The sequence below is a fragment of the Mesorhizobium sp. USDA 4413 genome, assembly GCF_056280365.1.
The window spans coordinates 729,393-783,921 of the sequence record NZ_JBVPRP010000001.1; the positions used below are offsets into that span (position 1 = coordinate 729,393).

Consider the following 54,529-nt stretch of genomic DNA (forward strand, 5'->3'; position numbering starts at 1 on the left):
GTTCGCCGGCCCCCTTGGGAAAACCGATCACCGGCACGTGGGGGTGAATCGCCTTCACTTGGGCGACGATCTCGGCCACCGGTTCGACGCAGAAAGCCTCGAAGGACGGTTCGTCCAGCACGCCCGACCAGGAATCGAAAATCTGCACCGCATCGGCGCCGGCTTCGATCTGGCGGATCAGATAGGCGGCCGAATGGTCGGCCAGCGTCTTCAAAAGCTTCGCGAAGGCCTCGGGCTCGCGATAGGCGAAAAGCCGGGCGGGGCCCTGGTCGGGCGTACCATGTCCGGCGATCATATAGGTCGCCACCGTCCAGGGCGCGCCGCAGAAGCCGAGCAGCGTCGTCTCGTCGGGCAATTTCGCGCGCAGCCGGCGCACGGTCTCGTAGACCGGTTCGAGATTCACGTGAAACACTTCGCCGTTCAGCGCGGGGATCTCGGCCGCCGTGATCGGCTTCAGGACCGGCCCGCGGCCTTCCTCGAAACGGACCTCGCGCCCCAGGGCATTGGGCACGACGAGAATGTCGGAGAACAGGATCGAAGCGTCGAAGCCGAAGCGTTCGATCGGCTGCAGCGTCACCTCGACGGCGAGGTCCGGATCGTAGCAAAGATCGAGGAAGGATCCGGCCCGCTTCCTTGTCTCGCGGTACTCCGGAAGATAGCGGCCCGCCTGACGCATCATCCAGAGCGGCGGCGGTAAAACCGTCTCGCCCTTGAGGACGTCCAGCACGATCCGTTTCCCAGCCATCCAGCGCTGCCCTCTCCAGTTCTCTTAAATCAAATATCTATTTTAAAAGAGTCTTCTGATTCTAAGAGTCTGTTGGTTGTGATGGTTGCGACCTGTCCAGCCTGCGGCGCGAAAAGGCCAGTCAGCATATTGTCGCGTACTCGCTTCCGCAATTTGGAGGGTTCTGGGGACGAAGCCGATACAGGCTTTGGAGTCAAAAGCTTAGGCTTTCCGCTCCGAACTCCTTGCTGTGGATGAAACCGGCCGAGAAAAGTTGATCCCCGGTTTTGTCCCCAGCGCCGCGGCAAAGCCTACAGCAGGTCGAATTGTGGACAAGCGGCCATCTGATACAGTCGCTTTTTGACCCAAGGCCTGCCCATCCAGCCTTGTCCACAATTGCCCACAGCCTGGACCTATCGCCTGTGAACAAACCTCAGAGCTTCTTCCATTTGCACCTGATCTCCGACGCCACCGGCGAAACGCTGCTGGCGGCCGGCCGCGCGGCGTCCGCGCAATATAAGGACGCGCGCGCCATCGAACATATCTATCCGCTGATCCGCACCGAGAAGCAGGTTGCCAAGGTCTTCGAGGACATCGAGGAAGAGCCCGGCATCATTCTCTATACGGTCGTCGACCAGAAGCTCGCCCGCTCGATCGACGAGCGCTGCGCCGCCATGGGCCTGCCTTGCGTCTCGGTGCTGGAGCCGGTGCTCAGCGTTTTCCAGTCCTATCTCGGCACGCCGGCCGGCCGCCGGGTCGGCGCCCAGCACGTGCTCGACGCCGAATATTTCCGCCGCATCGACGCGCTGAACTTCACCATGGAGCATGATGACGGCCAGCTGCCGGCCAATATGGAGGATGCCGACGTCGTGCTGATCGGCATCTCGCGCACCTCGAAGACGCCGACCTCGATCTATCTCGCCAATCGCGGCATCAAGACCGCCAACATCCCGATCGTGCTCGGCGTGCCGCTGCCCGAGAGCCTGATTGCCGCCAAGACGCCTTTGGTCGTCGGTCTCGTCGCCACGGCAGAGCGCATCTCACATGTGCGGCAAAACCGCATCCTCGGCAACAGCGCCGCCTTCGTGCCGACAGATTATGTCGACCGCGCCGCGATCAACGAGGAGCTTGCCTATGCCCGCCAGCTCTGCACGAGGCATGGCTGGCCGATGATCGATGTCAGCCGCCGCTCCATCGAGGAAACGGCGGCGGCTATCGTTGCCCTGCGGGGAAAGACGCGCTAGGGCGTCGATATTCAGGTGGTGCCGGCCTGCAAGTAGCGGCTTCTTGCGCTTCCGGTGCTCACGTACTTTAAGTACGCTCCGCTCCGGTTCTCGGAAGCCACCACTTTCGGCTCGGCCTAACCTGAATCTCAACACGCTAGTTGGTCCCACAGACCAGGTGCGAAAAAATGGCCGAAAAAATCATCCTCGCTTCGGGCAGCCCGTACAGGAAAGCGATGCTCGTCAATGCCGGCCTCGACATCGAGGCGGTGCCGGCCAATGTCGACGAGCGCGCGCTCGAGGCTCCGCTGAAGGACAGCGGCGTTTCACCGGAAGATGTCGCCTCGATCCTGGCCGAGGCCAAGGCGACCGAGGTCAGCGAGCGCAGGCCAGGTGTTCTGGTCCTCGGCTGCGACCAGACCCTGTCGCTGGGCGACGAGATTTTTCACAAGCCCGCCGACATGGAAGGTGCGCGCCGCCACCTGCTCGCGCTCTCCGGCAAGACGCATCAATTGAACAGCGCCGCCGTGCTTTGCCGCGACGGCGAAGTGCTGTGGCGCCATGTCGGCGTTGCCAGCCTCACCATGCGCAAGCTCGACCCCGCCTTTATCGGCCGGCATCTGGCGCGCGTCGGCGCCAAGGCGCTTTCCAGCGTCGGCGCCTATCAGATCGAGGGCGAAGGCATCCAGCTGTTCGAGAAGATCGAGGGCGACTATTTCACCATTGTCGGCCTGCCACTGCTGGCTGTGCTGAAGGAATTGCGCGCATTGGGAGCCATCGATGGCTGAGGCAAAAGCTTTTGTCACCGGACATCCGATCGCCCATTCGCGCTCGCCGAAGATCCACGGCTATTGGCTCAAGCAATACGGCATCGACGGCAGCTACCGGGCGATCGACGTCGCGCCGGCGGATTTCGCCGCCTTCCTCAAGTCTCTCGGCGAGGACGGCTATCGCGGCGGCAATGTCACCATTCCGCACAAGGAAGCCGCTTTCGCGGCCGTCGCCCGCCGCGACCATGCGGCCGATGCAATCGGCGCCGTCAACACGCTGTGGTTCGAGGACGGCCTTCTCTGGGGCGGCAACACGGACGGCTACGGCTTCGCCGCCAACCTCGACGACCATGCACCCGGATGGGCGGCCAATGGGCCGGCCGTGGTGCTCGGCGCCGGCGGCGCCTCCCGCGCAGTCATCCATGCGCTAAAGGAGCGTGGCATCAAGGATATCCGCGTCGTCAATCGAACGCTCGCGCGAGCCGAGGAGCTCAGCCGCCATTTCGGCGCCGGCGTCTCGGCGCATGGTGCGGTCGGCGGGTTGCTCGGCGATGCCGGCCTGCTCGTCAACACCACGGCGCTCGGCATGCATGGCGACGCGACGCTCTCCGCCGATCCGGGCGGCCTGCCGGACCGAGCCATCGTCACCGACATCGTCTATGTACCGCTGGAGACGCCGCTTCTGGCGGCCGCCAAGGCGCGCGGCCTGAAGACGGTCGACGGGCTCGGCATGCTGCTTCATCAGGCGGTACCCGGGTTCGAACGCTGGTTCGGTCGGAAACCCGAAGTCACGCCCGAATTGCGGCGCATGATCGTTGCCGACATCGAGGTCCATTGATGATCGTGCTCGGCCTTACCGGATCGATCGGCATGGGCAAGTCGGCCACGGCAAAAATGTTCGCCGAGGCCGGCGTGCCGGTGCATGATTCGGACGAGACGGTGCACCGCCTTTATTCCGGCAAGGCAGCGCCCGTGGTCGAAGCGGCTTTCCCGGGTACGACCGAGGCAGGGGTGGTCGATCGCGTGAAACTAGCGGGCCGAGTGCTTGCCGATCCGGCCGCGCTGAAGAAGCTCGAGGCGATCATTCACCCGCTGGTGCGCGCCGATGCCGATGCGTTTCTGGCGAGGCACCGCGCCGCCGGCGCGCCCCTCGCCTTGCTCGACATTCCGCTGCTGTTCGAAACTGGCGGCCGCAACCGCGTCGACAAGGTCGTGGTCGTCACCGCGTCGCCCGAGATCCAGCGCCAGCGTGTGTTGGCCAGGCCCGGCATGAGCGAGGAAAAATTTGCCTCGATCCTCGCCAAGCAAGTCCCTGACGCCGAAAAACGCCGCCAGGCCGATTTCATCATCGACACCGGAAATGGCTTCGACGCAGCGCGAAAGGCGGTCGGGGCGATCGTGGCCGAACTGGCGGGGGATAAGCAGGAAACGCCGCGCTCCTGACTCTTGCTGTCAGTAGTCCCCATTGCCATTTTGTTCTGGTTTGTGATTCTGCTCCCTGGAGCGGATTGATTCGAATGCGTGAGATCATCTTCGATACGGAAACCACCGGCCTCGATTTGCGCGAAGACCGCATCATCGAGCTCGGCGGCGTCGAGCTGGTCAACCGTTTTCCGACCGGCCGCACATTCCACAAATTCATCAATCCGCAGGGTCGCGCCATCCATGCCGAAGCGCAGGCCGTGCATGGAATCAGTGCCGCCGACCTGGTCGGCAAGCCGACCTTCGCCGAGATCGCGCAGGAATGGCTGGACTTCACCGACGGCGCCAAGCTGATCGCCCACAACGCCACCTTCGACCTCGGCTTCCTCAATCTCGAATACAGCCGGCTCGGCCATCCATCCATCGATCCCGGCCGCATCATCGACACGCTGGCGCTCGCGCGCCGCAAGCATCCGATGGGACCGAACTCGCTCGATGCGCTCTGCCGCCGCTACGGCATCGACAACACGCGCCGCACCAAGCACGGCGCGCTGCTCGACTCCGAATTGCTGGCCGAGGTCTATATCGAGCTCATCGGCGGCAAGCAGGCGGCGCTGGTGCTGGAAGCCGTGGCGGTGCAGATGAACGGTGCCGGCGAGGTGGCCGATATCGACATCTCCATCGGCGCGAGGCCGATCGCCCTGCCGCCCCGGTTGAGCGAAGCGGACCGCGCGGCGCATGCCGGGCTGGTTTCGACGCTGGGTGAAAAGGCGCTGTGGCTGAAGGTGGCGGTGGGGTGAGAGGCCGCTCCTGGCGCAGACGTTGGAGATTAGCCGGCGACGTTGGCGATTGACCGAAACCTCCGTGACGTCGTCATCCTCGGGCTTGACCCGAGGATCCATTCCGTGACCGTCGTCGTGGGGCGCAGCGGTGCAGAATTCTGTAACCGCAGCACCGCCTTAGGGTAACGGAATGGATTCCAGGGTCTGCGCCGCGTCGCTGCGCTCCTTGCTCCGCCCTGGAATGACGACCGAGCTATTTGCCGCGGCAAATCGCGAAGGTTGGCGCCGCGGGTGGGGGAGCGCTTCTGGCACGGACGTCGGGAGATTAGCCGAGACCCTCATGACGTCGTCATCCTCGGGCTTGACCCGAGTATCCATGCCGTGACCTCGGCCGTAGGGTGCAACGGTGCAGAATTCTGTAACCGTTGCAACGCCTTGACGTAATGGCATGGATTCCAGGGTCTGCGCGCGTCGCTGCGCTCCTTGCTTCGCCCTGGAATGACGATCGCACGGTCTTCGCTAGTCTCAGAGATCTCCAACAAAAAAGCCCGGCGCGAAGCCGGGCTCTCCATACGATGGGTGGTACGCCTTCTCAGCTCACCTGGACCTTGCTGGCCGCGGCCTGGTCCTCGGCAATCCTCTGCTGGAACATCTGCGCGAAGTCGATCGGGTCGAGCATCAGCGGCGGGAAGCCGCCATTGCGGGTGGCGTCGGCGATGATCTGGCGCGCGAAGGGGAACAGCAAGCGCGGGCATTCGATGAAGAGCAGCGGCAGCATGTGCTCCTGCGGGAAGCCCGAGATGGCGAAGACGCCGCCATAGACAAGCTCGACATTGAACAGCACTTCCTGGTCGAAGGACGCCTTGGCGTTCAGCGTCAGATTGACATCGAACTGCTTGTCCGAAAGCGGGTTGGCGTTGACGTTGACATTGATGGCGATGCCGGGCGCTTTGTCGCGGCCGCGCAGCGAATTCGGCGCGCCGGGGCTTTCGAACGACAGATCCTTCACATATTGCGCGAGCACATTGAGCGAGGGCTGGTTCTGGGTGCCGTTGCCGTTGGCGGCGCCGGTCGCCGCGTCATCGTTGCTGGCCATGAGCCTTAGTCCTTTTGCCTGGGCAGCATTGCTGACCGGATTGAAATCGCGGGTTCGCTACCATGGTCGGCCGGACAAAACAAGTTTTGCCGCCTCTGTCGGCGACAGGTCCGGGACTAATCGTTCTTCAGCCGCCGCCAGGGCGAATTGTGATCCGGCCGGTTCGGATAATCGTCGCGCGAATAGTCGCTGTCGTCGAGATCGATGACGGTGTCGCGCCGCCGCGCCGAGAAGCCGCTGCTGAAGCTGGTTGCCATGACGATACGGTTCTTGAGCAGGCGCCACGCAAAGTCGCGGACCGGCGGCAGCAACAGAAGAATGGCGAAGATGTCGGTGATGAAGCCCGGGATGATGAGCAGGATCGCCGCCAGCACGATCATCGCGCCATGCGCAAGCTGCCGGCTGGGATCGCGTCCGGCATCCATCTCCGTGCGCACCCGCGTCATGACGCCGAAACCCTGATGCCGAAGCAGCAGGCTGCCGGCGATGCTGGACAGGATCACCAGCCCGATCGTCGCCAAGGCGCCGATTTCGCGGCCGACAATGACGAAGCCGGCGATCTCCAGCAGCGGCAGCAGAAGCAGGAACAAAGGGATGAAGGAAATGCGCAAGTCTCGACCGATCGCTTTCTTCTTTTGCGGCGCCCGCGGACAATCGCCGCTGGCCTTGGCGCCTATAGATAGGTATGGCTGCCTTTGATTTGAATGATAGCGCCTGCCGTTCTATATGCTTTGGATGTTGAACGCTATGCGACCGCGCTCCCCGAGGGAGTTACGCCGGTCCGGCAAGGACAGGGTTCGAGTTGGCGGAAAATATGGGTTTCTTCGACTTCGGCACGATTTTCTTTTTGATTGCGGCGGTTGTAATCTTTTTCCAGCTGCGCAACGTGCTTGGACGTCGCACCGGAAACGAGCGTCCGCCCTTCGATCCCTATTCGGCGAGCCGCACGCGCGAGGCCGATGCGGCGCAGAAGCCTGAAAATGTCGTGTCGGTGCCGCGCAAGCGCATGCCGGGCGAGCCCGCGGCCGAGACCTATGCCGAAATCGACGCCTTCGCCAAGCCGGACACCGATCTCAACAAAGGCCTGCGCACGATCAAGGACAACGATCCGTCCTTCGACCCCAAGACCTTCGTCGACGGCGCCAAGATGGCCTATGAGATGATCGTCATGGCCTATGCCGACGGCGACCGTAAGACGCTGAAGAACCTCCTGTCGCGCGAAGTCTATGACGGCTTCGTCGCCGCGATCGGTGAGCGCGAGGCCAAGTCGGAAAAGATCCAGTCTTCCTTCGTCGGCATCGACAAGGCCGACATCGTCAGCGCCGAAATGAAGGGCTCGGAAGCGCATATCACGCTGCGCGTCGTCTCCGAGCTGATCTCGGCGACCCGCGACAAGGCAGGCGCCGTCATCGACGGAGATCCGGAGACGGTGGCCGAGGTCAAGGATGTCTGGACCTTCGCCCGTGATACCCGCTCGCGCGACCCGAACTGGAAGCTCGTCGCCACCGAAGAAGAAGACTAAATCCAGGCGGCGGGGCTCGGTCGTGCCGCTCTCTTCCACATTCAGCGAAAAAACCTTCGGCGACCTGCCAGGCTGGGGCGAGGATGACCACCTCGCGGCCTTTGCCGCGTTTCGCCGCTCCGCCTTCCATGCCCCGGTAAAACCTTATCGCAGCGGGTTGCTCGGCGTCGATTTCAATGCCTTTGCCGAGGCCTATGCCGAGGCGCGCGCCGTTTCGGCGCCGAATCGGTCGGAGGCGCGGTCTTTCTTCGAACGGCATTTCGTGCCGATGCTGGTGAAGGCTGAAAACGGCTCAGGGCTTGTCACCGGCTTCTACGAGCCGGAGGTCGAGGCCTCGCCGGTCAGGACGGAACGGTTCACCGTGCCGCTGCTGTCCCGCCCCGCCGACCTGATCGACATCGACGACGGCAACCGGCCGGCCGGCATGGATCCGTATCTGGCCTTTGCCCGCCGGACGGATGGAGGTCCGGTCGAATATTTCGACCGCGGCGAAATCGAGCGCGGCGCGCTCGCCGGCCGGAATCTCGAAATTGCCTGGCTTGCCGAAAAGGTCGATGCCTTCTTCATCCATGTGCAGGGCGCGGCACGGCTGAAGATGACCGACGGCAGGCTCGCCCGCGTCACCTACGCGGCCAAGTCCGGCCAGCGCTTCACCGGCCCGGGCAAAATCCTGAGCGATCTCGGCGAGATCCCGCTGGAAAGAGTGACGATGCAGTCGATCCGCGCTTGGTTCAAGGCGCATCCGGACCGGGTCGACGAGATCCTCTGGCAGAATCACTCCTACATTTTCTTCCGCGAGGCTGCGGTCGACGATGCGGCGCTCGGGCCCATCGCCGCCGCCAAGGTGCCGCTGACGCCCGGGCGATCGGTCGCGGTCGACCGCCTGCTGCACACTTTCGGCACGCCCTTCTATGTCGACGCCCCGATGCTCACCGCCTTCGACCAAAAACCGTTCCGGCGGCTGATGATCGCGCAGGACACCGGCTCGGCCATCACCGGACCCGCCCGCGGCGACCTCTTCGCCGGTTCGGGCGATGCCGCCGGCGAAATCGCCGGCGTGGTCCGCAACGCGGCGGATTTCTATGCGCTGGTGCCGCGTGCGCTTCTGGATGGAGCGAGCCGGTGAGCCGCCGCGACGATCATCTCAGCGAGGACGATCGCATCCTGTGGAACCTGGTGGCGCGCTCGGCCCGGCCCTTGAAAGGCAAGACCGCCGTCGAGATCCCCGACATCGTCGAGCCCAAACCCGAGCCGCCGCGGCCTGCTGCCAATGGCGTTCCGGCCGCTGCCGTCAAGCCGAAGACGCCGCATGTCTCGCATTCGCTCGACGACCAGACGCTGCACAAGCTGAAGAAAGGCCGGCTGCCGATCGAGGGCCGCGTCGACCTGCACGGTATGACGCAGGACGAGGCCTATTCGCTGCTGCTCACCTTCCTCAACCGCGCGCATGCCGGCGGCATCCGCTATGTGCTGATCATCACCGGCAAGGGCTCTTCCTCGGGCGGCGACGGCATCCTGCGCCGCGCCGTGCCGGCCTGGCTCTCTACGCCGGCCTTCCGCCATCTGGTCTCAAGCCACGACCACGCCGCGCGCAACCATGGCGGTTCGGGCGCGCTCTATGTGCGGCTGCGGCGGACGCGCTCATGAGGATGCCTAGAGCAATTCCAGGAAAAGTGTGTAGCGGTTTTCCATCCGGAATTGCGCCAAAACAAAGAGACGGGGCGGGTCGCCGCTTCGGTGAAGCGGTGAACCGTTCCAGATGACCCCCTTCGGCGAAAGGCTTAGGGCGCTGCGCGCCGAGCGCGGCGTCAGCCAGAAGGCGATGGCCGAGGCCATCGGCGTCAGCGCCGCCTATCTGTCGGCGCTCGAGCATGGCCGCCGCGGCGCGCCGACCTGGACGCTGATCCAGAAGATCATCGGCTATTTCAACATCATTTGGGATGAGGCCGAGGACCTGGCCCGGCTCGCCGAAAGCTCGCATCCCAGGGTCAGGATCGACACGTCCGGCCTGTCACCCGCGGCGACGGAGCTCGCCAACCTTCTGGCCGAGAGCATCGAGAAGCTGGACGAGGCGGAATTGCGCCGCCTCAGCGCCTCGATACGCACGGCACTCGGTCGGCCTCTATAATCCCGGTGTCAGGCGCCAGCGGATCGCGATTGTCCGCTGGCGCGTGGTTCGACTCCATCTGAACTCTTGAGATCAGAACTTGCCGGCGCCGTTGGTGCTGCCGCCGTTGGGGCTGCCCCGGCCGCCATTGCCTTGATGGCCCTGATGGTCGCGGCCATTGCCGCCGCCCGGGCAGTTCGCGGAACCGACGCTGCAGCAGCGGCCGCTCCATAGGTCATTGAGGTTGGTCGCGGCGCAGCTTTTGTAGGTCTGGTCCGCCAGGGCCGATCCGGTCAGGGCCGACAGCGCGACGGCGGCAAGCAAGGTGTTGCGCAGGAAAGAAGTCATTTGCGTTCTCCATGGTTGGGTTTGCCATTCACGGCTGTGTGTCGCCGGCCGAACGGGAATGGTTCATGGAGGTGTGCGATTTTTTCGGAAGCTCCTTGCGCTCGTCATCCACGGGCGAGGCGACGCGAAGCGGAGCGTAGACCCGAGGATCCATCCCGTGACCTCGCGCGAAGGGTAGAAGCGGTGCAGACCAGAGGTCGTCCTGCACCGCGGTAACGCCTGTAGGTAACGGAATGGTTCTAGGGTCTTCGCGGCGTCGCTGCGCTCCTTGCTTCGCCCTAGAATGACGAAACCGAGGTTAGCCCTGCCTACTGCACCGAGCCGACGAGCACCGCCTGGCCGTCGCGGATCGAGACCCAGCGTCCGGTGTTGTCGATCGCCTGGCGCTTGAGGAAGCGGTAGCCGGTCGCGTCCCAGGCTTTAACCTTGTCGGTCAAATTGTCGAGCACATAGTCGCCCTTGTCGGTGCGCACCGTCAGCACGGAGTGGCCTTCGCCGTCCGGCTTGCGCACGACGGTGATCAAAAGGTCGGCCAGCGACATGCCCATGCGATAAAGCTCGCGGCGCTTTTCCAGCACATAGTCTTCGCAATCGCCATAGCCGTCGTCCGGATAGGCCCAGACTTCGTCCTTGCCATAGTGATCGAGGTCGCTCATCGGCTTGACGGCGGCGTTGACCCTGGCGGTCACGTTGATCAGCCGGCGCCACAAACCATCCGTCATCCTGGCCGGCTCGAGATCAACCGGACGGATGTTGCATTCGTTCGGATGCGATTTGCAGAAATCATAGTGGCCGATCGGCTGCGACGTTAGGCCGCCCGTGATCATCGCGCCCGCCGCCCAGGCCGGCACCGCCCAATGCGCAGAGATCGCCAGTCCTGCGGCTGCAAACAAACGCAGAATCCGCGTCATCGCTGAGGAAGTCATTGCCCCCGCCCTGTTCTTTATTAACGAAACGTTAAGGGCGATTTACAGTCCGTGTCAATTAGAGACGGCGGTCCGTTTGACGGCATGGTTACCTGGACGATCCAGTAGCGGCACTTTCGCAACAGAGGCATGGACGCAACACTGCCGGCCGCCGGGTGGCGGCAGGGCTGATGCTGGGCGCCTGCAATCAGCTTTTTGCGGAACGGACCAGCTTCGGCTTTGTCGCCACCCGGTGCTGCCGGCCATAGCTGGAAATGAAATCGACGATGCGCGGCACGATTTCCGAGCGGAAGCGCGAGCCGTTGAAAACGCCGTAATGGCCGACGGCCGGCTGCACGTAATGCGCTTTTTTGTCTGCCGGGATGTTGACGCAAAGGTCATGCGCGGCCTGGGTCTGGCCGAGGCCGGAAATGTCGTCGTTCTCGCCCTCGACGGTCAGCAGCGCGACGTTGCGGATCGCCTTCGGATCGACCGGCTCGCCGCGATGCGTCATCTCGCCCTTCGGCAGGGCGTGGCGCACGAACACGGTGTCGACCGTCTGAAGATAGAACTCCGCCGTCAGGTCCATCACCGCCAGATATTCGTCGTAGAAGTCGCGGTGCTTCTCGGCGCTGTCGCCGTCATGCTTCACAAGGTGCATGAAGAAGTCCTTGTGGGCGATGATGTGGCGGTCGAGATTCATGCTCATGAAGCCCGAAAGCTGCAGGAAGCCCGGATAGACCTCGCGGCCGAAACCCGGCACCGGCCACGGCGCCTGCATGATGACATTGTCGCGGAACCAGTCGATCCCCTTTTCTTCGGCCAGAAGATTGACCGCGGTCGGGTTGCGGCGGGTGTCGACCGGGCCGCCCATCAGCGTCATAGTCGAGGGCACGAAGGGATCGCCGCGCTTCTCCATCAGCGCCACCGCCGCCAGCACCGGCACGGAAGGCTGGCACACGGCCATCACATGCGTGTCGGGGCCGAGCGCGTGGAACATCTCGATGACGTAATCGATATAATCGTCGAGATCGAAGCTGCCTTGCGAGACCGGCACCATGCGGGCGTCGACCCAGTCGGTGATGTGCACGTCGGCATAAGGCAGCATGGCCTCGACAGTGCCGCGCAGCAGCGTCGCGTAATGGCCCGACATCGGCGCCACGATCAAAAGCTTCGGGTCGGGCTTGCGCCCGGCGGGCAGCGCGCGCTCGAAATGGATGAGGTTGCAGAAGGGCTTCGACCAGACCGTCTTTTCCGTGACGGCGACGTTTTTCCAGTCGACCACGGTCTTGTCCAGGCCGAATTGCGGCTTGCCGTAGCGGCGGGTGGTCCGCTCGAACAGCTCGGCGGTCGCCGCCACCGAGCGGCCGAACGGGGTATGGGAAATCGGATTGAGCGGGTTGGAGTAGAAGAGCCGCACCGCGTCGGCATAGAGGCGGGCCGGCTGCAACGCCGCATGGTTCATTTCGTAGAGCTGGTAGAACATCGCGAACCCCGCTGCCGTCCGACGACCAAAAGGACGACGAACAGCGCCGAGCCTTGCATGTGTCGCGGCGAGGTTAACAAGATATTGTTGCGATGCAATACGTCATTTTGTCTGACGAATGCATCTTTGGTCTAAGCTGTTGAAAGTCGGCCGTTGGGGCTGGAGCCGGCTCAATGTGCGGTGCAGAAATGTGAAGGATATGTGTCCGGCCCCCTCATGCCGGACATCGGCCACGATCCTTACCATCAAGAGCGGTTGGATCATGGTCCTGTGAACAGATGGCTTAAACACGCGCCATGCAGACGGCGGTGTGGCCCGAACCGACGAAACCCAGCTGGCTGGCGGCGCCGCGGGAGAGATCCAGCATGCGTCCCCTTACGAATGGACCGCGATCGTTGATGCGAACGACGACGCTGCGGCCGTTGTTTTTGTTGGTGACCCTGAGCTTGGTGCCGAAGGGCAGGGAGCGATGGGCGGCTGTCAGTGCCGAGGGGTTCATGCGTTCCCCTGAGGCGGTTCTGGAATGCAGCGCATACCAGGAAGCGCGGCCGCATTGCGCGGCGGCGGAGGAGGCGGACGATGCGCCAGCCGTCAGGCCAGCCGCGATCGCTACCGCGACAAGCGCGGCGCGGTTGGTTTTCTTCATCTTTTGGGGGTGGCTCCGTTGATCGAATAGCCCCGCCTAAGTGCCGAATGAGGCGGGAAATGCGGCAACCTTCTGGCGGTTCCATGGCGGCGGCACACGTTTGGAGTCGCCGCGAAACAGTTTGTCATGATATTTCTGGAGCTGAAACGGCGTATTCTTGATGAATATCGGACCGGAATCCGGGACGTTCCGGGCAAGATCGGTCCTCAAGATTTGCAGTACAGAGGAACCGAACTATTTCGATTCCTCGCCGTCTTTGTTGCGTCTCTGTCGCGGTCCAGGATCGACTTTTAGAGAGGGTCCAACCGATGCGATTGATCAGGTTTGTGCTGGCGCTGACTGTGCTGGCCGTCGGTGCGCTGTGGTCGCTGCAAGGCCTCGGTCTCGTCAAGGGCAGCTTCATGACCGGCCAGACGCAATGGCTCTATGTCGGCCTCCTCACCATGCTGGTCGGCGTGGCCGGGCTGCGCTGGGCGAACCGCTCGCGCATCTGATCTGCCGGCGGGCGTCCCTTCCGTTATTATCTCTGTTCTGTTTCGCGTCGCTCCGCCTAGGATGATGACCGATCGGATGCCGCCATCGCAGTTATATCCAGCGAACGAAAATCCGCCTGTCATGCTACCCAGGCAAATCCATGCTTCAAATCGCCGGCGAATTGGAAGGAGGGTTTCGTGCCTGGCTCGGTTAGTATAGTAGTCTTGTCAACATTGGGAGTGAGAGAACGATGCGCGACCTTCCGAAGACCGTTCCGGCGATCGTTCGTGGCTTGCGGCCGAGGCCGACCGCGGCGCTCGCTCCGTGCTGATCGCTCCGTCAGTTTCGGCTAGCAGTCATGGTTGGACGCGCCAGTTCCATCATCATTGTCGGCGGCGGCGCCAGCGGCGTCGTGCTCGCTGCGCATCTGCTTAAATCGCACAATCCGGACCTGCGCGTCACGCTGATCGAGAAGCGGCCGCATTTCGGCCAGGGCATGGCCTATTCGACGCTGCTTTCGGCGCATGTGCTCAACGTCAACGCTTCCGGCATGAGCGCTTACGCCGACGACCCGACGCATTTCGCGCGCTGGGTGTTGGAGCGCGGGCTCGCCAAGCCGGACCAGGGGCCGTTCTATGCGCCGCGCAGCCTCTATGCCCGCTATCTGCAGGACGTGCTCGAGGGTCTCCAGGAACGCGAACGCGAGACCGGGCGTCTCAGGCTGATCAGCGAGGAGAGCCTGTCGATCTCGCCGACCCCGTCGGGTGTCGAGGTCGCGCTCGCCAACGGCACCAGCGTCGTGGCGCATCTCGCCGTCTTGGCCACCGGCCATGACGAGCAACCCGGCGCCTTCCAGGGCCATGCGATCCGCATGGGATCGGAGGCCGATACCGCGCTCGATCCGCAGGCCGCGGTCCTGCTGCTCGGCACGGGCCTGAGCATGGTCGACGCCTTCCTGTCGCTGGAACAGCGCGGCCATCTGGGTGCCATTGTCGCGGTGTCGCGGCGCGGCCTGCTGCCGTCGCCGCATCGCAAGGGCAATCCGATCAAGCTCGATATCGCCGATATCCCGCTCGGCACCCAGCTTTCCTACTTCGTCGCCTGGTTCCGCAACCTGATCCGCGAGAACCAGAAGGCCGGCGGCGACTGGCGCGACGTCGTCGACGGCTTGAGGCCCTTCAACCAGAAAATCTGGCAGAACTGGCCGGCCTCTGCCAAACGCCGCTTCGTCGAGCACACCAAGGCCTGGTGGGACATCCACCGCCACCGCATGGCGCCGGAAGTCTACGCGCGCGTCACCGAAGCCGTGCGCTCGGGCCGCATCCGCCTCGTCGCCGGCAGGGTCGTGAATGTCGAGGCGAACGGCGGCTTCGCCGTGAAAATCCAGCCGCGCGGCACGCAGGATATCGAGACCCTAGGGGTCGCCCGGCTCTATGATTGCATGGGCATCGCCCGCGACGTTTCGAGGACGTCGAACGGCGTCGTGCGCTCGCTGATCGAGCGCGGCCTGGCGCGGCCCGATCCGCTGCGCCTCGGTCTCGATGTGACCGCGAAATGCGAGCTGATCGCGGCCGACGGCACGGTCTCGTCGAAGCTACTCGCCGTCGGCCCGCTGACGCGCGGCACGTTCTTCGAGATCGATGCCATTCCCGATATTCGTGTGCAATGCGCCAAGCTGAGTAAGCTGCTGCTGGGGTGAGGCTCGCTGCAATCGGTCGTCATTCTTGGGTCTGCGCGCGTCGCCTCGCTCCTTGCTCCGCCCTAGAATGACGAAGGATGGATCGCAGCTTCACGCGCAAGAACCCGCTCTATCGTCTTTGACGACATCCCAGCGGTTGCCAGCGCCATGCCCACAAAGGGGGAGATGGCCGGCAGGCCAGAGGGGCTGCCTCGCGCCGGCTTCAACGATGAGAGGCTGCGAAGCAACCCACCTAGAATTCCATTCCTCCACTCGCCGCGGGATTGGCACGATCTATCTTCTTTCCTGATGAAAAGGGCTGGAAAAGACAGGGCGCGCGATCCGCGAAACCGGAATGGAATCCCGCGGCCTCCCGCGCGAGATTGCCGACATCCGCCTCGAACTGCTTCGATGGAGCACTCAAGATGAGCGAGCAGACAAAAGCGGCGCCGCAGCGCGCGCACACCAACCTGTCGAGACTTCGCCCGCCTTACGCTTCGGTGCTCGACCTGATTGGCCAGACGCCGGTCGTCGAGCTGACCAAATTCGACACCGGCAAATGCCGCTTGTTCATCAAGCTCGAGAGCCAGAATCCCGGCGGCTCGATCAAGGACCGCATCGCGCTGTCGATGATCGCGGCGGCCGAGAAGGCGGGCAAGCTGAAGCGCGGCGGCACGATCGTCGAGGCCACCGCCGGCAACACCGGCCTCGGCCTCGCCCAGGTCGGCATCCCGAAAGGCTACCGCATCATTCTTGTCGTGCCCGACAAGATGTCGCGCGAAAAAATCCAGCATCTGCGCGCTTTGGGCGCCGAAGTGCGCATGACCCGCTCCGATGTCGGCAAGGGCCATCCCGAATATTACCAGGACATGGCCGAGAAGATCGCCACCGAATTGCCCGGCGCCTTCTATGCCAACCAGTTCGCCAACCCGGCCAATCCGCTGGCGCATGAGACGACGACCGGCCCGGAAATCTTCTCGCAGCTCGAAGGCGACGTCGACGCGGTGGTGGTCGGCGTCGGCTCGGGCGGCACGCTCACCGGCCTCGGCCGCTATTTCGCGAAACATTCGCCGAAGACCGAGATGGTGCTTGCCGATCCGGTCGGCTCGGTGCTGGCGCCGCTGATCAAGACCGGCAAGATGGAAGAGGCCGGCAGCTGGACTGTCGAAGGCATCGGCGAGGATTTCGTGCCGCCCAATGCCGATCTCTCGCTGGTGAAAAAGGCCTATTCGATCCCGGACAAGCAAAGCATGCTGGCGGTGCGCGATCTGCTCTCGCGCGAAGGCATCCTGGCCGGCTCGTCCTCGGGCACGCTTCTGTCGGCGGCGCTTCGCTATTGCCGCGAGCAGACGGTGTCGAAGCGCGTCGTCACCTTCGTCTGCGACAGCGGCAACAAATATCTGTCGAAAGTCTTCGACGATATCTGGCTGGCCGAGCAGGGCCTTGCCGACCAGGAACAGCATGGCGATCTGCGCGATCTCGTCATGCGCTCGCCGCGCACCGGCGACATCGTGACCGTCGGCCCAGAGGAAACCCTGCTCAACGCCTATGGCCGCATGCGCCGTTCCGATGTCTCGCAACTGCCGGTGCTGGACGAGGGCAAGCTGGTCGGCATCGTCGACGAAAGCGACATCCTGGCCAAGGTCGACGGCCCGTATGACGGCCGCTGGGACCGTTTCAACGCGCCGGTGCGCACCGCCATGACGTCGAACCTGCACACGCTGCAGGCCAACCAGACGCTCGACGCGCTGCTGCCGGTCTTCGACCGCAACGAGGTCGCCATCGTCTTCGATGGCGAGGAGTTCATCGGCCTGATAACCCGTATCGACCTGATCAACCATCTGAGGCGCCGCGCAAAATGAGTTCGAATGGCAAGAACCGCCTGGCCTTTTCCACCCGCGCCATCCATGGCGGCCAGAGCCACGACCCGCTGACTGGTGCGGTGATGGTGCCGATCTATGCCACCTCCACCTATGGCCAGCAGTCGCCGGGCGTGCACAAGGGTTTTGAATATGCCCGCAGCCAGAACCCGACGCGCTTCGCCTTCGAGCGTGCGGTCGCCGACCTGGAAAGCGGCTCGGCCGCCTTCGCCTTCGCCTCCGGCCTGGCGGCGATCGGCACGGTGCTCGAGCTTCTCGATTCCGGCGCCCATATCGTCGCCACCGACGACATCTATGGCGGCTCGTTCCGCTTGATGGAGCGGGTGCGCAAGCGCTCGGCCGGCCTTGAGGTGAGCTTTGCCGATTTCACCGATCTCGCCGCGGTCGAGGCGGCGATCCGCCCGGAAACAAAACTGCTTTGGGCCGAGACACCGACCAATCCGCTGCTGCGCATCGTCGATCTCGAAGCGGTCGCCGCACTGGCCAGGCGCAAGGGGCTGCTCACCGTCGCCGACAACACCTTTTGCAGCCCTTATCTCCAGCGCCCGCTGGAGCTCGGCATCGACATCGTCGTGCATTCGACGACGAAATATCTCAACGGCCATTCCGACATGGTCGGCGGCGTAGCGGTTGTCGGCGACAACAAGGATCTCGCCGACCGGCTGAAATTCCTGCAGAACGCCATCGGCGCCATCTCCGGCCCGTTCGACAGTTTTCTTGCCCTGCGCGGCATCAAGACCCTGGCGCTCAGGATGGAGCGTCACTCGGCCAACGGCCTGAAGATCGCGCAATGGCTGGAAACGCGAAAAGATATCCGCCGGGTCATCTATCCCGGCCTTGCCAGCCACCCGCAGCATTCCATCGCCGTTCAGCAGATGCACGCCTTCGGCGGCATGATCTCGGTCGACCTTGACCGCGACCTCGCCGGAACGAAACGCTTCCTCGAACGCACCCAGCTCTTCACGCTGGCCGAAAGCCTGGGCGGCGTCGAAAGCCTGATCGAGCATCCGGCGCTGATGACGCACGGCTCGATCCCGGCCGAAAAGCGCGGCGCGATCGGGATATCGGATTCACTGGTGCGGCTGTCGTGTGGGATCGAGGATGGGGATGACCTGATCGCGGATCTGGAGCAGGCGTTGGGGCTCTAGCGCCGCCAATCACCGCGCGTCGCGTTCCTTCGCGCCCCCCTCTGTCCTGCCGGACATCTCCCCCACGAAGGGGGAGATTGGCAGTTCCAGTGTCCCGCTCATCTCTGCGATGTTGGCGATTGGCGAAAGCCGGCGTGACATCTGATCTCCCCCTAAGTGGGGGAGATGGCCGGCAGGCCAGCGGGGGCGCTGTCCCGCCGACATCTCTGCGTGTGTGCCATTGCAGACTGCAGCTTACTCTTTACAGTGAGCCAACTTGCGATCTCGGGAGGCGCCATGCGCGTGATCGTGTTGGGTGGCGGCGTGGTCGGCGTCACCACGGCCTACCAGCTGCAGCAGGACGGGCACGAGGTCGTCATCCTCGAGCGCCAGCCTCAGGTCGCCGCCGAGACCAGCTGGGGCAATGCCGGCATGATCGCGCCGGGGCATTCCTTCGTCTGGTCGTCGCCCAAGGCGCCGATGATCCTTCTGAAATCGCTGGTGCTGAAGGACCAGGCGCTGCGCTTCAAGCTGTCGGCCGATCCCAGGCTCTACAGCTGGTCCTTTCTGTTCCTGATGGAGTGCACGGCCGAGAAGGCGAGGCGCAACACGCTGCTCAAGCACCGGCTCGCCGCCTATTCGCAATCCGTGCTGCAGGAGGTCGTCGCCGACGAGGCCATCGAATACGATCGCAACGGTCGCGGCATTCTCTATTTCTATCGCAGCCAGCAGGCGCTCGACAAAGGCGTCGAGCGTATGAAGCTGTTGGAATCCGACGGCCAGCTGATCAAGGTGCTCGACCGCGACGCCATCGTCGCGCTCGATCCGGCGCTGGCTTCCGCCAGGGAAAAGATCGCCGGCGGCATCCATTGCCCGACCGACGAGACCGGCGACCCGGCGAAGTTCACCCGCGCGCTTGCCGCCAAGGTGGTCGAGCGCGGCGGCGAGATCCGCACCGGCACGACCATCACCGGCATTGAGACCTCCGGAGACGGCGTCGCGCAGGTGACGACCGACACGGGCGCGGTCAAGGGCGATGTCTATGTGCTGGCGCTCGGCTCCTACAGCCCGCTGATCGCGAAGACCGTCGGCATCAGCCTGCCGATCTATCCGATCAAGGGCTATTCGCTGACCATTCCGATCGGCAACCGGCCGCGGCCGCCGACCATCGCCGCGATCGACGAGCACAATCTGGTCGCCGTCTCGCGCTTCGGCGACCGGCTGCGCGTCACCGCGACAGCCGAATTCGCCGGCTACGACACCAGCCACAAGCCGGCCGATTTCGCCTTTATGAAGGGCGTGACCGAAGAGCTCTATCCCGAAGGCGCGGATTATGACCGCGCCGAGATGTGGGCGGGCCTCAGGCCGATGACGCCCAACAACCTGCCCGAGTTCGGCCGGCGGCGCTTGCGCAATCTCTATCTCAACACCGGGCACGGCCATATCGGCTGGACCATGTCGCACGGCTCGGCCCGCATCACCGCCGACCTGATCGGCGGCCGCAAGCCGGCGATTTCCATGGATGGGCTTTTGAATTGAGAGCATGATCCCCGAACGGGATCGACCAGGAAAGGGAATGCCATGTCTGTCAGCGCGGCCGCCACCCGCCCTCAATCGTTCGGACCTGTCGATCGCAAGCCTGTTGACTTGGGCGTGTTGCCATCCGAGATCGACGGCGGCCTCGCCTCGCGCGCGGCGATCGGGCTCGCGATCCTCGCCACCGACCAGACGCTGGAGCACGAATTCCGCGCGCTGATCCGCATTCCGGGCGTCGCCTTCTACGAAGCGCGCCTGTTCAACGACAACGACATCACGCCCGACACTTTGCGCGCCATCGGCCCGCGCATCGCGCCCACCGTCGACCTCATCCTGCCAAGCATTCCGCTGGACGTCGTCGGCTTCGGCTGCACCTCGGCCACCATGACGCTCGGCGAGGAGGCCGTCTTCGCCGAGATCAGGAAGGCGCGGCCGGGCGTCGCCTGCACCACGCCGGTCACCGGCGCCTTGGCCGCCTTCAAGGCATTGGGCGTCAAGGGCATCGGCCTGCTCACGCCCTACGCGCCCGAGATCAACCAGGGTCTGGTCCGCTATTTCACCGGCCGCGGCCTCGACATATCCGCCGTCGCCACCTTCGACCGCCGCGACGACCGCGAGGCCGCCCGCATCTCGCTCGCCTCGATCGAGGCGGCGGCCGAAAGGATGGCTGAAGTGCCTGGCGTCGACGCAATCTTCATCTCCTGCACCAGCCTGCGCGTCGCCGAGGCGGTGGCGGAGTTGGAACGGCGCATCGGCATCCCCGTCACCTCTTCCAATCACGCCATGGCCTGGCACTGCCTGCGCCTTGCCGGCATCGACGATGTCGTGCCGGCCGGCGGCCGGTTGTTTGCGCTGCCGGCAGGCTGATCGGCGGGACTTTCAGGCGATAGGAAGCGCATTCAGCGGGTAATTGCATATGCGCTCCCCCTCTCCGTCTCGGCTCCGCCAAGCACACGTCTTCTGTGACTGGCGCGACTGATCAGGCCGAGGCTTGATTGCCACGTGGTTCCCCCAATCCGTCGCTGCTTCGCAGCGCCACCTTTCCCCCCTCCGGAGGGAAAGGAAGGGAGCGTTGCTGGACGAGCGTTGACGGCAAAAAGCCTGGCGTCTTCCTCTACCCCGTCGATCGGGGGAGAGGTGGCTCGGCGAAGCCGAGACGGAGTGGGGGTCGACCAGCGCTACATTGGACGATGCGTGGCGCCAAGTTGCCATGCAAGCCATCGCCAAAGACCAGTCGCTGGAAACCTGCATGGCGTAGACGAAATGGGGGAGAGGTTTCCGCGCAACGGACGGAGCGGGGGCCAGCGCTGCCTTATGCGATTACAGCAGATCGCGCCCCGTTAACGGAATCGGAAGGAGATGTTTAACGCTTCGTCTCTATGTCCCCTCGCCGGGAGGCGCAGACAGAGCGAGCATGATGAACGACGAAAAGCGAAACGAATGGCGGGCCATCTTTTACGTGCAGGCGCGCGTCGCCATCCTGTTTGTGCCGGTCGTGCTCAGCCTTCTGCTCATCGGCATTTTCGCCGGCAATGAGCGCAAATCCGTGCCCGATGCCGTCGATCCGACGGTGACGAGCTCGGTGCGCTGAAGAAGCGTCGCCCGGTCGGCTTGCCTCAAACAAACTTCGGGATCGGCCCATTCTGCGGCGTGGTATCGCCTTCGAGGTCGACAAAAACCTCGTCGACGAAGCACCAGGCCCAGCCTTCCGGTGGGTCGTACCCTTCGATGATCGGATGCTGCGTGGCGTGGAAATGCTTTGTCGCGTGGCGGTTGGGCGAGTCGTCGCAGCAGCCGACATGGCCGCAGATGCGGCAGAGCCTCAGATGCACCCACCAGGAACCGCTCTTCAGGCATTCCTCGCAGCCCAGCGCGCTCGGCGTGACTTTTTTGATGTCCTTCGTATGCCTGCATTCGTCCATCACGCTCTCCTCGCCGGTCCACCATTTTGCGCCAGATAGGTATGGAGCGCCGCGACCACCTGCGCGCCTTCGCCGACGGCCGCCGCGACCCGCTTGATCGAGCCGCAGCGCACGTCACCGATGGCGAACACGCCGCCGCGACTGGTCTCCATAAGGCCATGGCCCGGCGCCACGTCCGGCCCGGTGCGTACGAAACCCTTGGCGTCGAGCGCCACGTTGCAATTCGCCAGCCAGTCGGTGTTCGGGTCGGCGCCGATGAACAGGAAGATATGGCGGATGGCGCGCCTCGTCTCCTCGCCGGTCGCCCGGTTGCGCCAGCGCAGTGCGTCGAGCTTGCCGTCATGGCCTTCCAGCGCCGCCACCTCGGTCTCGGTCAGCACCTCGATATTGGGTTGCGCCGCGATTCGCTCGACAAGATAGCGCGACATGGTGGCGTCGAGGCTGTCTCGCCGCGCCAGGAGCGTCACCTTGCGCACCTGGCTCGCGAGATACACGGCCGCCTGTCCGGCCGAATTGCCGGCGCCGACCAGCGCCACTTCCTGGTCGCGGCAAAGCCTGGCCTCGATCGGCGAGGCCCAGTAATGCACCGATGTGCCCTCGAATTGCGCCAGGTTCGCGATATCGAGACGGCGGTAGCGCGCGCCGCTGGCGATCACCACCGCGCGGGAGCGCACGCTTTCGCCGTCGCCGATGGCCAGTCGATAGCGTGCGCCGTCGCCGGCATCGTCAAGCAGCTTCGCCTCGTCGGGAATAACCATCTCGACGCCGAATTTCTGCGCCTGGTTATAGGCGCGCGCCATCAGCGCCATGCCGGTGATCCCGGTCGGGAAGCCGAGATAGTTTTCGATCCGCGCCGAAGCGCCCGCCTGCCCGCCGAAGGCGCGGCAGTCGAGCACGATGGTCGACAGCCCCTCCGAGGCGGCATAGACCGCCGCCGCCAGCCCCGCCGGTCCGGCGCCGACGATCGCCACGTCGTAGATTTTTTCGGCATCGATCGGCCGCAGCAGGCCGACGCAGCGGGCAAGCTCGGTCTCGCCCGGATTGTGCATCAGCTTGCCGTTGGGGCAGAGCACGATCGGCAGATGGTGCGGGTCGACATGGAACCGCTCGGTCAGCGTCATGGCGCAAGGGTCGGTGTCGGAATCGAGAGCACGATGGGGTAGCCCGCTGCGCCGCAGGAAATCCTGCAGCCGCAGCACGTCGCCATTGCCGGACGGCCCGATGACGACCGGCCCGCCGGCGCCGCTTTCGAGCAGGCCGACACGGCGCAGGATCAGCGCCCGCATGACGCGCTCGCCGAGATTGGCCTCCTGCACCATCAGATCGCGCAGCCGCTGCGAGGGGATAACGATCGCCTCGACCGGCCCGTTCGCCTCGGCATTGACCAGCGACGGCCGGTTCGACAACTGCGCCAGCTCGCCGACGAAATTGCCGGGGCCGTAGGTGATGATCGGCTCAGGCCGGCCGAGCCCGCCGGCCTGGGTGATGTCGACCTTGCCCGACAGAATGAGGATCACGCCTGGCGAAACCGTGCCGGCCGTTACGATATGCTCGCCGGCAGCATAGGAGCGTGCCTCGCCGAAACGGCGCATGCGCTCGATATCCGCATCGGCGAGCACGGGGAACATCTGGTCGCGCCGCGCGGCGATGGTCGGGCTGACGGAAGGGGCCATGGCGCTGACCGTAGCGCCCGGGGCGGCGGGTTTGAAGCGGTTTCTCGGGGGACTGGCCGGACGGGGAGGTGACCGGCTTACTGAGGAACTTCGGGCGCACCGGAGTAGAATTCTTTCTCGATCCGTCTCCAGCCCGTGAAGTCTGGATCAAAGCGGCGCGGCTCGACGACGAATTCTTTGGTGTGATCGTGCGTGATCACCACATAGCTGCCGTCATTGATAAAACGATAGTCTTGAGGGGAATGACGGTCCAGGCCATGCGGCACGACTGTCACTTTGTTATCGAGGGCACTCACATTGACGAAACGTGATCCAAACCACGTCTTGTCCGCGAAGCCGTGATTGTGGCCGAACAGAAAGAGCGGCACGTTCGGGAGGTAGTCCTTCGTCCTGGTAAGGCGGTAATGCGATACAATGATCGTGCGATCAAAACCTTCGTCAGCGGCAATCTTCACCAGTAGGCGTCGTTGATGCTCTCTGAACGCGGTTCGCGCAGCGCCCAATTCTGACGGAGATTTCGCTTCGATTTCAGCGCGGAGGGCTTCCCAGGCTGGATCTATCCCATCGATCGATTCCCCTATTACGCTGAAACCGCCCAGCCGAAAGGGAGAAAGATGCAAGTGATGACATTGCCCGCCGAAATCCTGTTGGTGCGAAAGCCTGCGATCCCAATTGCCGAACACGAAAAGAACGGGGCAGCCGAAGCTGCCGAGGACGTCGAATATTTCTTGCGCGGCATTGCTTCCTAGATCACCTGCGACAATCACGGCGTCATAGACATTTGCTTCCCGAGATCGCAGCTTTCGCACGGCCTCGACATTGTTATGGATATCGGAGCAAGCGAGAATTCGCACTTTGACATTCTCGATTGATCACGGCCTTATCGCAACGCAAAAAGCCCGCTTTCGCGGGCTTTTTGAAAGGGTCGATCTAAGCGACCCAAATGATTGGTGCCCAGAAGAGGACTCGAACCTCCACTCCTTGCGGAACACGGACCTGAACCGTGCGCGTCTACCAATTCCGCCATCTGGGCTGGTGCGCGCTCATGTAAGCGGGCAAACGATATGTGTCAACGCGCTTTTTTCGTGGGTCGCGTTGGCTGGCCCAACGACCTCACCCTTCCAGCACATCCTTCTTCGCCACGGTGGAATCGGCATTGAGCTTGTAGATCACCGGCACGCCGGTGCCGAGCTCGAGCTTGACGATCTCTTCGCCGCTCTTGCCGTCCAGCGCCATGATCAGCGCGCGCAGCGAATTGCCGTGGGCTGCGACCAGCACGGTCTCGCCACGCAGCACATGCGGCTGCACCTCGTGCAGGTAATAGGGCCATACGCGCGCGCCGGTGTCCTTCAGGCTTTCGCCGCCGGGCGGCGACACGTCGTAGGAGCGGCGCCAGATATGCACCTGCTCCTCGCCCCATTTCTTGCGCGCGTCGTCCTTGTTGAGGCCGGAGAGGTCGCCATAGTCGCGCTCGTTGAGCGCCTGGTCGCGGATAGTCTTCAGGTCGCTCTGGCCGACGATGTCGAGGATGTGCTGGCAGGTCTTCTGCGCCCGCTTCAGGGCGGAGGTGTAGGCGATGTCGAATTTCAGCCCGCGCGCCTTGAGCTTCTCGCCGGCCGCGAGCGCTTCCGCCGTACCTTGCTCGGTCAGGTCGACATCGCGCCAGCCGGTGAACAGGTTCTTCAGGTTCCATTCGCTCTGGCCGTGGCGCACGAGCACGAGAGTTCCCGACATGTCAGCTCCTCTTGGGGGTTTGGGCAATTCCAACGGTTTCGGCCGGAACTGCGTAAGAAGGAAATACTTCAGGCTTGTGTCAGGACAGTCCGAGCACATCCCGCATGGAATAGAGGCCGGGCTTCTTGCCGCGGGCCCAAAGCGCCGCCTTCACCGCGCCGCGCGCGAAGATCGCGCGGTCCTCGGCGTGGTGGGACAGCGTGATGCGCTCGCCGGTGCCGGCAAGGATCACGCTGTGGTCGCCGACGACCGAGCCGCCGCGCAGCGTGGCGAAGCCGATCGAGCCGGCCTTGCGCACGCCGGTATGGCCGTCACGCACCCGCACGCTGTTTTCGGCGAGATCGATGCCGCGCCCTTTCGCCGCCGCTTCGCCGAGCAGCAGCGCCGTTCCGGATGGCGCGTCGACCTTGTGGCGGTGGTGCATCTCCAGGATCTCGATGTCGAAATCCTCCGGATCGAGCGCCTTCGCCGCCTGCTCGACCAGCACCGCCAGAAGGTTGACGCCAAGGCTCATATTGCCGGATTTGACGATCGTCGCATGGCGCGCGGCGGCGGCGATCTTCGCATTGTCCTCGGCCGAGCAGCCGGTGGTGCCGATGACATGGACGATGCGCGCCTGCGCGGCATAACCGGCAAATTCGACGCTTGCCGCGGGCGCGGTGAAATCGAGCACGCCGTCGGCCTTGGCGAAGGCCGGCAGCGGATCGTCCACGATCGGCACGTTGATGACGCCGATGCCGGCAAGCTCGCCGGCATCCTTGCCGAGATGAGGGGAGTCCGGCCGCTCGATCGCGGCGGCGACGCGCGCGCCGGGCATCGTGTGGATGGCGCGGATCAGCGTCTGGCCCATGCGGCCAGCGGCGCCCACCACCACCAGGCCCATATCGCCGGCGTCACTCATGCGCTTCTCCTGCCGGTTTTCTTGGCGCGGCTACGCGGCGCCGGAGTTTGGGCCGAAGTCTGGCCTGCCTTGACGTCGTCGACAAGCCCCAGGCCCTTCTTGCCCTGGATCCGGTGGAAGCGGGCATAGACGCTGTGCGGGTCGGCCATCAGCGTCGCATGCGTACCTTCCTCGACCAGCCGCCCCTCTTCCAGCACGATGATGTGGTCGGCGTTGACCACCGTCGACAGCCGGTGCGCGATCACGATCGTCGTGCGCCCTTCCATCACATGGGCCAGCGCTTCCTGGACGCGCGCCTCCGCCTCGTTGTCGAGCGCCGAGGTCGCCTCGTCGAGCAAAAGGATCGGCGCCTGGCGAACGATGGCGCGCGCGATCGACACGCGCTGACGCTGGCCGCCGGAAAGCGTCGAGCCGCCTTCGCCGACCGGCGTGTCATAGCCTTGCGGCTGCTGGCGGATGAACTCGTCGGCCGCCGCCAGTTTCGCCGCCTGCTCGATCTCGGCGTCGGTCGCCGACAGCCGGCCGAAGCGGATGTTGTCGCGGATCGTGCCTTCGAAGAGATAAGGCGCCTGCGCCACATAAGCGATCGATTGGCGCAGCGAATGCTTGGTCACCTTGGCGATATCCTGGCCGTCGACCTCGATCGAGCCCTTGTCGACGTCGTAGAAGCGCTGCAGCAGCGCCACCATCGTCGACTTCCCGGCGCCAGAGGCGCCGACGACGGCCGTGACCTTGCCGGCCGCGGCGGTGAAGCTCAGGTCCCTCAGCACCGGCGTGTCGGGATTGTAGCCGAAGGTCACATTGTTGAAGCGCACCTCGCCGGTGGTGACCTTCGCCTCGACCGCGTCGGGCGCGTCGCCCTGCTTCGGCTCGAGGTCGAGCAGCTCGTAGATCATGCGGGCGTTGACCAGGGCGCGTTCCATGCCGACCTGCGTGCGCGCCAGGCGTCTTGCCGGGTCGTAGGCCATGATCAGCGCGGTGATGAAGGAAAACACCGCGCCCGGCGGCTGTCCCAGCACCAGCGCCCGATAGCCGGAATAGGCAAGCACGGCGGTGATGGCGAGGCCGCCCAGGATCTCGGAAATCGGCGACAGCCGCTCCGAGACGCGGGCGATCTTGTTGTTACGCTGCTCGGCCGTATCGGCCATGATGCCGATGCGCCGCGCCAGCTCGTCCTCCAGGGTGAAGGCCTTGACGATGGCGATGCCTTGCGTGGCCTCCTGCACCGACCCGTTCAGCCGCGAGTTGATCAGCACGGATTCGCGGTTGATCCGCCGCAGCCGGCGGGTGATGTAGATGACGGCCCAGATCAGCGGCGGCCCGATCAGCAGCGAACTGAGCGACAGGACCGGATCCTGGTAGATCATCACGCCGACAAGGGCGACAAGCGAGACCGCGTCGCGGCTGATGGAGGTCAGCGTCAGCGACAGCAGGTCGCGGATGCCGCCCACATTCTCATTGACCTGCGCCGCCAGCCGGCCGGAACGGGTCTCGTTGAAGAAGTCGACACCGAGCTTCATCAGATGGTCGAAGCTGCGCTTCTGGTAGCGGGCGACCAAGTTGTTGCCGATCCTGGCCAGCGCCACGGCCTGGCCGTAGCCGGCGAAGCCGCGCAGCAGCGAGGCGCCCATGAAACCGGCGCAGATCCAGACGATCATGTCGCTGCGCCGTTCGTAGAAGATCTGGTTGATCATGGGCGCCATGATCCACGCCGTGAAGGCGGTGGTGCCGGAAACGATCAGCAGGCAGGTGACGGCAACGACATAGGTCCAGCGGTATTCCTTGCCGTTTTCAGCCAGGATGCGGCGCAGCACCGCGCTGACCTCGGCGGGCTGGACTTTCAGTTTGAGGGACGTTTGGACGGTCAAATCGGCGGCGCTTCGTGGTTCTCGTCGGACGGGGCTGCGTTCCGGCACCCTCTTAGCGTCCCGGCTACTGCTTGCCTATGGCGAAACTTCGTCGCGGCTCGGGACAGCCTGGGGTCCCGACCCAAAAGCGCACAGGTTGGCGATCAGCAGAAACGCCCGTGGCTTCGTCATCCACGGGCGGAGCAAGGAGCGAAGCGACGCGGCGTAGACCCGAGGATCCATTCCGTGACTTGCGAGCGCTGCAGCGGTGCAGAATTCTGCTCCGCTGCGTTCCACGGCTTAGGTCACGGCATGGATTCCAGGGTCTCCGCGACGGAGCTTCGCTCCTGCTTCCCACTGGAATGACGAAGCTGGCCGACATCCAGACCGCGGACATTGGCCCTGTCCAGACGACTGAGCGGCTTCACACCCTCCAATGCCGCCCCGCCGTGTTGACGCCGAACAGCGACGGCGTCCTGGCGTACGCGGCGAGCCCGAGCAGCGCCGCCAGCGGATGGGTGATGACATAGACCGGCATTTCGCGCATCAGGGCGCTGTGCGGCGCCTTGTCCTCGAAGGCGGCGCGGAAATTGCCGGCCTTCAGCGCCGGCACGATCTTCTGCGCGATCCCGCCGGTGAGGAACACGCCGCCGCGGCCCATGAACACCAGCGCCAGATCGCCGGCGGTGCGGCCGAGGCAGGTGACGAACAGCTTCAGCGCCTCTTCGGCCACCGCATCGGTTCTGGCAAGCGCGGCCGCGGTGATCTCGGCCGGCGTCGTGAAAGGCGTCGGCTTGCCGTCCGTCCTGGCCACGGCGCGGTAGACATTGACCAGCCCGCGTCCGCACAGGATCTGCTCGCCGGAGATGCGGCCTTCGAGCTTGTCGATATGCGGGAACACCTCGAAGTCGCGCGACGTACGCGGGCCGATATCCATATGCCCGCCCTCGCCCGGCACCGGAATCCAGTGGTTGAGCGCATAGATCAGCCCGGCGACGCCAAGACCGGTGCCCGGGCCGAGCACGACGCGGCTCGCATGGGGTTCCGGCGTGCCGCCGCCGATCTTTTCCATATGCTCTTCGCCGAGCGCCACCACGGCCAGCGCCTGCGCCTCGAAATCGTTGAGCACGACGACCTCGCTCAAATCCAGATTGGCGAGCATCTGCCGCGGCTTCACGACCCATGGGCAGTTGGTGAGCGGGATCTCGTCGCCGTCGACCGGCCCGGCGATCGCCAGCACCGCCGAATTCGGCTGGATGGACGAACGGTCGAGCACCGCCGCCTGGATCGCCTCGTCGATGGTCTTGAAGTTGGCGGTCTGGACGATATGCGGCTCGGTCGCTTCCGAATTGGCGTCGAGCACGATCGAGAAGCGCGCATTGGTGCCGCCAATGTCGCCGATCAGGACCGGAAACCGCAGCTCCTTCTCGTCTTCGCCTGCCATGCTCTTGATCGTCCTCGTTGCGGCGCCGCTGCGCCATTTCAATCGATTGACTAGCGCATGACCCTGCAAAGGGGAAGCCCGCTTGCGCCTTGGAGCAATTCCAGGAAAAGTGTGAGCGGTTTTCCGTCCGGAATTGCTCCAAAGCCGTTTCCGTGAAACGGTGAACGCACTAGTTCCCGGGTCTCGGCCTCGGCAGCGGAATGCCGATCTTTGGCGTCGGCGCGAAAGCGCTGGCGGCCGCCGGGATCGCGGCGTCGCCGCTGGAGATCGTTTGCGCCGGTTCGGTCGGCTGCGGTTCGGCGACGGCGACCGCTGCGGCGCTGCCGCCGTGATAGGTCACTGCCTCCAACGAGGGTGCGTCCGGTGCATTGACCACGTCCTGGCATTGCTTGGGCAGATTGGCCATCGTCATCAGGTCGCGCGCCTTGGGGGCGTCCGGGTTCTTGTTCGGCCGCCAAGGCTCCTCGGTGAACCACCAGGCCAGCGGCTTGCCGCAGCCATCGTCGGTCGGCGTCGCTTCCTGCCCCTTGCACAAGGGCGAGCCCGGCTGGCAGCCTATGCGCATGTGGAAATGATAGTCGTGGCCCCAGAACGGGCGGATCTTGCGCAGCCAGGAGCGGTCGCCGGTGACGGTGTCGCAGAGCTTCTTCTTGATGCCGGGATTGACCAGGATGCGCTCGACCTCAGGGTAGCTCGCCGCGCGTCTCAAAAGCCTGGTGTGCGCGGGCGTCCACAGCGCGTCCTTCACCAGATGCGTCTTCTCGTCGACCATCAGCGTCGCGCTCATGGTCTCGCGCTGCGCGATGGTCAGCGGCCGCCTCGGCATCGGCGTCAGCCAGATGTCGGCGTCGAGCCCGATCTGGTGCGAGGCATGGCCGGTCATCATCGGTCCGCCGCGCGGCTGCGAGATGTCGCCGACCAGAAGCCCCGGCCAGCCATCCGCCTGGGCGTCGCGCGAAAGCTTCTCGATCAGCGCGATCATCGCCGGATGGCCCCAGCGCCGGTTGCGCGAGGGGCGCATCACCTCCCAGGTCGGGCCGTCCACCGGCAGCGCCACGCCGCCGGTGAAGCAGCCTTTCGAGTAGAAGCCGAAGGATTGGGCAGGCGCCACGGCTGGCAGTTTCCGGGCGCCGAACAGCTCCTTCGCGCGGGGTTCGGCCGAAATGGCCGCCGCCGCGAGTGCGGCGAGCGCCACCAGTGCCAGGGCGGCGGTCAGGAACGGCTTGCGGTCGGGCAGCGATCGCAAATTCATCAGGCTGGGTCCCTCTCCAGTCTATCCCTTTGCCGCGTGATCAAGCGGCCCGGTCACGAACGAATCATACCACAGCGCCCGTCCCGCATCGATCAAAGCATTGGAAGACGGTGTCGTCCGGAGACCTCACGCTCTCCGGCATCATCTTCTCATCGGGCTGCGCGGCTCTCCGTCCCGCCAGTTGCCCTCGGCCCACATCCGCTCCAGCGCCACCCGGTAATTGGGGAACCGGAAGGGGTAGCCGGCAGCTTTGATCGCCTGATTCGCGACGCGCTTGTTCTCGCCATAGAAAGACCGCGCCATGGGCGAAAGTTGGGCAGTCTCGAAGGGAATTTCCGGCGGCGGCGGGACGCCCATCAGCCCGGCAGCATAGGCGACGACATCCTGCGGCGGCGCCGGCTCGTCGTCGGTGACGTTGAATATCCCGCCGAGGTTGTTGTCGGCGAGATGCCAGAGCGCGCCGGCGATGTCGTCGCAGTGGATGCGGTTGAACACCTGGCCCGGCTTGACCAGCCGCCTTGCGGTGCCGTCCTCGAGATTGGCCAGCGCGTTGCGGCCCGGCCCGTAAATGCCGGAAAGCCGCAGGATCGCCACCGGCTTGCCGGTCTCCCGGCCAAGCGTCAGCCATTCCTGTTCGGCCGCCACCCGCATCGTCGAGCGCTTCGACACCGGCCGGCAGTCGCTGCTCTCGTCGACCCAGGCGCCGCCATGGTCGCCATAGACGCCGACGGTCGAGAGATAGCCGATCCACTCCAGCGCCGGCATCTTTCCCCGAAGCGCATCGCCGGCGGCGTTGAGCACCGGATCGCCGGCCTCGTCGGGAGCGACCGAGACGATGAGATGCGTGGTCTTGGCGAGCGCATCGCGGAGCTCGGGCGACAGCGCGCCGTCGAATTGCACGGGCTCGATGCCGACCGACCGCAGCGCCTCGAACTTCTCCGGCGCCCGGGTCGTGCCGGAGACCTGCGCATGTTGGGCGTTGGCCCGCGCGAAGGCCTTGGCCGAATAGCCGGCGCCGAAGATGAAGAAGCGTCTTTCGCTCATCATGAACCTCCATCAATCGGCCTTCACGGCCAAAGCCGCCAGCCATTCCTCGCGGACCGCCGCATCCGTTTCGGTCTTCGAAGCGGCGGCGAGGTCGCCAAATTCGCGGTCGGAGAGCAGTCGCGACAGGGCCCAGATTGCCGCACCCCGCACCAGCGGCGAGCCGTCATGGAGCAGGCGACGCACAATGGGCGTCAGCGAAGCGTCGCCCGAATTGCCGGCGGCGATCAGCACATTGCGGATAAAACGGTCGCGGCCGATGCGCTTGATCGGCGAGCCCGAGAAGAATGAGCGAAAGCCTGCCTCGTCGAGCGCCAGCAGTTCCGACAGCGGCGGTTCGCGCAGATCGTCCCGCGCGGCAAGCTTCACCTCGGATGCCGCGCTGGCGAACTTATTCCACGGGCAGGCGGCCAGGCAGTCGTCGCAGCCATAGATGCGGTTGCCGATCTTTTCGCGGAATTCGTGGGGGATCGGCCCCTTGTTCTCGATGGTGAGGTAGGAGATGCAGCGCCGCGCATCGAGCCGGTAGGGCGCCGGGAAAGCATCGGTCGGGCAGACGTCGAGGCAGGCGCGGCACGAGCCGCAATGGTCGATCTCCGCTTTGTCCGGCTTCAGCTCGGCCGTGGTGAAGATCGTGCCGAGGAACAGCCACGAGCCATGCGCGCGGCTGACCAGATTGGTGTGCTTGCCCTGCCAGCCGAGCCCGGCCGCTTCCGCCAGCGGCTTTTCCATCACCGGCGCGGTGTCGACGAACACCTTCACGTCGCCGCCGGCGCGCGCCACGACCTTGCCGGCGATCTCCTTCAGCCGGCCCTTCATCACGTCGTGATAGTCGCGGTTTTGCGCATAGACCGAGATCGCGCCGCGGTCGGGCTTGGCGAGGACATCGCGCGGATCGCGGTCCGGGCCGTAATTCATGGCGAGCACGATGATCGAGCGCACCTCCGGCCACAGCGTCGAGGGTTCGGCCCGGCGCTCAAGCGTCTCGGCGATCCACTCCATCGAGCCATGGAAACCGTCCGAGACGAATTCGGCGAGCCTTGCCGGCGCCAACGGGATCGCGTCCGGCCGGGTCACCGCGACCGCCTCGAAGCCGGCGCGGCGCGCCTCCGCGTCGATCAGCGCGCGCAGTTTTTCAGAAGTCGAGGTCCGCATAATGCGATACCGGCGAAAGGCCGCGCACCCGGTCGGAAAGCAGCGGCCGGAACGACGGCCGTGATTTCACCCGCGTATACCACTCGCGCGCCGCGCCATGTTCGCGCCAGTCGATCTCGCCGAGATAATCGAGCACCGAAAGCGTCGCCGCCGCGGCGAGGTCGGCATAGGTCACCTTGTTGCCGGCGAGCCAATGGCGCGTGCCGGCGAGCCAGTTGGTGTATTTCATGTGCTGGCGAATGTTGGCGCGGGCGGCGCGGATCGCCGCCGAGTCCGGTGAGCCGCCGCCGGCGGTTTCCGGCATAACAGGCTTCAGCACGCGCTCGCGCACCAGATGCCGGGTCACCTCGCTTTCGGCCTTCGCCAGATACCAGTCGGTCAGCCGGCGGATTTCGGCGCGCTGCATCGGGTCCTCGGCGAACAGTCTTTTGTCGCGCTTCAGCACCCCGCGGGTCTCGTCGAGATATTCGGCGATCACCATGGCGCCGACGATCGGCACGTCGCCTTCGGCCAGCAGGATCGGCAGCGTGCCGGCCGGGTTCAGCGCCAGGAACTCCTTGCGCCGCGTCCACGGCTTTTCCTCGATCAGCGCCAGCTCCTCGCCATACTCGCCGAAAGCGAGGCGGACGAACCGGCAGGTGGCGAACATGGGATGATGGAAAAGCGTCAGCATGGTTCCGCGATGATAGGGCGCACTGGCGAATCGTTACCCGCGCCGGTAAGTCTTGGCGGCCCGTCATGCGGCCGTCACGGTGTTGCGACCTATAGGGGGACTTCCGCGCCGTGACAAGCAAGCCGTTGTCACCAGCTATCCCCGAAATCCTGAGGTTGCCATGGAAAGCCAGACCATCGTCGAAGCGCTGCTGCTCGGGCTGCTGGAGGGCCTGACCGAGTTTATCCCGGTGTCCTCGACCGGCCACATCCTGCTTGCCGGCCATTTCCTCGGCTTCCATTCCACCGGCAAGGCGTTCGAGATCCTGATCCAGCTCGGCGCGATCCTGGCGATCCTCAGCGTCTATTTCGGCAAGCTCTGGCATATGCTGATCAAGCTGCCCAGCGATCCGCAGACCCGGCATTTCGTCATCGGCATCCTGATTGCCTTCCTGCCGGCGGCGGTCATCGGCGCGCTGGCGCATGATTTCATCAAGACCATCCTGTTCGAATCGCCCAGGCTGATCTGCATCATGCTGATTATCGGCGGCGTGGTGCTGCTCGTCGTCGACCGCATCAACTTCAAGCCGGTCCATCACGATGTCGAGCGCTTCCCGTTAAGCGTTTATCTCAAGATAGGCCTGTTCCAGTGCCTGTCGCTCATCCCCGGCACCTCGCGCTCGGGCTCTACGATCGTCGGCGCGCTGCTGATGGGCGTCGACAAGCGGGCGGCGGCGGAATTCTCCTTCTTCCTTGCCATGCCGACCATGGTCGGCGCCTTCGCTTTCGATCTCTTCAAGAACCGCAATGTGCTGACCTCGGCCGACCTGCCGATCATCGCGGTGGGCTTCATCGCCGCCTTCGTCGCCGCGCTGATCGTCGTGCGCGTCCTGCTCGACTACGTCTCGCGCAAAGGCTACGCGCTGTTCGGCTGGTGGCGGCTTTTAGTGGGGACCGTTGGACTGGCGGCGCTGATGGTTTGGGGGTGAGCCTACCCTCCCCCTTGTGGGGAGGGTCGATCCGCGAAGCGGACCGGGGTGGGGTCGGCGCCGTACTCCCGCCCCGGTTCGCCAGCGACGCTTCGTCGCTTGCTCACCAACCCTCCCCACAAGGGGGAGCGTAAGGGCCCCTCAATTCCTCCCATAAAACGCGTTCTCGACATGCACCGGCCAACGCCAGGGCAGCACCGCCACCATGTCGAAACGCAGGGACAACTTCCCATAATCCGGCTGGCGCGACAGCCAGATATCCGCCGCGCCCTCGATGCGGCGCTCCGATTCATGCCCGACCGCCTCCATCGCCTCGACCAGCGTGCGTCGCGCCTTGACCTCGACGAACAGCACGAGGTCGCCGCGCCGGGCGATCAGGTCGATCTCGCCGAGCCTGGTGCGGTGGCGGCGGGCAAGGATGCGGTAGCCCTTCAGCATCAGCGCCAGCGCCGCCAGCCACTCGCCGCGATGGCCGCGCCGATAGGCTTTTCGGCGATGGACGACTGTGCGCTCAGCCATCTTTTTGCTTGACCATGATCTTGTCCAAAAACCGGTTTCCACTTTTTGGGATCATGGTCTGTCCTTGAGCTCCAGCAGCCGCCGATAGAGCGCCTGCTTCTGGCCGCCGGTCATTTTCGCGGCTTCCGCCGCCGCCTTCGAAGCCGGCATTTCCGCCGCGAGCGACAACAGCAGCCGATCGATATCCGCCGGCTGGTCTTCCGCCGCTTCCGGCGGGCCGACGCAGATGACGATCTCGCCTTTCGGGGGGTCGGCGGCCGCATAATGGTCGGCGAGCTCCGCCAGCGTTCCAGTTCGCATCTCCTCGAAGGCCTTGGTCAGCTCGCGGCCGATCGCGGCTTTCCGCGCGCCATCCAGCACTTCCACCATGGCGCTGAGTGTCTCGGCCAGCCGTCTGGGCGATTCGAAGAAGATCAGCGTCGCCGGCACCGCCTTGAACGTCTCCAGCTTGGTCAGCCGCTGCCCGGTCTTCACGGGTAGAAAGCCGGCAAACAGGAAGGCATCGGAGGGCAAGCCGGAAGCGGTCAGCGCGGCGAGCGCCGCCGAAGGTCCTGGGATCGGCACGACGCGGATGCCGCGCTCCAGCGCTTCGCCGACCAGCCGGTAGCCGGGATCGGAGACCAGCGGCGTGCCGGCATCCGAGATCAGCGCCACGCTCTGTCCGGCCGCCAGCGCCTCGATCAGCTTCGGCCCGGCTTCTTGCGCATTGTGCTCATGATAGGCGGTGGTGCGCCGGCGGATGCCGTAGCGTTCGAGCAGCACGCGCGAGACGCGCGTGTCCTCGCAGGCGACGATGTCGGCGGCGGCCAGCGTCTCCAGCGCGCGCAGCGTGATGTCGGCCAGATTGCCGATCGGCGTCGCCACCAGATAGAGCGCCGGCTGGAGCGCCCGCGCCGCGATCTCGCTCTGCCCGATCAGATAGCTGCGTTTGTCGCCGGTCACCGGATGCCCCTCATAGCCAACCCTGTTTCGCATGGCTGACGCTTCGTTGCAAAACGTGAGGTCGAGTCAAGGAAATCGCCATGCCTTCGCCACAGTGCGGAACGAAACCCGCAACGGCGAATTTAACCCCTGATTCCCCGGGAGGAGGCAGGACCGAACGATGCCCAATCGCTTCGACATTTTCATAAGCCGGCTTGAAAGCAAGACCGCCCGCGAGGGCATCCATTCACACACCATCGCCGCCCAACCCGGCGCACGCCGCGACAAGGCCGATGCGAAGCCTGTCCGCCACGACGAGGCGCATGGCGAGAAGCAGCGCGGCAAGCACCGTCAGAAGCACGACGCCTGAGTAATTCGCGACCTTCGCCATCTCGCGCCTCGTCATTCCAGGGCGCAGCAAGGAGCGAAGCGACGCGCGCAGACCCTGGAATCCATGCCGGCACATCGAAGCGCCACCATCGGCGCAGATACTGCTCCGCTGCGCCCTTCGCGTAGGTCACGGCATGGATTCTCGGGTCGAGCCCGAGAATGACGGAGGCACGAGGTCACCTTGCCAGATCGGCGACGACGGCATCCAGGACGATCATGCCGGCGGTCGTGGCGCGCAGTCTGGCATTGCCGACCGGCGCCACCAGCCCTTCCTCCTGCAGCACCGAAAGCCGTGCGCTCGAAAGGCCGCGCCCCGAGAGCGCCTCGTAGCGCTGCAGGTCGATGCCTTCGGCGAGCCGCAAGCCCATCAGCAGGAATTCGTCGGCCTCTTCCGCCCGCGTCAGGATCTCGCCGCCGGTGACGCCATGGCCCTTGGCTTCGACCAGATTGGCCCAGGTCTCTGGCATCCTTTCCGCGATCGTCACCGTGCGGCGGCCGTTCTCGACGAAACGGCCATGCGCGCCCGGGCCGACGCCGACATATTCGCCATAGCGCCAATAGGTGAGGTTATGCCGGCTCTCGGCGCCCGGCCGCGCGTGGTTGGAAATCTCATAGGCCGGCAGGCCATGCGCCGCCGTCACCTCCTGCGTCAGCGCGTAGAGATCGGCCGCATGGTCGTTGTCGGGCAGCGTGAATTTCCGCGCCGCGTATAGCGCGTGGAAAGGCGTCCCCTCCTCGATGGTGAGCTGGTAAAGCGACAGGTGGTCGACGGCATAGCCGATCGCCTGCTCCAGCTCCGCTTCCCACGCCTCCGGCCTCTGGCCGGGCCGCGCATAGATCAGGTCGAAGGAGAGGCGGGGAAATATGTCCCGTGCGAGCCCGATGGCGTGCAGCGCCTCCTCGACATTGTGCAGCCGGCCGAGGAAGCGCAGATCCTTGTCGTTCAGCGCCTGCACGCCGAGCGAGACGCGGTTGACGCCGGCGGCGCGATAGCCGCGGAAACGCTCGGCCTCGACCGAGGACGGGTTCGCCTCCAGCGTCACCTCGATGCCGGCCGGCACCGTCCAGTTCTTCGCCACCGCCTCCAGCACCGCGCCCACCGTTTCCGGCTTCATCAGCGATGGCGTGCCACCGCCGAGGAAGATGCTGGTCACCTCACGCGGCCCGGTGCGGCCCCGCATGGTCTTGAGTTCCGTCTCGAAGGCGCGGGCAAAACGCTCCTGGTCGACCGGCTGGTGGCGAACATGGCTGTTGAAGTCGCAATAAGGGCACTTGGCCGCGCAGAACGGCCAGTGGATATAGACCCCGAAGCCGGGGCTGCGGTCGAGCGGTATCGTCACCGCGTTCATGCCGATCCTAATCTGGCCAAATCCAGGCGCGCCTGCGCGAATTTCCAAATCCAGGCGCGCCTGCGCGAATTTCTGGAAGGCGCGGGCGCGGTGCGACAGCGCCGTCGCTTGCCCGGGCTTCCAGCCATGCTTTTCTTCCGCGCTCATCTCGCCAAAAGTCTTGTCGAAACCGTTGGGCAGGAACACCGGATCGTAGCCAAAGCCGAGCGTGCCGCGCGGCGGCCACACCAGCCTGCCTTCGGCCTCGCCGCGATAATATTCCGCCTCGCCATCCGGGAAGGCGAGGCAAATGACGGCGACGAAGCGTCCGCTGCGCTGCGAAGGCTCGGTCGCGCGGGCTTCCTGCAGCGCGTTTTCCGTCTTCTGCATCGCCATGCCGAAATCCCGGCTGCCATCGGGCTTCTCGGCCCAGTTGGCGGTGTAGACGCCGGGCGCGCCGCCGAGCGCATCGACACAGAGCCCGGAATCGTCCGACAGCGCCGGCAGGCCGGTCGCCTTGGCCGCCGCATAGGCCTTGATATAGGCATTCTCCTCGAAGGTGGTGCCGGTCTCGTCCGGCTCGGCCAGGCCATATTCCTTGGCCGATTTCGCCTCGAAGCCGAATGGCGCCATCAGGTCGGCGAATTCGCGCAGCTTGCCTTCGTTATGGCTGGCGACGACGATCTTCTTCTCCCCAAGGGAGTGAAAGGAATGCATCAGAAACCCCAGATCCTTGGCTCGGCGAACTCGATCGAATTGCCCGACGGGTCGCGGATATAGATAGAGTGCCCGCCCTGCGGCCATTCGAAATCGCTCTCGATGGCGATGTTGTTGGCGGCGAGATGCTTGCGCCACGCAGCGATCTCATCGGCGCTCGCCGCAAAGCAGAGATGCCCCTCCCCGGCCGTGCCGTGCGGCGGCACCTTCAGCCTCGCGTCAGGCGGCGGCGGGATTTTCGTCGCCTCGGCGTTGAAGAGAAGCAGCACGCCGTCGCCGCAGCGGAAAAAGACGTGGCGGCCCTCGACCTTGCCCAGCGCCTCGAGGCCGATAATGTCGCGGTAGAAGGCTTCCGCGGCGTGTAGGTCCGTGACGTAGAGGGCTGATTCAAGGATCGCGGAGGGTTTCATGGAAACCTACGCCACCGCCATCTGCTGCAGGCTCACCAGCCGCGAAATGCCCTTCTTGGCCAAGCTCATCAGCGCCGCGAACTGCTCCTCGGAGAAGGGCTCGCCCTCGGCCGTGCCCTGGATCTCGACGATGCCGCCCTTGCCGGTCATGACGAAATTGGCGTCGGTGCCGGCCGAGGAATCCTCCAGATAATCGAGGTCGATGACCGGCTGGCCGTCATGGATGCCGCAGGAGATCGCCGCGACATGGTCTTTCAGCACCTTGGAAACGCTCACCATCTGGCGCGCTTCCATCCAGCGCAGGCAATCGTAAAGCGCAACCCAGCCGCCGGTGATGGAGGCCGTGCGGGTCCCGCCGTCGGCCTGGATGACATCACAGTCGACGGTGATCTGCTGTTCGCCCAGCGCCTGCAGATCGACCACGGCGCGCAAGCTCCGGCCGATCAGCCGCTGGATCTCCAGCGTGCGGCCGCCCTGCTTGCCGGCGGAGGCCTCGCGCCGCATGCGCTCGCCGGTCGAGCGCGGCAGCATGCCGTATTCGGCCGTCACCCAGCCCTTGCCGGAATTGCGCATCCAGGCCGGCACTTTTTCCTCAAGGCTCGCCGTGCACAGCACATGCGTGTCGCCGAACTTCACCAGGCACGAGCCTTCGGCATGCTTGGACACGCCGCGCTCGAAGGAGATGGCGCGCATTTCATCGGCTTGGCGTTTGGACGGGCGCATCGAGGCTCTTTCTGTTCTTTCCCGGATTCGTCGGCGGCTTGTAAACGCATGCGCGGCATGGCGCAAAGGAAAACGGCCGGGAACCGCGAGCGCGGCACCGTGACCGCAAGCGCGGCACCGGGTTGCGCCGCCGTGGCTTAAGTCTATATCTTTTCGACAGGAGGTTTCTCGCCGGAATGAACAAACCAGTCGATCCGACGTCCCAGAATCCCGGGCTTCAGTCGCCCGTCCTTCAATCACTCGACATGCGCTCGCGCGATATTTTCCGGCGGATCGTCGATTCCTATCTGCGCGACGGCGAGCCGGTCGGCTCTCGCAGCCTGTCGCGCATCCTGCCGTCCTCGCTGTCGCCGGCCACCATCCGCAACGTGATGAGCGACCTCGAGCATCTGGGGCTGATCTACGCGCCGCACGTCTCGGCCGGGCGGCTGCCGACGCAGACCGGCCTGCGTTTCTTCGTCGATGCCTTCATGGAGCTCGGCGACCTGACCGACGAGGAGCGTCGCGTCATCGAGGCGCAGGTGCGCGCCTCGGGGTCGGGCGCCACGCTGGAGCACATGCTGACCGAGGCCAGCCAGATGCTGTCCGGCATGTCGCGCGGCGCCGGCCTGGTGCTTGCCGCCAAGAACGAAGTGGCGCTGAAGCACATCGAATTCATCCAGCTGGAGCCCACCAAGGCGCTCGCCGTGCTGGTGTCGCAGAGCGGCGATGTCGAGAACCGCGTCGTCGACCTGCCGGCCGGCATTACCGTCTCGCAGCTGCATGAGGCTTCCAATTTCCTCAACGCCCATATCAGGGGCCGCACGCTTGCCGAGGCGCGGACCGAGATTGCCCGCATCAAGGAAGAGACCAGGGCGGCCCTCGACACGCTGTCGCAGGATCTGGTCGAAAAGGGCCTTGCGGTCTGGGCCGGCGCCGAAAGCGGCCTGCCGGCGCGTCTCATCGTGCGCGGCCGCGCCAACCTGCTCGAAAACGTCACCGCCCAGGCGGATCTCGAATTGCTGCGCCATTTGTTCGAGGATCTCGAAACGCAGGACGGGCTGCTGCAATTGCTCGACCTCGCCGAGGAAGGGCCGGGCGTGCGCATCTTCATCGGCTCGGAGAACAAGCTGTTTTCGCTGTCCGGCTCGTCGCTGGTCGTCGCTCCCTATCGCGACAAGGACGCCCGCGTCGTCGGCGCGCTTGGCGTTATCGGCCCGACGCGCCTGAATTACGCCCGCATCGTGCCGATGGTCGACTATACGGCGCAGCTGATTTCGCGCATGCTCAGATAGCATGCGCGAAGGAGGGCAAGAAAAATGGCACTGGAAGCAATCAAGGCCCAAATCGATCTCCTGCTTCAGGAAATGATCAACCAGCCCGGAGACGAGCACGAGATCCAGGAGCAGCTGCGCGAGAAATTGCAGGAAATGCGCGCCATGGGCCTTCCCTTGCCGGCCGACCTCGTCGAGTTGGAAAAGAGGCTCGACGACGATCTGGATGCCGAAGAGGCTTGAGCCCGACGTTCCGACAAATCCGCATGCGCAAGCTTCTCTTTTCGATCGTTTGCCCGATATGTCCTGTCTCTGGGCGCCTGATCGAGTAAGGCGCGTTGGCAGACGACGGAGGACATCATGATGCGGATCGCCGGCCTTGCAGGCCTCGCGCTGGTTTTTGCGACGGGTGCCTTTGCACAGCAGGACGATCGCCCCTTGCTCCGCGGCGAAAAGGCCTTCGGCGACTGGAAGGCCGACCGTCCGGGCGTGCGCCGGCTGCTGAAACCTGAGGATTTGCCGAAACCCGATGTGACGGAATCGGCCTCCAATGGCGGCGGCATCACCGGCCGCCCCGAGGATGCGAAGCCAAAGCTTCCGCCCGGTTTCTCCGCCGAGCTGATCGCCTCCGGCATCGAAAATCCCCGTGTCGTGCGCGTGGCGCCGAACGGCGATCTCTTCGTCGCCGACAGCCGGGCGAACCAGGTCCGCGTCTATCGTTTGGCCGAAGGCAGCGCCAAGCCCGCGCACAAGTCGATCTTCGCCAAGGGCCTGACCCGGCCCTACGGCATCGCCTTCTACCCGCCGGGCGACAAGCCGCAATGGGTCTATGTCGCCAACAGCAACAGCGTCGTCCGCTTCTCCTATCGCGACGGCGACCTGGAAGCGTCCGGCAAGCCGGAGACCATCGTCGCCAAGGTTCCCGCCAGCCACCATTGGACGCGCGACATCGCCTTCTCGCCCGACGGCAAGACGCTCTATCTGTCGGTCGGCTCCGGCTCCAACATCGCCGAGGATATCGGCGCCAGGCCGAAGGGCGGTGTCGAGGAATGGGCAAAATCGCAGCCGCTAGGCGAGGCCTGGGGCTCGGAACAGGGCCGTGCCGACGTGCTGGCCTTCGACCCCGACGGCAGCAACCGCAGGACGATCGCCACCGGCCTGCGCAACTGTTCCGGCATGACCGTGCAGCCAGCGACAGGGGCGCTATGGTGCGTCGTCAACGAGCGCGACGAGCTCGGCGACAACACCCCCTTCGAATATGCGACCGCGGTGAAGGAAGGCGCCTTCTATGGCTGGCCCTGGTATTACATCGGCGACAATGAGGATCCGCGCCACGAGGGCGTGCGCCCCGATCTCGCCGGCAAGGTCACCATTCCGGATGTGCTGATCCAGGCGCATTCGGCGCCGCTCAACATCGCCTTCTACGACGGCGGCAACTTCCCCGCCGAGTACAAGGGCGATGCTTTTGTCACCTTGCATGGTTCATGGAACCGCAATGTCCGCACCGGCTATAAAGTGGTGCGGCTGAGATTCAAGGACGGCAAGCCGACCGGCGAATATGAGGACTTCGCCACCGGCTTCGTCATAGCCGACGACGCGGTCTGGGGCAGGCCGGTCGGCGTCGCCGTGGCCAGGGATGGTGCGCTGATCCTGACCGAGGACGGCAACGGCACGATCTGGCGCATTACTTATGGCGGGTAGTTGTTCGACAGAGGGCCTGAAAGTTGCCGTCGTCGAAAGACAAGACATTCCCGCTCATTCCATGAAATCAGGGCAACCGCTGGCGATTGGCTGAAGCCTCCCCCACCTCGTCATTCTAGGGTCTGCGCGCGTCGCTCCGCTCCTTGCTCCGCCCTGGAATGACGAAGAACTAGTCGTTTCAGCCAATCTCCAAGGTACGCGGTCTGCCAACAAGGGAACGAGCTTTCCGCCGAGCTGACGCAACAAATCCCGCCCTGAGGGAATTACCCTCCACCCGGTATCATGGTAGAAGCCGCGCACTTCATCGGTCCCTTCAGGATCATACGCCAGGCCCCAGAACCATGACACTCACCGGATTCCTCGCTTACAGCGCAGCCCTCGGCGTCGCCGCCGCTATTCCGGGTCCCGGCGTGACGGCGCTGGTCGCCCGCGCGCTCGGCTCCGGCTTCCGCTCCTCGCTCGCCATGTCGTTCGGCCTGATGCTCGGCGATCTCACCTATCTCACCGCCGTGGTGCTCGGGCTCGCATTCGTAGCCCAGACCTTCGGCATGGTCTTCCTCGCCATCAAATGGGCCGGCGTCGCCTATCTCGCCTTCCTCGCCTGGCGCTTCTGGACCAGCGGCATCACGCCCGAAACCGTCGAGGCGCGGAAGGCCAAGGGCGGGCTGGTGTCGAGCTTCATCGCCGGGCTGACGGTGACGCTGGGCAATCCCAAGACGATGATCTTCTACCTCGCCATCACGCCGACCATCGTCGACGTAAAGACGATCACGCTCGCCGACTACGCCATCCTTGCCGCGCTTACCGTGGTCGTTCTGTTCGTGGTGCTGGTGCCTTACCTGGCGCTGGCGGCCAAGGCGCGCTGGTTCCTGAAATCGCCGCGCGCGCTGAAGGCGCTGAACCGCACCGCCGCCGGTTTCATGATGGGGGCGGCTGCCGCCATCGCGGCCCGCCAATAGGCTCCAATCTCAACCGGCCCCGGATTAAGCCAAACCATTCCTGAAACCCGTCATGGCGGAAAATGCATTTCCGGTCGCGGACGCTTTTGAGCAACCGCCCCACTCGGATATTTTCCAGCCTCGGCCTATCTTGCGCGGCTGAAAGCCCTATTCTGTCAGCCTGTGCCATTGCCTTGGGAGCGAACCAATGAACAAGCCCGTCACCTCCGCGCGCGTCCCCGGCCGCGGCCGCATCTTCAATTCGATCACGGAGACGATTGGCGACACGCCGCTGGTCAGGCTGGACAAATTCGCCAGGGAGAAGGGCATCGGCGCCACCCTTCTGGCCAAGCTCGAATTCTTCAACCCGATCGCTTCGGTCAAGGACCGTATCGGCGTCGCCATGATCGAGGCGCTGGAGGAGGCCGGCAAGATTTCGCCCGGCAAGACCACGCTGATCGAGCCGACCTCCGGCAACACCGGCATCGCGCTCGCCTTCGCCGCCGCCGCCAAGGGTTACAAGCTGATCCTCACCATGCCGGAGACGATGTCGGTCGAGCGCCGTAAGATGCTGGCGCTGCTCGGCGCCGAGCTGGTGCTGACCGAAGGCCCGAAAGGCATGAAAGGCGCCATCGCCAAGGCCGACGAGCTCGCCGCAACGCTGCCCAACGCCATCATCCCGCAGCAGTTCGAGAATCCCGCCAATCCCGAAATCCACCGTCGCACCACAGCCGAGGAGATCTGGAACGACACCAATGGCGAGGTCGATATCTTCGTTGCCGGCATCGGCACCGGCGGCACCATCACCGGCGTTGGCCAGGTTCTGAAGAAGCGCAAGCCTTCGCTGCATGTCGTCGCGGTCGAGCCGGAAGCCTCGCCCGTTCTGTCGGGCGGCCAGCCCGGCCCTCACAAGATCCAGGGCATCGGCGCCGGCTTCGCGCCGAAAATCCTCGACACCTCGATCTATGACGAGGTCGTCAGAGTCTCGAACGAGGATTCTGTCGCCAATGCCCGCCTTGTCGCCCGGCTCGAAGGCGTGCCGGTCGGCATCTCTTCGGGCGCCGCGCTCCAGGCGGCCATCGTCGTCGGCTCGCGGCCGGAGAACAAGGGCAAGAACCTCGTCGTCGTCATCCCCTCCTTCGCCGAGCGCTATCTCTCGACCATCCTGTTCGACGGGCTGGGGGCCTGAACAGACTGGACCGCTGAAAAGGCGGCGCTGGCCTTCGTCGGCGGCTTGAGGCAAGCGCCGCTTCCGGCTCATATCCCCACCGGCCCCATCGGCCGGCGGGAGAATTTCATGTACAAGCTCTACACGCGCCCCAACAGCGGCGGCTTCGTCGTCGAGGCGGCGCTCGCCATGGCCGGCGTGCCCTTCGAAAAGATCGATGTGCCGAAGAAAGATCCGCCCGATCCGGCCTTCCTCGCCATCAGCCCGCTGAACCAGGTGCCGGTGCTGACGCTGCCCGGCGGTCATTCGCTGACCGAATCGGCCGCAATCTGCATCCTGCTCGCCGAGCGCCACCCTGAAGCGCGTCTTGCGCCGCAAGCGGGCTCGCCCGCCCGCGCCGATTTCCTGCGCTGGATGGCCTTCATGTCGTCGGTGCTCTATCCGGCGGTGCTGCGGCTCTATTATGCGCACCGTTATACCGCCGATGGCGAAGGTGTGCAGGCGGTGAAGCAGGCGGCTGTCGCGGAAATGGATCGCGGCTTTGCCATTCTCGACCGGGCGCTGGCCGGCCGCGACTGGCTGGCCGGCGACACGCTGTCGCTTGCCGACATCTATCTCGTCATGCTTGTGGCCTGGCATCCTGAGGTCGAGAAAGCCCGCAGCGCCTGGCCGAACATCGAGCGCCTGTGGGCGAGGCTGCGGGAGAACGAGCTGATGCAAAACCTGAACGCCTCGCACGAGATGTGGCCCGAAAGCTAATCCCTGATAAGCTTCGCCTTCTCGCCCTGCAGGAAACGCCGCAGCGCGGCGTCGCGCTCGAGGCCGATCGCCCGGTCGTAAGACTCTGCCGCTTGCTTGATGTTGCCGAGCCTTGCCAACAGCCCGGCGCGGGCGGCCCAATAGGGCTGGTAGTCCTGCAGCCTTTTGTCCTCGCCCAGCACGTAAAGGGCCGCCAATCCGGCCGGGGCGCCCTCGGTTTCGGCGATCGCCACCGCGCGGTTGATCGCCACCACCGGCGAGCCGACGACGGCTTGCAGCGCATCGTAAAGCTGTCGGATCGCCGTCCAGTCGGTGCCGCTGCCACGCCGGCGCGCTGTATGGGCGGACTGCACGGCGGCTTCGAGCTGGTAGCGGCCGATGACGCCCTTTCGCGCGGCGCGCACGAGAAGCGCTTCCGCCTCGTCGATCAGGCGATCGTCCCAGAGCGCGCTGTCCTGCTCGGCCAAAGGCACGAAGTCACCTTCAGGGCCGCGCCTTGCCGAGCGGCGCGCCTCGGCGAACAGCATCAGCGCCAGCAGCCCGAGCGCCTCCGGCTCATCCGGCATGAGCGAGGCGACGAGCCGTCCAAGCCAAATGCCTTCGGTGGCGAGGTTGCGCCGCCTGGTATCGGTGCCGGTCGGATCCGACCAGCCCTCGGCGAAAGTGGCGTAGATCGCTTCAAGCACTGCACCTAGCCGCTCACCCAGCTCCGCCTGCTCAGGCACGCGAAACGGTATCCCCGTCTCGCGGATGCGCGCCTTGGCCCGCACCAGCCGCTGGCCCATCGTCGCCGGAGAAACCAGGAAGGCCGAGGCGATCGTCGCGGCGTCGAAGCCGAGGATCGTCTGCAGGATCAGCGGCGCGCGCACGCTGGCCTCGATCGCCGGGTGGGCGCAGGCGAACATCAGCCGCAACCGGTCGTCGGGCAGCTCCTCGCCGTTCATTCGCGTCTCCATCTCTTCGGCGATCAGCTTCAGGTGATCGCGCGCCGCCTCGCCGGTCAGCCGCCGCCGCACGGCGTCCACGTCGCGCCGGCGCGCCACCGTGAGCAGCCACGCTTCCGGCTGCGCCGGGACGCCGGTCCGCGGCCAGCTTTCGAGGGCGGCGGCGAAGGCGTCGGCCAGCGCGTCCTCGGCGCCGGCGACATCGCGTGTGCGCGCCGCCAGCCAGGCGACCAGCTTGCCGTAGCTGCGCCGGGCGGCCGCTTCGGCCGCCGCCCGCGCGATCTCCGAGCGATCATCCATCACAGGCTCGCTATGCGGCGGCTATATACTCGGCCATTTCCCAGATCGGCCGCACCTCGACCGTGCCGGTGCTGGACGCGGGACAGCGCGCACCCCATTCGATGGCCGTATCGATATCGGCCGCCTCGATCATGTAGAAGCCCGCCAACTGCTCCTTGGTATCGGCATAGGGGCCGTCGAGCACATTGGTCTTGCCGCCGGTGAGCCGCACCGAGGTGGCCGCCTGGGTCGGGCGCAGCCGCTCGCCGGCGATATACGCGCCGGATTTCTTCAGCGCCTCGGTATAGGCGCCGTAAGCGGCGAGGGTCTGCTGGGTCTGCTCTTTTGGCGCGTTCGCCATCGCGGCTTCGTCATTATAGATCAAAAGCATGTATCGCATGGTCTTCTCCCGTTTTCTGAAGGCCGCATCGTCGCGTGCCGACCTATGTCGCGCGGCATGGGCCGATTTCGACAGGCGTCGGAAAAATCTTTCCTCCCCAAGGCAGTCGAGCGCAAGCCGGCGCCTTCGCCGCCACTCAACCGTTCGTCCAGATCATGATCCCAAAAAGTGGATTCCGGTTTTTGGAAAGGATCATGATCAAACAGAAAGGTTTGCAATTGCGGGTTGGCATTTGGCTCCTCCCGTCTAAACTCACGAGCTTCGCGCCGGGGAGGCGACGCGACCGTTTCAGGAGGAGAAACCATATGCTCGATTTCAGGACGAAATTTGTTGCCGCCGGCGCCCTGGCGCTGTCGCTCGGTCTCGGCATCGTGTCGGCCGGGGCGCAAGAGTTCATCAATGTGCTCACCGGCGGCACATCGGGCGTCTACTATCCGCTCGGCGTCGCGCTGTCCGAAATCTATGGCAAGGGCATCGAGGGCTCGCGCACGCAGGTTCAGGCGACCAAGGCTTCGGTCGAAAACCTCAACCTCCTGCAGCAGGGCAAGGGCGAGATCGCCTTTGCGCTCGGCGATTCGGTCAAGATGGCGGCCGAAGGCAACACCGAGGCCGGCTTCCCGGGCAAGCTCGACAAATTGCGCGGCATTGCCGCGATCTATCCCAATTACATCCAGATCGTCGCCAGCCAGGACTCCGGCATCAAGACGCTCGCCGATCTTAAGGGCAAGAGCCTGTCCGTCGGCGCACCCGCCTCCGGCACCGAGCTCAACGCGCGCGCTATCTTCGCCGCCGCCGGTCTCAAATACGAGGATCTCGGACGGGTTGAATACCTGCCCTTCGCCGAGTCGGTCGAGCTGATCAAGAACCGCCAGCTCGACGCCACCTTGCAGTCGGCAGGCCTCGGCGTTGCCTCCATCCGCGATCTCGCTACCTCGGTTCCGATCAACGTCGTCGCCGTGCCGGCCGAGGAGGTCGCCAAGATCGGGGCGCCCTATCTGTCCGTGGTCATCCCGAAAGGCACCTATGAAGGCCAGACGGAAGACGTCCCGACCGCCGCGGTCGGCAATTTCCTCATCACCCGCGCCGACGTCTCCGACGACACCGCCTATCAGATGACCAAGCTCTTGTTCGAGCATCTTGACCAGCTGACCGCCGCCCATGCCGCCGCCAAGGCGATCGATCCGGCCAAGGCGCTGGACGGCATGCCGGTGGCGCTGCATCCCGGCGCGGAGAAATATTACAGGGAGAAGGGGCTGCTCAAGTAGGCCTCATCATCGAGGAAGGGCTATCGCTTAGCGCAGCGCCAGCCCCTCATCCGGCCGCTTCGCGGCCACCTTCTCCCCGCCGGGAGAAGAGACCGGCGCCAACGCCGACCGCCTCCTCTCCCCTCGGGGAGAGGTCAGCCGAGCGAAGCGGAGGCTGGGTGAGGGGGAGTGCCATACGCGGTTTCCCTCCCATCAACCGAGACGGTATTGCCCGCCAGGAACCCGCCAATGACCAAGGCCCCGATCGTTCTTTCCCCGGCCGCCGAAGAACAGGTCGAAGGCCTGCCGCCCGGCTTCGGCGAAGGCCTCGCCGGCAAGGCGGCCTTCCTCATCGCGGTCGCTTTCTCCGTCTTCCAGATCTACATCGCCGCCTATGGCAGCCTGCCCAGCCAGGTAGTGCGGGCCATGCATGTCGGCTTCCTGCTGCTGCTCGGTTTCGCCCTGATCGCCAATTTGCGCGCCACCGGCGTGGCCGCGAAAACCGCATTCTGGACGCTCGGCGTGCTGGGCTTCGCGACCGGCCTCTACAACTGGGTCTTCTATGCCGACCTCATCCGCCGCTCCGGCTTCCTCACCACGCCGGACCTGATCGTCGGCTCGGCTCTGGTGGTGCTGGTCTTCGAGGCGGCGCGGCGGCTGATGGGCCTGCCGCTCGCGGTCATCGCCTTCATCTTCCTCGCCTATTGCTTCGTCGGCAATCATTTGCCGCCGCCCTTCATCCATCGCGGCTATGATTTCGCGCAGCTGGTGGACACCTTCGCCTACGGCACCGAAGGCATATACGGCACGCCCGTCTATGTCTCGGCCGCCTATATCTTCATCTTCGTCGTCTTCGCCGCCTTCCTCGAACGTGCAGGCATGATCGCGCTGTTCAACGATTTCGCGCTCGGCCTCGTCGGGTCATGGCGCGGCGGCCCGGCCCAGGTCTGCGTGCTGTCCTCAGCGCTGATGGGCACCATCTCCGGTTCGGGCGTCGCCAACGTCGTCGCCAGCGGACAATTCACCATTCCGCTGATGAAGCGCTTCGGCTTCCGCTCCGCCTTTGCCGGCGCGGTCGAGGCGACCTCCTCGATGGGCGGCCAGATCATGCCGCCGGTGATGGGCGCCGTCGCCTTCATCATGGCCGAGACGCTGAACATCCCTTACGCCGAGGTCGTCAAGGCGGCGATCATCCCGGCGCTGCTCTATTTCGGCGCCTGCTTCTGGCAGGTGCATCTGGAGGCCGGCAAAGCCGGCCTGCGGGGCATGGCCAAGGCCGAGCTTCCCAATCCGTGGGAAGCCGTGCGAAAGCACTGGCCGCTCGTGCTGCCGCTCGCCGTGCTGGTCTACCTGCTGTTTGCCGGCTACACGCCGATCTTCGCCGGCACGATGGGCCTCGCGCTGACCGTCGTGCTCATCCTCGGCACGCCGCTGGCGGCGTTGATCGGACCGCTCGCCTTTCGCTTCGTCTTCTGGCTGGCGCTCGGGCTTGCCGCCGCGTCCTTCATGCGCTTCGGCGTCAACGTGCTGGGTCTCGTCATCGCGGCGCTCGTCGTCGCCTGCCTCGCCTTCAAGGGCGGGCGCGAGACGCTGCGCATCTGCGTCGACTCGCTTGCCGAAGGGGCAAAGAACGCGCTCCCCGTCGGCATCGCCTGCGCCATCGTCGGCATCGTCATCGGCACACTGACGCTCACCGGTATCGCTTCCACCTTCATCGGCTGGATCATCTCCATCGGCGAGAACAATCTCTTCCTGTCGCTGGTGTTGACCATGCTCACCTGCCTGGTTCTCGGCATGGGCATTCCGACGATCCCGAACTACATCATCACCTCCTCGCTTGCCGGCCCGGCGCTGCTGTCGCTCGGCGTGCCGCTGGTGGTGAGCCACATGTTCGTCTTCTATTTCGGCATCATGGCGGATCTCACACCGCCGGTGGCGCTTGCCGCCTTTGCCGCCGCGCCAATGGCGAAGGAAAGCGGATTGAAAATCGGCATCCAGGCGACCAAGCTCGCCATTGCCGGGTTCGTCGTGCCGTTCATGGCCGTCTACACGCCGGCGCTGATGCTGCAGGACGCCGGCCCGATCGCCGCCTCGTTCGGCTATCCCGTCGAGGTCGCCTATATCGTCGTCAAGGCCTGCACGGGCATTGTGCTCTGGGGCGCCGCAGCCGTTGGCTTCCTCGCCCGCCGCATGGCCTTGTGGGAGCGCCTGATCGCTTTCTGCGCCGGCCTGCTCCTGGTGGCCGCATTGCCGCTCACCGACGAGACCGGCTGGGTGCTGGGGCTGGCGTGGATCGCCTGGCACTGCTGGCGTGCCCGCCGGATGCCCACGGCCGGCGCCGCATGAGCCTGTGCATCCTCGCCGCCGGCAAGACGGTGACGCTCGCCGTCGCCGCCTTCACGCTCTCCTGGACGCATTCGGTGGAACGGATACGCTGGCAGGAGGATTGGAAAGTGTCGCCGGCCGGACTGCAGTTGGTGCAGGCGCGGGTCAAGGGCTCCGGCGCCGGCATGGAGCCGCCCGAGGGCGCGGTGCTGCGGGACGGCTGGTGGATCTATGTGCCGCGGATCGGACCCCAGCCGCGTCTCGTGCTCGCGGCGTCCGGCGCCACCGGGAAAGGCTGGACGCTGTGCACGGCCTCGGGCTGTCGGGAACTGGGCGAGACGGCCGGCGAACCCACCGTGCTCGAACCATGCGCCGGCTCGAGCCAGCCGCGGTAGCGCACGATCAGCCCGGCCACCCCGCCGTCAGCCGATCAGCCGCTCCCGCAACTCGGCCGAAGGTATCTCGCAACTGTCCTTCCGGCCGAACAGCGCGTAGCGGTTCCGGGCGACGCGGTCGTAGAGCCAGTCGCGCAGCGGCCGCGGCAGGATGAGCAGCGCCTTCGCCGCGCGCCACGGCCAGCCGAGCGCGGCCATGACCGCGACGAAGCTGTCGAGCTTGGTGAAGGCCGCGCCGCCGATGATGGCGAGGTTGCTGTCGTAATCATCGGTCGGCAGGCCATGCCTGCGAAACAGCGCCTCGCCGAGCGGCGACTGCGCCGTGGCGAAGCGGAAGCGCTTTTCCCGGTCGAGCCTGAGGATGAGCCGGACGAAGCCCGAGCAGAACACGCAGACGCCGTCGAAGACGATCAGCGGCTGGCGGGTGTCATAGGCCTGGCGCGGCAAGGTGGGACGTTCGGGCAGGTCGGTCATGGCGGCCCCGGCTGCTTGTGCGCTCAGACACTAAGCCAGCCGGCGGCGGCGTCAAAGTCGGGGCGTTGTCGCACGCTAGTCCGCGGCGAGCACGAGGCGCTCGGCGCGATAAGTGGTGGCGCGCTGGTCGGCGGCCGGCCGGCAGATGCGGCTGTGGTGGGCGCGCAGGCGGGTCATGTCAGTTCGCGCTGACGCCCAGCGAGTTGCCGCGGCGCGCGCAGGCCGGACCCGGGCCGCGCATGTAGTAGCGCTCCGGCCGGTAGGTCGGCGCGACGAATTCACGAATGGCGGCGGCGTAGCCGGCGATGTGATTCCAGAAGTTCATTTTACCTGTCCCTGTCCCGCTTTCGGATGTCCCGTCCGAATTGTTCGAGAGCATAGCGTCGAGGCGTGAATAGTCGGTGAACGCGATGTTAATTTCTGGTCCGAAAGTCGTTGCATCATGGCCGGATTGCGGCTGATTCGCGGTGTTTCGGTGCCTTTCGTCGCCTTTCCGCTCCATGTGACTTTTGCATCACATATGTTTCGTTCCAATGTCGCTTGGCCGCGCTTCTGTTTCATCTTTGCCCGACGACAAGAAATTCCCTTCGCGCGCCCGGGCGGCCAGGAACCTGTCACGAAAGGCGACGTTGACCCCGCAAGGTCGGGTGAACCCCGCCGTGTTGACGGCTGTGCGCCGCGCAACTTCCACACAAAGCGAAACAGGAAAGGCAAACCGCCATGGGCTTCTTTTCGAAAGACATCAAGACGCTGGACGATCTCTTCATCCACACGCTGCGCGACATCTACTATGCCGAGAAGCAGATCGAGAAATCGCTGCCGAAGATGATCGACAAGGCGACCGATCCGCAACTGAAAGCCGGCTTCGAGAAGCATCTCACCCAGACCAAGGGTCATATCGAACGGGTCGAGCAGGTGTTCGAGCTGCACGGCGTGAAGGCCAAGACCGTCAACTGCCCGGCCATCGACGGCATCCTCGAAGAGGCCGATGAAGTCAGCGGCGATGTCGAGGACAAGGAGGTCCTCGATGCGGCGCTGATCGCCTCAGCGCAGGCCGTCGAGCATTATGAGATAACGCGCTATGGCACGCTGATCGCCTGGGCCAAGCAGCTCGGCCGCAGCGACTGCGCCAACGTGCTGGCCAAGAACCTTAAGGAAGAAGAGGCGACCGACCGCAAGCTCACCGAAATCGCCGAAAGCAAGGTCAACCTGCAGGCGGCCGAATAGCAGGGCTCGTGTAAGGCCGGTGCGCCGTGCGTCGGCCTTCATGTCCGGGAACCGAAGCGGCGTTCCGGCCGTTTCGGTTTGTCCCGATGCCTCAAGGAGTTCGTCATGGCGCCGCGCCCCGCCTGGAGCGGTTATCTCAAGCTTTCACTGGTCACCTGCGCCATCGAACTGAGTAACGTCGTCACCCACGCCGAAAAGGTGTCCTTCCACATCCTCAACCGCAAGACAGGCAACCGGGTCCGGCGTGTCTATGTCGACCAGAAAAGCGGCAAGCCGCTGGAAGAGGATGAGGAGGTCAGGGGCTTCGAAATCGGCAAGGACGAATTCATCCGCATCGAGGACGAGGATATCGAGGCGGTCCAGATCGAGTCCTCGCACACGCTCGATCTCGACGGGTTCGTCGACAAATCCACGATCGACCAAGTCTATCTCGACACGCCCTATTACGTCTCGCCGGCCGACAAGGTGTCGGAGGAGGCTTTCGCCGTCATTCGCGATGCCCTTGCCGAGAAGAAGATGGCCGGCCTCGCCCGCATCGTGCTTTATCAGCGCGAGCGCCCGGCGGTGATCGAGCCGTTCGGCAAAGGCATGCTGCTGACGACGCTGCGCTATGGCGATACGGTGCGCGATGCGTCCGGAGTCTTCGCCGATATCCAGTCCGTAAAGCTGGACGGCGAGATGGTCGAGCTGGCCGAGCATATCATCGACAAGAAGAAGGCGAAGTTCGATCCGGCCAAGTTCAGGGACAGGTACGAGGAATCGCTCCTCGAGCTGGTCCGCTCCAAGAAGGCTGGCGGAAAGGCGCCAAAGGCCAAGGCATCGCCGAAGCCGTCCAATGTCGTCAATCTGTTCGACGCGCTGAAGAAGAGCCTCAACGCAGATGACGACAAAGCCGGCAAAGCCTCGTCCAAGGCGCCGGCCAAACGGGCGAAGGCCAAGGCCGCGCCGAAGCGCAAGTCCGCGTAGGAGCCCGCAATGGCCAGCCTCGAACAATATCACGCCAAACGCGATTTCAAGAAAACCGCGGAGCCGGCCGGCAAGGTGAAGCTCGGCAAGCAGGGCGGCGGCATCTTCGTCGTCCAGAAGCATGCCGCGACGCGGCTTCACTACGATTTCCGCCTCGAGCATGACGGCGTCCTATGGAGCTGGGCGGTGACGAGGGGCCCGAGCCTCGATCCGCATGAAAAGCGGCTGGCCGTGCATGTCGAGGATCATCCGATCGACTACGCCTCCTTCGAAGGCACCATTCCGAAGGGTCAATATGGCGGCGGTTCGGTCCTGGTCTGGGACGAAGGCAGATGGACGCCGGATGGCGATCCGGCCAAGGGCATGAAGAAGGGCCATATCGACTTCGAACTCGAAGGCCACAAGCTCAACGGCCGCTGGCACCTGGTCAGGCTGAAGCCCCGCCCCGGCGAGAAGCGCGACAACTGGCTGTTGATCAAGTCCAGCGATGCCGCCGCCCGGCCGGGCGGGGATATTCTCGAGGAGGATCCGAAATCGGTGAAGTCCGGACTGACCATCGAGGAGATCGGCGAGGGCAAGACCGCCAAGGGCGAGAAGCCGAAGGTCTGGCAGTCGAACAGGCCGGCCAAAACCAAGGCCGGGCAGGCCAGGCGCCTCGAATTCATCGAACCGCAATTGGCCACGCTGGAGAAGAGCGCGCCGTCCGGCGACGACTGGCTGCACGAAGTGAAGTTCGACGGCTACCGCATGCAGGCGCAGATCGAAGGCAGCTCGGTCAGGCTGCTCACCCGCGCCGGCCTTGACTGGACGGAGAAGTTCGAGGGGCCGGTCACCGCGGCACTGGCCAAATTGAAATGCCGCGACGCCATCATCGACGGCGAGGTCGTGGTGCTGGCCGACAGCGGCGTGTCGTCCTTCCCGATGCTGCAGGCGGATCTGTCGGCCCGTCGCGCCGACCGCTTCATCTATTATGTCTTCGACCTGATGCGCCTCGACAGCGAGGATTTGCGCCGCGAGCCGCTGGTCGAGCGCAAACAGGCGCTGGCTGAACTGTTGGGCAAGCAACCTGAGGATTCGGCGCTGCGCTTCAGCGATCATTTCCACGAGCCC

The 54,529-nt window shown here is 64.8% G+C and carries 57 protein-coding genes, 1 tRNA gene and 1 pseudogene (2 of these 59 only partly in view); 30 read left to right on the forward strand and 29 right to left on the reverse strand.

Features of this window, described 5'->3' with window-relative positions; all coding sequences use genetic code 11:
• Positions 1-745 carry the 5' portion of a uroporphyrinogen decarboxylase gene (gene hemE, locus ACVMIM_RS03685; RefSeq protein ID WP_476110503.1) on the reverse strand. It extends 284 nt beyond the left edge of the window, so 745 of the gene's 1,029 nt are visible here — the first part of the coding sequence; its start codon is at positions 743-745; the stop codon falls past the left edge of the window.
• Positions 746-1,146: 401 nt separating this feature from the next.
• On the opposite strand from hemE, the gene ACVMIM_RS03690 reads away from it, so the two are divergent.
• The 5 genes from ACVMIM_RS03690 to dnaQ all read left to right on the forward strand — a co-directional run bounded on the left by ACVMIM_RS03690 (position 1,147) and on the right by dnaQ (position 4,939).
• Positions 1,147-1,968, forward strand: a complete 822-nt coding sequence (locus ACVMIM_RS03690) for a pyruvate, water dikinase regulatory protein (RefSeq protein ID WP_278049799.1) — start codon at positions 1,147-1,149, stop codon at positions 1,966-1,968.
• A 167-nt stretch (positions 1,969-2,135) separates the two neighbouring features.
• Positions 2,136-2,735, forward strand: coding sequence for a Maf-like protein (locus ACVMIM_RS03695; protein ID WP_476110505.1), 600 nt, complete (start codon positions 2,136-2,138; stop codon positions 2,733-2,735).
• Positions 2,728-3,555, forward strand: coding sequence for a shikimate dehydrogenase (locus tag ACVMIM_RS03700; RefSeq protein ID WP_476110507.1), 828 nt, complete (start codon positions 2,728-2,730; stop codon positions 3,553-3,555). The genes ACVMIM_RS03695 and ACVMIM_RS03700 overlap by 8 nt, the downstream gene beginning before the upstream one ends.
• The gene (gene coaE, locus ACVMIM_RS03705; protein WP_476110508.1) at positions 3,555-4,160 is read left to right on the forward strand and encodes a dephospho-CoA kinase; all 606 of its coding nucleotides are present in this window, start codon (positions 3,555-3,557) and stop codon (positions 4,158-4,160) included. Before ACVMIM_RS03700 ends, coaE begins: the two co-directional genes overlap by 1 nt.
• Before the next feature lie 74 nt (positions 4,161-4,234).
• Positions 4,235-4,939 (forward strand): DNA polymerase III subunit epsilon, encoded by a 705-nt coding sequence (dnaQ, locus tag ACVMIM_RS03710; RefSeq protein ID WP_278049794.1) that lies wholly within the window; start codon positions 4,235-4,237, stop codon positions 4,937-4,939.
• Positions 4,940-5,513: 574 nt separating this feature from the next.
• On the opposite strand, the gene secB is transcribed toward dnaQ, so the two are convergent.
• Both secB and ACVMIM_RS03720 read right to left on the reverse strand, forming a co-directional pair.
• Positions 5,514-6,017: a protein-export chaperone SecB gene (gene secB / locus ACVMIM_RS03715; protein WP_040986315.1), complete on the reverse strand. Its 504-nt coding sequence runs from the start codon at positions 6,015-6,017 to the stop codon at positions 5,514-5,516.
• Between the two features lie 116 nt (positions 6,018-6,133).
• Positions 6,134-6,628, reverse strand: a complete 495-nt coding sequence (locus tag ACVMIM_RS03720) for an FxsA family protein (protein WP_476110511.1) — start codon at positions 6,626-6,628, stop codon at positions 6,134-6,136.
• Between the two features lie 203 nt (positions 6,629-6,831).
• On the opposite strand from ACVMIM_RS03720, the gene ACVMIM_RS03725 reads away from it, so the two are divergent.
• The 4 genes from ACVMIM_RS03725 (at position 6,832) to ACVMIM_RS03740 (ending at position 9,667) form a co-directional block, all read left to right on the forward strand.
• Positions 6,832-7,539: a Tim44/TimA family putative adaptor protein gene (locus ACVMIM_RS03725; protein ID WP_040999248.1), complete on the forward strand. Its 708-nt coding sequence runs from the start codon at positions 6,832-6,834 to the stop codon at positions 7,537-7,539.
• A 22-nt stretch (positions 7,540-7,561) separates the two neighbouring features.
• Complete coding sequence (mltA, locus tag ACVMIM_RS03730; RefSeq protein ID WP_476110513.1) at positions 7,562-8,665, forward strand: murein transglycosylase A; 1,104 nt, start codon at positions 7,562-7,564, stop codon at positions 8,663-8,665.
• Positions 8,662-9,186, forward strand: a complete 525-nt coding sequence (locus ACVMIM_RS03735) for a Smr/MutS family protein (protein WP_476110515.1) — start codon at positions 8,662-8,664, stop codon at positions 9,184-9,186. Before mltA ends, ACVMIM_RS03735 begins: the two co-directional genes overlap by 4 nt.
• Positions 9,187-9,298: 112 nt before the next feature.
• Complete coding sequence (locus tag ACVMIM_RS03740) at positions 9,299-9,667, forward strand: helix-turn-helix domain-containing protein (RefSeq protein WP_278049790.1); 369 nt, start codon at positions 9,299-9,301, stop codon at positions 9,665-9,667.
• 72 nt (positions 9,668-9,739) lie between these two features.
• Here ACVMIM_RS03740 and ACVMIM_RS03745 read toward each other — a convergent pair whose 3' ends face one another.
• The 4 genes from ACVMIM_RS03745 to ACVMIM_RS03760 all read right to left on the reverse strand — a co-directional run bounded on the left by ACVMIM_RS03745 (position 9,740) and on the right by ACVMIM_RS03760 (position 13,031).
• Positions 9,740-9,994, reverse strand: a complete 255-nt coding sequence (locus ACVMIM_RS03745) for a hypothetical protein (protein ID WP_476110517.1) — start codon at positions 9,992-9,994, stop codon at positions 9,740-9,742.
• 308 nt (positions 9,995-10,302) lie between these two features.
• The gene (locus ACVMIM_RS03750; protein ID WP_476110518.1) at positions 10,303-10,920 is read right to left on the reverse strand and encodes a transglutaminase-like cysteine peptidase; all 618 of its coding nucleotides are present in this window, start codon (positions 10,918-10,920) and stop codon (positions 10,303-10,305) included.
• Between the two features lie 187 nt (positions 10,921-11,107).
• A complete protein-coding gene (locus ACVMIM_RS03755; RefSeq protein ID WP_476110520.1) occupies positions 11,108-12,385 on the reverse strand; it encodes a polyhydroxyalkanoate depolymerase in 1,278 nt (425 codons plus the stop codon).
• 283 nt (positions 12,386-12,668) lie between these two features.
• Complete coding sequence (locus ACVMIM_RS03760; RefSeq protein WP_476110522.1) at positions 12,669-13,031, reverse strand: septal ring lytic transglycosylase RlpA family protein; 363 nt, start codon at positions 13,029-13,031, stop codon at positions 12,669-12,671.
• Positions 13,032-13,339: 308 nt separating this feature from the next.
• On the opposite strand from ACVMIM_RS03760, the gene ACVMIM_RS03765 reads away from it, so the two are divergent.
• The 7 genes from ACVMIM_RS03765 to ACVMIM_RS03795 all read left to right on the forward strand — a co-directional run bounded on the left by ACVMIM_RS03765 (position 13,340) and on the right by ACVMIM_RS03795 (position 21,317).
• Positions 13,340-13,525 (forward strand): hypothetical protein, encoded by a 186-nt coding sequence (locus ACVMIM_RS03765; protein ID WP_476110524.1) that lies wholly within the window; start codon positions 13,340-13,342, stop codon positions 13,523-13,525.
• Between the two features lie 338 nt (positions 13,526-13,863).
• Entirely contained in the window at positions 13,864-15,204 is a 1,341-nt protein-coding gene (locus tag ACVMIM_RS03770) for an FAD/NAD(P)-binding protein (RefSeq protein ID WP_476110526.1), read from the forward strand.
• 404 nt (positions 15,205-15,608) lie between these two features.
• Positions 15,609-17,045: a pyridoxal-phosphate dependent enzyme gene (locus ACVMIM_RS03775; protein ID WP_476110528.1), complete on the forward strand. Its 1,437-nt coding sequence runs from the start codon at positions 15,609-15,611 to the stop codon at positions 17,043-17,045.
• Positions 17,042-18,211, forward strand: coding sequence for a cystathionine gamma-synthase (locus ACVMIM_RS03780; RefSeq protein ID WP_476110529.1), 1,170 nt, complete (start codon positions 17,042-17,044; stop codon positions 18,209-18,211). The genes ACVMIM_RS03775 and ACVMIM_RS03780 overlap by 4 nt, the downstream gene beginning before the upstream one ends.
• 276 nt (positions 18,212-18,487) lie before the next feature.
• Positions 18,488-19,729, forward strand: coding sequence for a D-amino acid dehydrogenase (locus tag ACVMIM_RS03785; protein ID WP_476110531.1), 1,242 nt, complete (start codon positions 18,488-18,490; stop codon positions 19,727-19,729).
• 42 nt (positions 19,730-19,771) lie between these two features.
• Positions 19,772-20,593 (forward strand): maleate cis-trans isomerase family protein, encoded by an 822-nt coding sequence (locus ACVMIM_RS03790; protein ID WP_476110533.1) that lies wholly within the window; start codon positions 19,772-19,774, stop codon positions 20,591-20,593.
• 550 nt (positions 20,594-21,143) lie between these two features.
• A complete protein-coding gene (locus ACVMIM_RS03795; RefSeq protein ID WP_337095410.1) occupies positions 21,144-21,317 on the forward strand; it encodes a hypothetical protein in 174 nt (57 codons plus the stop codon).
• Positions 21,318-21,342: 25 nt separating this feature from the next.
• On the opposite strand, the gene ACVMIM_RS03800 is transcribed toward ACVMIM_RS03795, so the two are convergent.
• The 12 genes from ACVMIM_RS03800 to ACVMIM_RS03855 form a co-directional block, all read right to left on the reverse strand.
• On the reverse strand, positions 21,343-21,648 hold the full coding sequence (locus ACVMIM_RS03800; protein WP_476110535.1) for a UBP-type zinc finger domain-containing protein: 306 nt from the start codon (positions 21,646-21,648) through the stop codon (positions 21,343-21,345).
• Positions 21,648-23,321 carry an FAD-dependent oxidoreductase gene (locus ACVMIM_RS03805; RefSeq protein ID WP_476110537.1) on the reverse strand — a complete coding sequence of 558 codons (1,674 nt, stop codon included), beginning with the start codon at positions 23,319-23,321 and terminating at the stop codon, positions 21,648-21,650. Before ACVMIM_RS03805 ends, ACVMIM_RS03800 begins: the two co-directional genes overlap by 1 nt.
• A 77-nt stretch (positions 23,322-23,398) precedes the next feature.
• Positions 23,399-24,175 carry a metallophosphoesterase family protein gene (locus tag ACVMIM_RS03810; protein WP_476110539.1) on the reverse strand — a complete coding sequence of 259 codons (777 nt, stop codon included), beginning with the start codon at positions 24,173-24,175 and terminating at the stop codon, positions 23,399-23,401.
• Positions 24,176-24,269: 94 nt separating this feature from the next.
• A tRNA-Leu gene (locus ACVMIM_RS03815) sits at positions 24,270-24,354 on the reverse strand.
• Between the two features lie 80 nt (positions 24,355-24,434).
• Positions 24,435-25,055: a 2,3-bisphosphoglycerate-dependent phosphoglycerate mutase gene (locus ACVMIM_RS03820; RefSeq protein WP_278051207.1), complete on the reverse strand. Its 621-nt coding sequence runs from the start codon at positions 25,053-25,055 to the stop codon at positions 24,435-24,437.
• Between the two features lie 79 nt (positions 25,056-25,134).
• Positions 25,135-25,956 (reverse strand): 4-hydroxy-tetrahydrodipicolinate reductase, encoded by an 822-nt coding sequence (gene dapB, locus ACVMIM_RS03825; RefSeq protein WP_476110541.1) that lies wholly within the window; start codon positions 25,954-25,956, stop codon positions 25,135-25,137.
• Entirely contained in the window at positions 25,953-27,824 is a 1,872-nt protein-coding gene (locus ACVMIM_RS03830) for an ABC transporter ATP-binding protein (RefSeq protein WP_476110543.1), read from the reverse strand. Before ACVMIM_RS03830 ends, dapB begins: the two co-directional genes overlap by 4 nt.
• Positions 27,825-28,227: 403 nt before the next feature.
• A complete protein-coding gene (locus tag ACVMIM_RS03835; protein ID WP_476110545.1) occupies positions 28,228-29,247 on the reverse strand; it encodes a glucokinase in 1,020 nt (339 codons plus the stop codon).
• A 169-nt stretch (positions 29,248-29,416) separates the two neighbouring features.
• Positions 29,417-30,499, reverse strand: a complete 1,083-nt coding sequence (gene mepA / locus ACVMIM_RS03840; protein WP_476110547.1) for a penicillin-insensitive murein endopeptidase — start codon at positions 30,497-30,499, stop codon at positions 29,417-29,419.
• Positions 30,500-30,640: 141 nt separating this feature from the next.
• On the reverse strand, positions 30,641-31,543 hold the full coding sequence (locus tag ACVMIM_RS03845; protein WP_476110548.1) for an SDR family oxidoreductase: 903 nt from the start codon (positions 31,541-31,543) through the stop codon (positions 30,641-30,643).
• Positions 31,544-31,555: 12 nt separating this feature from the next.
• Positions 31,556-32,698: a tRNA epoxyqueuosine(34) reductase QueG gene (gene queG, locus ACVMIM_RS03850; protein ID WP_476110550.1), complete on the reverse strand. Its 1,143-nt coding sequence runs from the start codon at positions 32,696-32,698 to the stop codon at positions 31,556-31,558.
• Positions 32,679-33,371: a glutathione S-transferase family protein gene (locus tag ACVMIM_RS03855; RefSeq protein WP_040986376.1), complete on the reverse strand. Its 693-nt coding sequence runs from the start codon at positions 33,369-33,371 to the stop codon at positions 32,679-32,681. The genes queG and ACVMIM_RS03855 overlap by 20 nt, the downstream gene beginning before the upstream one ends.
• Before the next feature lie 160 nt (positions 33,372-33,531).
• Here ACVMIM_RS03855 and ACVMIM_RS03860 point away from each other — a divergent pair, with 160 nt between their 5' ends.
• Positions 33,532-34,338 carry an undecaprenyl-diphosphate phosphatase gene (locus ACVMIM_RS03860; protein WP_476110552.1) on the forward strand — a complete coding sequence of 269 codons (807 nt, stop codon included), beginning with the start codon at positions 33,532-33,534 and terminating at the stop codon, positions 34,336-34,338.
• Positions 34,339-34,479: 141 nt separating this feature from the next.
• Here the strand turns inward: ACVMIM_RS03860 and ACVMIM_RS03865 are convergent, their stop codons facing one another.
• Both ACVMIM_RS03865 and rsmI read right to left on the reverse strand, forming a co-directional pair.
• Entirely contained in the window at positions 34,480-34,857 is a 378-nt protein-coding gene (locus ACVMIM_RS03865; RefSeq protein WP_476110553.1) for a YraN family protein, read from the reverse strand.
• Between the two features lie 51 nt (positions 34,858-34,908).
• Entirely contained in the window at positions 34,909-35,799 is an 891-nt protein-coding gene (rsmI, locus tag ACVMIM_RS03870) for a 16S rRNA (cytidine(1402)-2'-O)-methyltransferase (RefSeq protein WP_476117089.1), read from the reverse strand.
• A gap of 160 nt (positions 35,800-35,959) precedes the next feature.
• Between rsmI and ACVMIM_RS03875 the strand changes: the two genes are divergently transcribed.
• Complete coding sequence (locus ACVMIM_RS03875) at positions 35,960-36,148, forward strand: hypothetical protein (RefSeq protein ID WP_040999286.1); 189 nt, start codon at positions 35,960-35,962, stop codon at positions 36,146-36,148.
• A gap of 196 nt (positions 36,149-36,344) precedes the next feature.
• Here ACVMIM_RS03875 and hemW read toward each other — a convergent pair whose 3' ends face one another.
• The 4 genes and pseudogenes from hemW to rph all read right to left on the reverse strand — a co-directional run bounded on the left by hemW (position 36,345) and on the right by rph (position 39,346).
• Positions 36,345-37,517: a radical SAM family heme chaperone HemW gene (gene hemW / locus ACVMIM_RS03880; protein WP_476117091.1), complete on the reverse strand. Its 1,173-nt coding sequence runs from the start codon at positions 37,515-37,517 to the stop codon at positions 36,345-36,347.
• Between the two features lie 72 nt (positions 37,518-37,589).
• Positions 37,590-38,300: pseudogene (gene rdgB / locus ACVMIM_RS03885) on the reverse strand (RdgB/HAM1 family non-canonical purine NTP pyrophosphatase); the annotation flags it as partial.
• On the reverse strand, positions 38,213-38,623 hold the full coding sequence (locus ACVMIM_RS03890; protein WP_476110555.1) for a VOC family protein: 411 nt from the start codon (positions 38,621-38,623) through the stop codon (positions 38,213-38,215). The pseudogene rdgB and the gene ACVMIM_RS03890, both read right to left, overlap by 88 nt.
• A 6-nt stretch (positions 38,624-38,629) precedes the next feature.
• Positions 38,630-39,346 carry a ribonuclease PH gene (gene rph / locus ACVMIM_RS03895; RefSeq protein WP_040999294.1) on the reverse strand — a complete coding sequence of 239 codons (717 nt, stop codon included), beginning with the start codon at positions 39,344-39,346 and terminating at the stop codon, positions 38,630-38,632.
• A gap of 176 nt (positions 39,347-39,522) precedes the next feature.
• On the opposite strand from rph, the gene hrcA reads away from it, so the two are divergent.
• The 6 genes from hrcA to ACVMIM_RS03925 all read left to right on the forward strand — a co-directional run bounded on the left by hrcA (position 39,523) and on the right by ACVMIM_RS03925 (position 45,165).
• Positions 39,523-40,620: a heat-inducible transcriptional repressor HrcA gene (gene hrcA / locus ACVMIM_RS03900; RefSeq protein WP_040999296.1), complete on the forward strand. Its 1,098-nt coding sequence runs from the start codon at positions 39,523-39,525 to the stop codon at positions 40,618-40,620.
• Between the two features lie 24 nt (positions 40,621-40,644).
• A complete protein-coding gene (locus tag ACVMIM_RS03905) occupies positions 40,645-40,842 on the forward strand; it encodes a hypothetical protein (protein WP_040999298.1) in 198 nt (65 codons plus the stop codon).
• Positions 40,843-40,959: 117 nt separating this feature from the next.
• Positions 40,960-42,300, forward strand: coding sequence for a PQQ-dependent sugar dehydrogenase (locus ACVMIM_RS03910; RefSeq protein ID WP_476110557.1), 1,341 nt, complete (start codon positions 40,960-40,962; stop codon positions 42,298-42,300).
• A 341-nt stretch (positions 42,301-42,641) separates the two neighbouring features.
• The gene (locus ACVMIM_RS03915; protein WP_476110559.1) at positions 42,642-43,259 is read left to right on the forward strand and encodes a LysE family translocator; all 618 of its coding nucleotides are present in this window, start codon (positions 42,642-42,644) and stop codon (positions 43,257-43,259) included.
• A 187-nt stretch (positions 43,260-43,446) separates the two neighbouring features.
• Positions 43,447-44,427: a cysteine synthase A gene (cysK, locus tag ACVMIM_RS03920; protein WP_476110560.1), complete on the forward strand. Its 981-nt coding sequence runs from the start codon at positions 43,447-43,449 to the stop codon at positions 44,425-44,427.
• A 108-nt stretch (positions 44,428-44,535) separates the two neighbouring features.
• Positions 44,536-45,165 (forward strand): glutathione S-transferase family protein, encoded by a 630-nt coding sequence (locus ACVMIM_RS03925; RefSeq protein WP_476110561.1) that lies wholly within the window; start codon positions 44,536-44,538, stop codon positions 45,163-45,165.
• On the opposite strand, the gene ACVMIM_RS03930 is transcribed toward ACVMIM_RS03925, so the two are convergent.
• Both ACVMIM_RS03930 and ACVMIM_RS03935 read right to left on the reverse strand, forming a co-directional pair.
• Positions 45,162-46,409, reverse strand: coding sequence for an RNA polymerase sigma factor (locus ACVMIM_RS03930; protein WP_476110562.1), 1,248 nt, complete (start codon positions 46,407-46,409; stop codon positions 45,162-45,164). The two genes, ACVMIM_RS03925 and ACVMIM_RS03930, sit on opposite strands and share 4 nt — an antisense overlap.
• A gap of 10 nt (positions 46,410-46,419) precedes the next feature.
• Positions 46,420-46,788 (reverse strand): YciI family protein, encoded by a 369-nt coding sequence (locus tag ACVMIM_RS03935; RefSeq protein WP_278051226.1) that lies wholly within the window; start codon positions 46,786-46,788, stop codon positions 46,420-46,422.
• A gap of 305 nt (positions 46,789-47,093) precedes the next feature.
• Here ACVMIM_RS03935 and ACVMIM_RS03940 point away from each other — a divergent pair, with 305 nt between their 5' ends.
• From ACVMIM_RS03940 to ACVMIM_RS03950, 3 genes are all read left to right on the forward strand, one after another.
• Positions 47,094-48,053: a TAXI family TRAP transporter solute-binding subunit gene (locus ACVMIM_RS03940; RefSeq protein WP_476110564.1), complete on the forward strand. Its 960-nt coding sequence runs from the start codon at positions 47,094-47,096 to the stop codon at positions 48,051-48,053.
• A gap of 228 nt (positions 48,054-48,281) precedes the next feature.
• Positions 48,282-50,378, forward strand: a complete 2,097-nt coding sequence (locus ACVMIM_RS03945) for a TRAP transporter permease (RefSeq protein WP_476110566.1) — start codon at positions 48,282-48,284, stop codon at positions 50,376-50,378.
• Positions 50,375-50,752: a DUF1850 domain-containing protein gene (locus ACVMIM_RS03950; RefSeq protein ID WP_040999312.1), complete on the forward strand. Its 378-nt coding sequence runs from the start codon at positions 50,375-50,377 to the stop codon at positions 50,750-50,752. The genes ACVMIM_RS03945 and ACVMIM_RS03950 overlap by 4 nt, the downstream gene beginning before the upstream one ends.
• Positions 50,753-50,779: 27 nt before the next feature.
• On the opposite strand, the gene ACVMIM_RS03955 is transcribed toward ACVMIM_RS03950, so the two are convergent.
• Both ACVMIM_RS03955 and ACVMIM_RS03960 read right to left on the reverse strand, forming a co-directional pair.
• Entirely contained in the window at positions 50,780-51,226 is a 447-nt protein-coding gene (locus ACVMIM_RS03955) for a thiol-disulfide oxidoreductase DCC family protein (RefSeq protein WP_476110567.1), read from the reverse strand.
• A 178-nt stretch (positions 51,227-51,404) separates the two neighbouring features.
• Complete coding sequence (locus ACVMIM_RS03960; protein ID WP_476117458.1) at positions 51,405-51,728, reverse strand: hypothetical protein; 324 nt, start codon at positions 51,726-51,728, stop codon at positions 51,405-51,407.
• Positions 51,729-51,946: 218 nt separating this feature from the next.
• Here ACVMIM_RS03960 and ACVMIM_RS03965 point away from each other — a divergent pair, with 218 nt between their 5' ends.
• From ACVMIM_RS03965 to ligD, 3 genes are all read left to right on the forward strand, one after another.
• Entirely contained in the window at positions 51,947-52,453 is a 507-nt protein-coding gene (locus tag ACVMIM_RS03965) for a YciE/YciF ferroxidase family protein (RefSeq protein ID WP_040986518.1), read from the forward strand.
• 105 nt (positions 52,454-52,558) lie between these two features.
• On the forward strand, positions 52,559-53,419 hold the full coding sequence (gene ku, locus ACVMIM_RS03970; protein WP_476110569.1) for a non-homologous end joining protein Ku: 861 nt from the start codon (positions 52,559-52,561) through the stop codon (positions 53,417-53,419).
• Positions 53,420-53,428: 9 nt separating this feature from the next.
• Positions 53,429-54,529: the 5' portion of a DNA ligase D gene (ligD, locus tag ACVMIM_RS03975; protein WP_476110570.1), read on the forward strand. It continues 1,404 nt past the right edge of the window; only the first 1,101 of its 2,505 coding nucleotides appear in the window; the start codon lies at positions 53,429-53,431; its stop codon lies off the right edge, out of view.

Excerpts from the sequence above, each read along its gene's own strand:
- ACVMIM_RS03695 (WP_476110505.1), top strand. The coding sequence starts at position 2,136 with ATGGCCGAAAAAATCATCCTCGCTTCGGGCAGCCCGTACAGGAAAGCG.
- ACVMIM_RS03700 (WP_476110507.1), top strand. The coding sequence starts at position 2,728 with ATGGCTGAGGCAAAAGCTTTTGTCACCGGACATCCGATCGCCCATTCG.
- coaE (WP_476110508.1), top strand. The coding sequence starts at position 3,555 with ATGATCGTGCTCGGCCTTACCGGATCGATCGGCATGGGCAAGTCGGCC.
- dnaQ (WP_278049794.1), top strand. The coding sequence starts at position 4,235 with ATGCGTGAGATCATCTTCGATACGGAAACCACCGGCCTCGATTTGCGC.
- secB (WP_040986315.1), bottom strand. The coding sequence starts at position 6,017 with ATGGCCAGCAACGATGACGCGGCGACCGGCGCCGCCAACGGCAACGGC.
- ACVMIM_RS03725 (WP_040999248.1), top strand. The coding sequence starts at position 6,832 with ATGGGTTTCTTCGACTTCGGCACGATTTTCTTTTTGATTGCGGCGGTT.
- ACVMIM_RS03740 (WP_278049790.1), top strand. The coding sequence starts at position 9,299 with ATGACCCCCTTCGGCGAAAGGCTTAGGGCGCTGCGCGCCGAGCGCGGC.
- ACVMIM_RS03745 (WP_476110517.1), bottom strand. The coding sequence starts at position 9,994 with ATGACTTCTTTCCTGCGCAACACCTTGCTTGCCGCCGTCGCGCTGTCG.
- ACVMIM_RS03750 (WP_476110518.1), bottom strand. The coding sequence starts at position 10,920 with ATGACTTCCTCAGCGATGACGCGGATTCTGCGTTTGTTTGCAGCCGCA.
- ACVMIM_RS03755 (WP_476110520.1), bottom strand. The coding sequence starts at position 12,385 with ATGTTCTACCAGCTCTACGAAATGAACCATGCGGCGTTGCAGCCGGCC.
- ACVMIM_RS03760 (WP_476110522.1), bottom strand. The coding sequence starts at position 13,031 with ATGAAGAAAACCAACCGCGCCGCGCTTGTCGCGGTAGCGATCGCGGCT.
- ACVMIM_RS03765 (WP_476110524.1), top strand. The coding sequence starts at position 13,340 with ATGCGATTGATCAGGTTTGTGCTGGCGCTGACTGTGCTGGCCGTCGGT.
- ACVMIM_RS03770 (WP_476110526.1), top strand. The coding sequence starts at position 13,864 with ATGGTTGGACGCGCCAGTTCCATCATCATTGTCGGCGGCGGCGCCAGC.
- ACVMIM_RS03775 (WP_476110528.1), top strand. The coding sequence starts at position 15,609 with ATGAGCGAGCAGACAAAAGCGGCGCCGCAGCGCGCGCACACCAACCTG.
- ACVMIM_RS03780 (WP_476110529.1), top strand. The coding sequence starts at position 17,042 with ATGAGTTCGAATGGCAAGAACCGCCTGGCCTTTTCCACCCGCGCCATC.
- ACVMIM_RS03785 (WP_476110531.1), top strand. The coding sequence starts at position 18,488 with ATGCGCGTGATCGTGTTGGGTGGCGGCGTGGTCGGCGTCACCACGGCC.
- ACVMIM_RS03790 (WP_476110533.1), top strand. The coding sequence starts at position 19,772 with ATGTCTGTCAGCGCGGCCGCCACCCGCCCTCAATCGTTCGGACCTGTC.
- ACVMIM_RS03795 (WP_337095410.1), top strand. The coding sequence starts at position 21,144 with ATGAACGACGAAAAGCGAAACGAATGGCGGGCCATCTTTTACGTGCAG.
- ACVMIM_RS03800 (WP_476110535.1), bottom strand. The coding sequence starts at position 21,648 with ATGGACGAATGCAGGCATACGAAGGACATCAAAAAAGTCACGCCGAGC.
- ACVMIM_RS03805 (WP_476110537.1), bottom strand. The coding sequence starts at position 23,321 with ATGGCCCCTTCCGTCAGCCCGACCATCGCCGCGCGGCGCGACCAGATG.
- ACVMIM_RS03820 (WP_278051207.1), bottom strand. The coding sequence starts at position 25,055 with ATGTCGGGAACTCTCGTGCTCGTGCGCCACGGCCAGAGCGAATGGAAC.
- dapB (WP_476110541.1), bottom strand. The coding sequence starts at position 25,956 with ATGAGTGACGCCGGCGATATGGGCCTGGTGGTGGTGGGCGCCGCTGGC.
- ACVMIM_RS03835 (WP_476110545.1), bottom strand. The coding sequence starts at position 29,247 with ATGGCAGGCGAAGACGAGAAGGAGCTGCGGTTTCCGGTCCTGATCGGC.
- mepA (WP_476110547.1), bottom strand. The coding sequence starts at position 30,499 with ATGAATTTGCGATCGCTGCCCGACCGCAAGCCGTTCCTGACCGCCGCC.
- ACVMIM_RS03845 (WP_476110548.1), bottom strand. The coding sequence starts at position 31,543 with ATGAGCGAAAGACGCTTCTTCATCTTCGGCGCCGGCTATTCGGCCAAG.
- queG (WP_476110550.1), bottom strand. The coding sequence starts at position 32,698 with ATGCGGACCTCGACTTCTGAAAAACTGCGCGCGCTGATCGACGCGGAG.
- ACVMIM_RS03855 (WP_040986376.1), bottom strand. The coding sequence starts at position 33,371 with ATGCTGACGCTTTTCCATCATCCCATGTTCGCCACCTGCCGGTTCGTC.
- ACVMIM_RS03860 (WP_476110552.1), top strand. The coding sequence starts at position 33,532 with ATGGAAAGCCAGACCATCGTCGAAGCGCTGCTGCTCGGGCTGCTGGAG.
- ACVMIM_RS03865 (WP_476110553.1), bottom strand. The coding sequence starts at position 34,857 with ATGGCTGAGCGCACAGTCGTCCATCGCCGAAAAGCCTATCGGCGCGGC.
- ACVMIM_RS03875 (WP_040999286.1), top strand. The coding sequence starts at position 35,960 with ATGCCCAATCGCTTCGACATTTTCATAAGCCGGCTTGAAAGCAAGACC.
- hemW (WP_476117091.1), bottom strand. The coding sequence starts at position 37,517 with ATGAACGCGGTGACGATACCGCTCGACCGCAGCCCCGGCTTCGGGGTC.
- ACVMIM_RS03890 (WP_476110555.1), bottom strand. The coding sequence starts at position 38,623 with ATGAAACCCTCCGCGATCCTTGAATCAGCCCTCTACGTCACGGACCTA.
- rph (WP_040999294.1), bottom strand. The coding sequence starts at position 39,346 with ATGCGCCCGTCCAAACGCCAAGCCGATGAAATGCGCGCCATCTCCTTC.
- hrcA (WP_040999296.1), top strand. The coding sequence starts at position 39,523 with ATGAACAAACCAGTCGATCCGACGTCCCAGAATCCCGGGCTTCAGTCG.
- ACVMIM_RS03905 (WP_040999298.1), top strand. The coding sequence starts at position 40,645 with ATGGCACTGGAAGCAATCAAGGCCCAAATCGATCTCCTGCTTCAGGAA.
- ACVMIM_RS03910 (WP_476110557.1), top strand. The coding sequence starts at position 40,960 with ATGATGCGGATCGCCGGCCTTGCAGGCCTCGCGCTGGTTTTTGCGACG.
- ACVMIM_RS03915 (WP_476110559.1), top strand. The coding sequence starts at position 42,642 with ATGACACTCACCGGATTCCTCGCTTACAGCGCAGCCCTCGGCGTCGCC.
- cysK (WP_476110560.1), top strand. The coding sequence starts at position 43,447 with ATGAACAAGCCCGTCACCTCCGCGCGCGTCCCCGGCCGCGGCCGCATC.
- ACVMIM_RS03925 (WP_476110561.1), top strand. The coding sequence starts at position 44,536 with ATGTACAAGCTCTACACGCGCCCCAACAGCGGCGGCTTCGTCGTCGAG.
- ACVMIM_RS03930 (WP_476110562.1), bottom strand. The coding sequence starts at position 46,409 with ATGGATGATCGCTCGGAGATCGCGCGGGCGGCGGCCGAAGCGGCCGCC.
- ACVMIM_RS03935 (WP_278051226.1), bottom strand. The coding sequence starts at position 46,788 with ATGCGATACATGCTTTTGATCTATAATGACGAAGCCGCGATGGCGAAC.
- ACVMIM_RS03940 (WP_476110564.1), top strand. The coding sequence starts at position 47,094 with ATGCTCGATTTCAGGACGAAATTTGTTGCCGCCGGCGCCCTGGCGCTG.
- ACVMIM_RS03945 (WP_476110566.1), top strand. The coding sequence starts at position 48,282 with ATGACCAAGGCCCCGATCGTTCTTTCCCCGGCCGCCGAAGAACAGGTC.
- ACVMIM_RS03950 (WP_040999312.1), top strand. The coding sequence starts at position 50,375 with ATGAGCCTGTGCATCCTCGCCGCCGGCAAGACGGTGACGCTCGCCGTC.
- ACVMIM_RS03955 (WP_476110567.1), bottom strand. The coding sequence starts at position 51,226 with ATGACCGACCTGCCCGAACGTCCCACCTTGCCGCGCCAGGCCTATGAC.
- ACVMIM_RS03960 (WP_476117458.1), bottom strand. The coding sequence starts at position 51,728 with ATGGAGCGGAAAGGCGACGAAAGGCACCGAAACACCGCGAATCAGCCG.
- ACVMIM_RS03965 (WP_040986518.1), top strand. The coding sequence starts at position 51,947 with ATGGGCTTCTTTTCGAAAGACATCAAGACGCTGGACGATCTCTTCATC.
- ku (WP_476110569.1), top strand. The coding sequence starts at position 52,559 with ATGGCGCCGCGCCCCGCCTGGAGCGGTTATCTCAAGCTTTCACTGGTC.